Origin of the sequence: Marinobacter bryozoorum (assembly GCF_023156245.1) — a bacterium.
Lineage (GTDB): Bacteria > Pseudomonadota > Gammaproteobacteria > Pseudomonadales > Oleiphilaceae > Marinobacter > Marinobacter bryozoorum.
In genome coordinates, this window is sequence record NZ_JAKZAH010000007.1 from 115,344 (window position 1) to 164,776 (window position 49,433).

Consider the following 49,433-nt stretch of genomic DNA (forward strand, 5'->3'; position numbering starts at 1 on the left):
ACATCGGCTTCAACCGGCGCAGCTCGTCCGCAAAGTAGCCGTCAAAATCCTCGCCCCAGGCGGCCTGGAACTGTTCACGGTCCAGGCGGAACTGGCAAATCAACTGGCCGATTACCCAGCGGCGGATCTGGTCGTCCCGGGTCAGGCCAACGCCACGAATGGTGGCCAACTGACCCGCGTCGATGGCCTGCTCCCAGGCCGGCAGGTCATGGTTGTTCTGGAAGTAGGCATCATCGGTCTGGCCAATCGCTGACACACCGAGGGACACCAGGTCGCAGTCCGCATGGGTGGTGTAGCCCTGGAAGTTCCGGTGCAGCCGCCCTTCCCGCTGGGCCACGGCCAGGGAGTCGTCCGGCTTGGCGAAGTGGTCCATGCCGATGTATTCGTAACCGGCCTCCAGCAGGCGGTTGATGGTGTTGTGGAGAATGGTCAGCTTCTGCTGCGGGCTGGGCAGCGTATCCCCCTGGATACGGGTCTGGGGATAGAACCGGTCCGGCAGATGGGCATAGCTGAATACCGAGAGACGGTCCGGCGACATCTCGATTACCGACTCCAGGGTTTCGGCGAAGCTTTCCGGGGTCTGGTACGGCAGCCCGTATATCAGGTCCAGGTTGATGGACCGGAAGCCGATGCGGCGGGCCTCGTTAAGCACGCCCTCGGTCATCTCCCGGGGCTGAATGCGGTTGACCGCTTTTTGCACCACCGGATTCACATCCTGAACGCCCAGACTGATGCGGTTGAAACCCAGCTTCCACAGGGTAGGCAGGGTGTCTTCGTCCACTTCCCGGGGGTCGATCTCCACGCTGTAGTCGCGATCGTCGCCGGACTGCAGGTTGAACAGCTCGCCGTAGCCCGCCATCAGGTGCTCCATGACATCCTTCGGCAGGAAGGTCGGGGTGCCACCGCCCCAGTGTAGTTGCTGGACCGGGCGGTCAGCACCGAACAGCTGTGACTGCATGGCCGCCTCTTTCAACACCCGCTCCACATAGGGCATGGCCTTGTCACGCTTCTTGGTGATGACCTTGTTGCAGGCGCAGTAGTAACAGAGGTGCGCACAGAACGGCAGGTGGGTGTACAGCGACACCGGGCCACCCGCCGCCTTGCTGCGACCGGCTGCCTTCACCATATCGTCCACCCGGAAGTCCGGCGTGAACTCCACCGCGGTCGGGTAGGACGTGTACCGGGGGCCACTCAGGTCGTAGCGGCGGATAAGGGCTTCATCCCAGATAAATTCGGGCAGTGTGGGTTCGGCAGTGGCCGGGGAAGCGGGCATGGCAATACTCGATCTGACGGGTGCATGGTGGTCGGCCAGTATAGGGTGGCCCGATTAAGGACATCTTGACCGACATCAGGTTCATTATAAGGGGATGGGGGCTGAACCACCCTTGAGCTGATGGCGTACTTCGGGTATCCCTTAAGGAATAGACCATGGCAAACCTGATCCTGATTCTTGGCGACCAGCTCAGTCACCACCTCTCGGCCCTGGACGGGGCCGATCCTGCTCTCGACCGTATTGTCATGGCGGAAGTGCACGATGAGGCCAGTTATACCAACCACCACAAGAAGAAGCTGGTGCTGGTATTCAGCGCCATGCGCCACTTCGCCCGGGAACTGCAAGCGGAGGGCTGGCAGGTTGTCTACCACGAGTATGCCCCTGACTCACCCCACAAGGACCTGCTATCGGTTGTACAGGAGCAGGTGTCGTCTCTCAGCCCGGATAAACTCGTGACCACCGAATGCGGTGAATGGCGACTGGATAACCAGATCCGCCATTGGCATGAAAAACTGGGCGTTCCTGTGGAAATTCGCCCGGACAACCGGTTTATTGCGAGCAAGGAGGAGTTCGCCCACTGGGCCGATGGACGCAAGCAGCTACGCATGGAATTCTTCTACCGGGAGATGCGCCGCAAGACCGGCCTGCTGATGACAGCTGAAGGCGAACCGGAAGGCGGCCACTGGAACTACGACGCCGACAACCGTCGCAAGTGGAAGGGCCAGCCGCCGGCCCCGGCACCGTTCCGGGTGGAGCCCGACGACATCACCCAGCAAGTGACAGCACTGGTGGACCAACACTTCAGTGACCACTTTGGCACCACCGACGACTTTCACTTTGCCGTTACCGCCGAACAGGCTCGCCAGGCCCTGGATTACTTTATCGACTTCGCCCTGCCCTGCTTCGGAGATTACCAGGATGCCATGGCAGACCAGGAGGACTGGCTGTTCCACGCCATCCTGTCACCCTACCTGAACTGTGGTCTGCTGGACCCCATGGAGGTGTGTGAAGCCGCCGAACGGGCCTGGTATGCGGGGCAGGCGCCCCTCAATGCCGTGGAGGGCTTTATCCGCCAGATTATCGGCTGGAGGGAGTTCGTGCGGGGGATCTACTGGCTGAAAATGCCGGCGTATGCCGAAGAGAACCGCCTTGGCAACGACCGCCCCCTGCCCTGGTTCTATTGGAGTGGCGAAACCGGCATGCACTGCCTGCACCGCACCATCGACAGTACCCGGCGCAACGGCTATGCCCACCACATTCAGCGGCTCATGGTCACCGGCAACTTTGCCCTGCTGGCCGGCATCAAACCGGAGGAGATCTGCGACTGGTACCTGGCGGTCTATGCCGACGCCTACGACTGGGTCGAGCTACCGAACACCCTGGGCATGGTGATGCACGCGGACGGCGGCTACCTGGGTTCCAAGCCCTACGCCGCCAGCGGCAAGTATATTAACCGCATGTCCGATTACTGCAGTCAGTGCCGGTACAACGTCAACCACACCACGGAAGACGACGCCTGCCCGTTCAACGCCCTTTACTGGCACTTCCTGGACCGCCATAAAGACGATTTCAGCCGCAATCCACGCATGGTCATGATGTACCGCAACTGGCAGCGGCAAGATCCGGACCACCGCCAGGCCACCCTGGAGCGGGCCAACTGGTTGCTGGACCACCTGGACGAGCTTTGAGGTCTCCCCCCTCTCAGGGAGGCCCCTCCTCGCAGGCCAGTACCAGTGCCCAGAATTCCGAGAAATCATTGACCACCACATCCGGCTTGTCCGGGTGCTTGTGGGTGCCCGGAAAGATCTTGTTGAGCCAGGGCAGGTCCCACTGGGCGCCATTGAAAAACACCGAGGTAAGACCCGCCCGCTTGGCGGCAATCACGTCCGTGGTGCTGTCACCCACGTACCAGACGCTGGGGTCCGGCGGGTAGTCCAGTTTCTGGACCGCCAGCAGCAACTGGTCCGGGTGAGGCTTGCGCAGGGGGGTGTCGTCACCACACACATCCACGTCGAACAGCTCCGTCCAGCCGGTGCCCTCCACCGCCGCCAGTTCGTGCTCGAAGAACTCCCGGTCCCGGTTGGTGATGACGCCCACCTGGATACCCAGGCGTCGAAGCCCCTCCAGCACATCCCGCACCCGGGGCTCGAAGGCCTTAACCGTGCCGTAGTGTTCCCGGTAATGGCGGTTGAACGCCTTGTGGGCTATCTGCTTGGCCTCCTGGTCTTCGCCAAACAGCACCTCGAAGATATCCGTGCGTGAGATTTTGCGGTCCGCCCGCACTTTCGGGTGTAGACGGGCAAACTCCCGCACATAGGCCACGAGCCGCGCATCGTCCGGTGTCTTGCTGTCTTCCGGCGCCAGCATCCGGTCCATCAGGCCCAGTTCACTGAACTCCGGCAGCATATCGTCCACCGCGTGGTACATGGCGTCCAGGGTGTCCACCAGGGTGGCGTGCCAGTCGAACAGGACGACCGCGGGCCGGATCAGCTTGACCACCGCCGGGTGCCAGTCCGGTTCGATGCGGGGCTGCGGACGCTCAGGGGGCGGGAACGGGCGTGGCCGCGCCTCCGCCGGGGTGACAGAAAAGGCCTCCGGGTGACTACGTTCCAGCAGGGCCAGCAGGTCCATCAGGTCCTCGAAGCTGTCCAGGATGGCCGCCGGCGCATCCCGGTGGCTGAACCAGCTGTCGATACGCCCCGGATCCCAGGCGGCGCCGTTATAAAACACACCGGAGACGCCCGCCTTGTTGGCCGTGAGCATGTCCACATAGCTGTCGCCCACGTACCAGGCCCGCTCGTCCGCTGGCAGGTCCAGTTTTTCAAGTGCCTTGAGAATCACCTGCGGATCCGGCTTGTATTCCGTTACGTCATCGGCGCAGACGGTGGCATCGAACAGGTTCGCCCAACGGCCTTCATCCACCATGCGCAGCTCCTTGTCCAGGAACTCCCGGTTGCGGTTGGTGGACACCGCCAGCCGGATACCCATGGCCTTGAGTGCAGAAAGGTATTCATAGGCGCCGGGCTGGAATGGTTTCACCTGGCCAAAATACTTGCGATAGCAATCGTTATAGGCCTTGTGGGCAATGAGCTTGGCTTCCCGGTCATCCCCGAAAATGGCGTTGAAAATATCCGTGCGGCTGACACGACGCTCCACCAGGATGCGCGGATGCAGGCGACGGAAGATGCGGATATAGCGCACCAGCCGGGCATCATCCGGCGTACGGCACTGGTCCTCCGGCAGTAGCCGCTCTACCAGGCCCAGGTCTTCCAGCTGGGGCAGCATGTCCTCCATGGCGCTGAACATGGCGTCGTGGGTATCCACCAGGGTGCCATGCCAGTCAAACACCATAACGGAAGGCGGTGGCAGGCAGTCGCTGAATCGCGCCATCGGGGAATCTCCTTGCAGGATTCTTCACAGACCCGTTTCCGGGAACCGAACGTAAGGGTTTGTTGTCTCTCAGTAAAACCCAAACTGCCACAATGCACAAAAAAAGCCGGTTACCCGCCAAGACCTGTCCCGTTTGCCGGCGCCCTTTCAACTGGCGCCGCAAATGGGCCCGCGACTGGCCACAGGTGCGGTACTGCAGCGAACGCTGTCGACGTAACCGGCAAAACCCCGGAGCCCCCGCCCAATGACAACGGTTGTCTGGTTCAAGCGTGACCTGCGCACCCACGACCATGCCCCACTGATAGAAGCCTCCAGGCGCGGCCGGCCCGTGATCCCCCTGTATGTGGTGGAACCCGGGTACTGGCAACTGCCGGACACCAGCGAACGTCACTGGGGGTTTATCCGCGAATCCCTGGAGGATCTGGATCGCCAGCTTCGCAAGGTGGGTAGCCGCTTGCTGGTCATCCACGGCGACGCCCTCGATGTGCTGGGCACCCTGCATGCCCACTATGGCATCGGGCGCATCTTCTGCCACCAGGAGACCGGCGGGCAGTGGACGTTTGACCGGGATCGGGCGGTGCTGGGCTGGTGTCGCAGCCACGGCACCGAATACCGGGAATGGCAGCAATCCGGCGTCGTGCGCCCGCTGCCGGACCGGGATGAGTGGGACAGCCGATGGCAGTCCCTGATGACCGCTCCGGTGCTCGCGCCGCCGGAGCACCTGCCCATGCCGGCAGACCAGTTCCGCGACTGGCCGGATATCGCCACCCTGTCGATGCCGGATATCTCCCACGGCATGCCCAGCCCGGACCGCCAGGCCGGCGGTAGCGGCCATGGCGAGAAATTGCTGGCGTCGTTCCTCGACCGGCGGGTTGCCGGTTACCAATACAAGATCTCCAGCCCCAACACGGCCCCCAGGGCCTGCTCCCGCCTGAGCCCTCACCTGGCTTACGGCACGGTCAGCCTGCGGCATGTGTATCAGCAGGCACGGGCGACGGGGAATCACCAAAGCAGCCTGCCCCGCAAGCAGCGCAGCCTGGCCAGCTTCCGTTCCCGCCTGCACTGGCACTGCCACTTTATCCAGAAACTGGAAGACGAGCCGGAGCTTGAGTTCCGCGCCCTGCACCGGGATATGGAGCAGCTCAAGACTGGCCCGGACGATTCGGAACGCCTGCAGCGCTGGCAGCAGGGCCAGACCGGCTGGCCGCTGGTGGATGCCTGTATGCGGGCGCTGCACCATACCGGCTGGATCAATTTCCGCATGCGGGCCATGCTCATGGCCATTGCCAGCTACCAGCTCTGGCTGCACTGGCGCGAGCCGGCCCTGCACCTGGCACGATTGTTTACCGACTTTGAACCGGGCATTCACTACCCCCAGGCCCAGATGCAGTCCGGCCTCACCGGCATCAACGCCCTGCGCATCTACAACCCGGTGCTCCAGAGCCGCAAACTGGACCCGGAAGGTACCTTTATCCGCCGCTGGCTGCCGGAACTGGAAGGGGTACCGAATGAATTCATCCATGCGCCCTGGCAGATGACCTTCAGCCAGAAGCAACGCTTCGGTGGCGACCAGTACGCCGACCCGGTCTGTGACCACGAGCAGGCCGCCCGGGAGGCACGCCAGGCCATGAGGGACTTTATCGCCAGGCAGGTCCGGAAGGAAGAAACCCGTCGGGTTCTAGACCGCCACGGGAGTCGCAAGGGCCCCGTTCAGGGACGACCTCGCACGGCGAAACCTGACAACGAAGAATGGCAACTCAGTTTGTTCTAGCAGCCTGCCGGACTTAATCGATCATCACGGTTAAAGGGGGAGGCAGCGCAGCAAGTCTGCGTTAAATCGGTGAGGCTGACTCCTCTGAGTGGCCAGAGGTTCCGGTATGGAAAGTATATTGCTATTCTCGGCTTTCGACCGACCATCCAACAATCTCAACAAAAGGTCACGCCACCCCATGCTACCGACTATGCCCTATCAGAAGCAGACCGCCACAATCCACGGTAAACAGATTGCCTACGTTGATGAGGGCAAAGGCGACCCCATCGTCCTGCTGCATGGAAACCCGACATCGTCCTTCCTCTGGCGCAATGTAATTCCCGAACTGACCGGGTCCGGAAGAGTGATCGCACCAGACCTGATCGGGCAGGGCGACTCCGAAAAACTCCCGGCCAGCGATGGGCCGGAGCGCTATGGATTTATGGCGGCCTATCACTACCTCGACGGGCTGCTACAGGCCCTGGACCTGGGAGACCGGATCACCCTGGTGATCCATGACTGGGGCAGCGCTCTCGGCTTTCACTGGGCCCATCAGCATCCTGAAAGAATCCGGGGTATCGCTTACATGGAAGCCATCGTCATGCCGGTGAACTGGCAGGACTGGCCGGAGAATGCCCGAGGTATTTTCCAGGGTTTTCGCTCTGACAAGGGCGAAAGCCTGATTATCGATCGCAATATGTTTATCGAAGCGGTACTTCCCGGGTCCATTATGCGGACACTGACCGAAGAGGAAATGAACGAGTATCGACGCCCCTTCCAGGAGCCGGAGGACCGCCGCGTAACCCTCAACTGGCCGAGGGAAATTCCCATCGAGGGCGAGCCGGCTTCTATGGTTCGCCTGGTGAACGAATACGGTGAATGGCTTGCCTCACCGGAATCTCCTCCCAAGCTGTTTATTAATGCTAATCCGGGATCGATTCTGGTCGGCCGGCAGCGGACATTCTGCCAGAGCTGGCCTCACCAGGCTGAAATCACCGTAAAGGGTACGCACTTCATCCAGGAAGACTCGCCGGTTGAAATCGGCACCGCTGTCGCCGAATGGCTCCGGTACTTGAAGTGACGCCATGAACTGGAATCTGCTGCTGCCCTACGATTTCTCGCCACTGACCATACTGGCCTACCTGCTGGTGGCCAGCGGCTATATCGTCGCACTGAAGGCCCTGCCCGGCGATGAAAAACCGGGACCTGTGCGCATCTTCGCGTTCTTCCTCGGTCTGTTGCTGTGTTATGCGGTGATGCAGACCTGGTTCGACTACTACTCCCAGTACATGTTCTTTATCCACCGGGGCCAGCACCTGATCCTTCATCACCTCGGCCCGATGCTGATCGCACTCTCCAATCCCTTGCCCATACTGCGATACTGGCACCGGCAGCTGGCGCCGGCCATGGGTATCTGGGCGCTCCCGGTCCGTTGGGGTTACAACATCGTGCAGCAACCCTTCATTGCTGCCTTCCTGTTTGCGGGCCTGGTGTACTTCTGGCTATGGCCTCCGGTGCACTTCAATGCCATGCTCAGCCGTGACCTCTACTGGGTCATGAACTGGAGCATGCTGCTTGACGGCCTGCTGTTCTGGTGGCTGATTTTCGATTCACGCTCACCCCACGACACCCCGTCCCTTGGTTACGGCAAGCGAATCCTGCTGCTGGTATTGGTGGCGGTGCCTCAAATGGTGCTGGGGGCCTGGATCGTCTTCAACCGGGGTATGGTGTACGACGTGTATGAAGTGTGTGGCCGTGCCTGGCCCATGTCACCGGCAGACGACCAGTTGATTGGCGGCATTCTGACATGGATCCCGCCCGCCATGATGAGTGTGGTTGGTATCCTGATCCTGATTGGCCGTGCCATGAAAGACGACCGTCCAAGACCCCGGCACCGTTTAGCAGAGGAATTAACACCATGACATTCAGAATCCCGTTTGCCCGGTCCCTCGTGATTTCGGGCCTGGTGTTACTTCTGACTGGTTGTCTGGGCGAAGAACAGGCGTGGAACGCCAAGACGATTGACGGGATGTTACCTGACCTGGAGTTCACCCTGACACGAAGTGACGGCGAAACGGTCACCGCAGAGGAGTATAAGGGGCAGGTGCGCCTGATGTTCTTTGGATTTACCAATTGCCCGGACGTCTGCCCGGCCACCATGGCCAAGCTGACCCAGGCGATCAAGGCCATGCCTGAAGAGTTGCAGGAAGAGGTCACCCCCCTGTTCGTCAGCGTCGATCCAAACCGGGATACGCCTGAGCGGCTGGGCGAATATGTAAACTTTTTCTATGACCGCACCGTGGGCCTCACAGCCGATGAACCCACCTTGCGCAAGCTGGCCAAGCGTTACCGCACCACCTTTGGTTACGATGAGCCTGACGAGCGGGGCAACTACAACGTCTCCCACAGTGCCGCCATCTATGTATTTGACGGCAACGGCAACGCACGGCTGCTTCTGCGCCCGGACCTGCCCACCGACCAGATTACCCAGGACCTGGTGCAACTGGCCGGCCAGGCCCGCTCCTGAGCAGGGGGACAGCTCGCTTTTCCTGGCCCTGTCTCACGCGTAATGTCCTCCAGGGCTCCGGAGGTTCACAATATTCCTTCAGGGTGAGGCAACCTGTCGGTTTGGATGCCCCTTCGAACAAACCCAGGGAAGTCCGAAGTGTAAGGGAGGTGTACCCGAAATGAGCCGCTCCATACGCTCCAGCCTGTTTCTGATGGTGACACCCTTTGCGGTGACCTTCACCCTCCTGGCCTGGGTAGTAGACAGCAAGTTCGGGCCATGGCTGGACCGCCCCCTGCTCCCTGACTGTGCAGAGAGGGGCGTATCTCCATGGATTTGCAGCCTGCAGGATGGGCTTCTGGGCTGGCTCGCTTTGGGGGGCGGCATTCTGGTACTGCTTTCGGTGACAGCCCTGCTTTCCCTGAGACTGTTCCGCAGTCACCTGCAAAACCTGCAAAAGGATGTGATGGACTTCCAGAAAGGACATCGCAGTCACCTCCCGGATGCTCCACAGGAGATTCACCCGCTGGTGCAGCAGCTGAACCGTATCCTGCAATCAACGGTGAAAGATCCGGCCAGGACCACGTCTACCCACGATGACAGAACAGAGGCACAGCCCGACCCCCCTGTCTCTTCCGGCGAACACCGGGCTGGCCCGGAAGCTGTATCCCGTTCCCGACCCGAGGCTCCAACCAGGCCCACTCGCCGCAGGAACGAGTCCTTCCCGGCGCGAAAATGCCGCAAGCTGATCGCCATCCTGCGCCATCGCTATCCTGATGTGAACTTCGAGCTGATTACCGATGTGACCGAAGACGTGCCGTGGTCCATCCGGGAAGCGGACCTGACCGAAGTTTTCGGCGAATTGCTCGACAACGCGGGCAAGTGGGCAACCTCCCAGGTGCACACCTTCCTGGCCATCAAGGGCAACATGCTGGTGTTTGGCGTGGCCGATGATGGCCCCGGAGTAGACCCTGAACTGACACCACACCTGGGCGAGGAAGACTTCCGGGCGAAACCGGACCAGGCCCCTGGTCGAGGCCTGCCAGCAGTACGCCGGGTGATTGACAGCCACGGCGGGTCACTGGCCTTTGACCGCAGCCGCCTCGGCGGCCTCGAGGCTATTGCGGCCCTGCCCGGTGCACCAGTCCCACGCCATGCGAGGGCGCCAGGGCTCCACCACTGACGGCCCCACGGAAATACCGTCGCGCTTGCAAAATAGCCCTTTGCGGGCCCGACGCGGTGTGATAGATATAGCGTCCACCAGAACCGGGCTGTCAGCACCCCCTGTGCCCGCCCCGATGTCCACTGCGTCAGGTATTCCCCGTGCCCACAGCGAAAACCGTCCCGACCATTCTGCGTCAACTGATTGCGCTCCTTATGCTGTCGGGCATGGTGCTGTGGGGCGTACCAGACAGGCTAACTATCGATACCGGCAGCACCGATGAGTGCCTGATTGCAACCAACCTGCCTGCCGACGGTATTTCCGGCGATGTCATGGGACCTACCCCGCCCCCCCACAAGCCCCCCGGAAATCCGGATCACCGAAGCGACGACCAATAGCGGAGCAACTCGACCGACCTCCCGTCCCTCCGACTACCCCGGACTCCCAAGGGCGCCACCTCCCGGCTTCGCCCTCAGCGTCTGATTACGTTTCGCATCAACATTGATCGGGGTAATCCCCGGAGTTAACGAATGAAAAAAAACCTGTTGTTTCCGGCAGCTGCCTTGTTGTCGGTATCGGATTCCGTATGGGCGGCCGAAACCACCCGCGCGCTGGAGCTTATCCACCACCCGGCGGGCTACCTGGCCATTGCCATCTTCGTGACCGGCTACATCCTGGTCATGCTGGAAGAGAAGATCCACCTGGCCAAATCCAAGCCCATGCTGCTGGCGGCGGGCCTGATCTGGGTGCTGCTGGCGATTGTCTACCGGATGCATGGCGTCGACGGTGAAGTGGAGGAAGCCATCCGCCACAACTTCCTGGAATACGCCGAGCTGTTCTTCTTCCTGCTGGTGGCCATGACCTATATAAATGCCATGCTGGAGCGGGGCGTGTTTGACCAGCTGCGACTGTGGTTGCTGGGCCGGGGGTTCGGTTACCGCAAGCTGTTCTGGATTACCGGCACCCTGGCGTTTTTTATCTCCCCAGTGGCCGATAATCTCACTACGGCGCTGATCATGTGTGCAGTAGTCATGGCTGTTGGTCGCGACAGCGCCCGCTTCGTGTCTCTCGCCTGCATCAATATCGTGGTAGGCGCCAATGCCGGCGGCGCTTTCAGCCCCTTCGGCGACATCACCACGCTGATGGTCTGGCAGAAGGGTATCCTGCCGTTCCAGGACTTCTTCCAGCTGTTCCTGCCCAGCCTGGTGAATTTCCTGGTGCCTGCCCTGCTGATGCACCTGGCCCTGCCCAAGGGACAACCCATGGCCCCGGAGAGCCACGAAAGGGTATTGCGCCCCGGGGGGCTGGTAATCTGCGGGCTGTTCCTGGCAACCATTGCCACCGCCATCAGCTTCCACCAGTTTCTGCACATTCCGCCGGTCTTCGGCATGATGACGGGCCTGGCCTACCTGAAGATCTTTGGTTACTTTCTCAAGCGCCATGAGGAATACCAGTGGCAGGAATCCTCGGAAACCCCGCCTGGTGACAGTTCCAGTGAACACAGTTTCGATGTGTTTGCCCATATCGCCCGCTCGGAGTGGGATACCCTGTTTTTCTTCTACGGGGTTATCCTGGCCGTTGGCGGGTTAGGGTTTATCGGTTACCTGGGCCTGATGTCCAACACCCTCTACGTTGACCTCGGCCCCACCACGGCGAACGTGATGATCGGCGTTATCTCCTCGCTGGTCGACAACATTCCGGTGATGTTTGCGGTACTGACCATGAACCCTGACATGCCGGAACTGCAATGGCTGCTGGTAACACTGACCGCAGGTGTCGGAGGCAGCCTGCTGTCCATAGGTTCCGCTGCCGGGGTGGCGCTGATGGGGCAGGCCCGGGGTCATTACACCTTCCTGAGCCACCTGAAATGGACCCCGGCCATCGCACTGGGCTACGGTGCCAGTATCTGGGTACACTTCCTGGTAAACGGCTGATCAAACAGGGTGGCAGGCATGAAAATCGGCGAAATGGCGGAACAATCCGGTATCCCGGCTGAAACCATCCGTTATTACGAGAAGATCGGCCTGCTGCCTGCGCCGGACCGCCAGGCCAACGGCTATCGCAATTACCACCAGTCGCACCTGGACCGGCTGCTGTTTATCCGTCGCTGCCGCAAACTGGACATGGCCCAGGAGGAAATCCGCGAGCTGGTCCGCCTGGCGGACCAGCCCGACGCCGACTGCAGCGAAGTGGACGCCCTGCTGGCCCGGCACCTGGGCCACGTCCAGACCCGACTAGAGGAACTGCGGGAGCTGGAGACCACCCTCAGTGACCTGCAACAGGCCTGTTCCGAGGGCCGCACCGTGGCCGAATGTGGCATTCTCGGTGGCCTGACACAGGACCTGGACAAGGACCCGCCACCTCATCACAGCAATCACATTCCCGGCAGTCATCGTCACTGAGACTTTTCTTGCCTATCAGGCTTGACCCTGTAGCAACTACAGGCCTTTGAATGACAGTACGTCATCAAGGGAGGATTGAAATGGCCTGCAGTTGCTCCGCACCGGAACCCAAAACCCCGAGCCCGGGATTTCGCCGGGCGCTCTGGATTGCCCTCTGGGTGAACCTCACCATGTTCCTGGTAGAAGGGTTCGCCAGTCTGCAGTCCGGCTCCGTCTCCCTGATGGCCGACGCCATCGACTTCTTTGGTGACAGCGCCAACTACCTGCTGTCGCTGTCGGTGCTGTCCATGGGCATGGTCTGGCGCGGCCGGGCGGCCATGGTCAAGGGCGCCACCATGACGGTATTCGGCCTGGCCGTACTGGGGCGGGCGATCTGGGTGGCGCAAAGCGGCACCACGCCGGAGGCCATCACCATGGGCGCGGTGGGCTTCCTCGCCCTCGCCGCCAACGTCGCCGTGGCCTGGATATTGTTCCGCTACCGCAGCGGCGACTCGGATATGCGTTCGGTATGGCTGTGCAGTCGTAACGATGCCATCGGCAATGTGGCCGTCATGGTCGCTGCACTGGGTGTTCTGGGCACCGGCACCGCCTGGCCCGACCTATTTGTCGCCGCCATCATCGGCAGCCTGGCGGTAACCTCCGGCATCAGCGTAATCCGCCACGCCCGCAGTGATATCAGCGAGGCCCGGCTGGCTGAGCATCCGCAACACTGAGCCAGTCCCGGCCTTTGGCTGAAGGCTAAACCTGGAGGCATGGCGTATGATGAAGCAACCCTGCGACTGAAACCGTCTCGCAACGTTGAACAACAACAATTGACAATGAAGGAGCCTGGTCATGCCCAAAGCCATTCGATTTTCCCGCACTGGCGGGCCCGAGGTACTGGAATTCCTCGACATGGACACCCCGGAGCCCGGCCCCGGGGAAATCCGGGTCAGTAACCGCGCCATCGGCCTGAACTACATCGAGATCTATTTCCGCTCCGGCGTCTACCCGGTGCCCGGCCTGCCGTCCGGGTTGGGCACCGAGGGCGCTGGCGTCGTGGATGCCGTGGGTGAAGGCGTCACCGGTTTTGCCGTGGGTGACCGGGTCGCCTATGCGCAGGCACCGCTGGGTTCCTATGCGGAGCAACATATCCTGCCTGCCGACAAGGCCATCCAGTTGCCGGAGTCCGTGGACTTCGAGACCGCCGCTGCCACCATGCTCAAGGGCCTCACCGTCCAGTACCTGCTCCGCCAGACATACCCGGTCAAGGCCGGCGAAACCATCCTGTTCCATGCCGCTGCCGGCGGTGTTGGCCTGATCGCCTGCCAGTGGGCCAAAGCCCTGGGCGCCAAGCTGATCGGCACCGTCAGCGGCCCCGAGAAGGCAAGGCTCGCGATGGACCACGGCGCCTGGGCCACCATCAACTACAAGGAAGAGGACATCGTCGAGCGGGTGCGGGAACTCACCGGGGGCGACATGGTGCCGGTAGTCTATGATTCTATTGGCAAGGACACCTGGGAAACCTCCCTCGACTGCCTGCAGAAGCGCGGCCTGATGGTCAGCTTTGGCAACACCACCGGCCCGGTGAGTGGCGTTAACATCGGTATCCTCAACCAGAAGGGCTCCCTGTACGTCACCCGCCCCAGCCTGGCCGGCTACGCCGACACACGCCCACGGTTCGAGGCCATGTGCGGCGAGTTGTTTGAAATGCTGGCCAGCGGCGATATCAAGGCGGACATTAACCAGCGCTTTTCGCTGGCCGACGCCGCCAGGGCCCATGAATCCCTCGCCAGTGGGCAGACCACCGGCTCTACGGTGTTACTGCCGTGACTTGCGCCCTACCCGGCTGAACGATCGTCGGCTAACGGGGGCAAATAACGACCGGACTCGGTGATCAGCTCCCACACATCCGGACGCCGCCGGAGAATGCCGTTGATCAGGGACGCAGCCTCGGTGAAGGCGGGCCGGCGGAGCCCATGGAATTCCATTAACGGCCCCACGTGGTCAAACTCCACGCCAAAACGCTTTAGCAGGCGCAGCTGGGCAGGCTCCATGACCGCCATCCAGTGCGTGATATTGTGTTTGACGGACATCTGCAATATGGCGGCGAACAGGCCCAGGCTGATATAGGGCATGGCACGTTTGCCGCCTTCAACATCGGCATCGCAGGTCTGCTCGGTAACACCAGTCGGTGATTCGTACTCGTTGAGGCGCCGGCGAAATTCCCGGCTTACCGCCATTCGCGAAATCTCGGCCATGTTCTGCCGGGGAGTCGCCGCAATCAGGTCCTGTGCCTGCTGGCTCATCCTGTGAATACAGGGCCCTTCCATCGGGAAATCGGATTGCCCGGGGTTCTCTCCCGCCAGAACAAGCCGGACGACTGCCACGCTGTCGCCCGATTTCCTGTGTCGGATCAATGCATGGGCTGAGCGCGGATCATAGGCATCATGCTCCCTGTCATCGGGAAACTGGCTCGGATCTTCAAAGGCCCGGTCGACACAATATACCTGGTAGCGGACCTGAAAGACTTTATCGACCATTTCCCCGGTAGTCGCGATCTCAACCTCGAAGAAGGACCTGAAGAGCTCACTGAGGTTTTCGGTTTCCCGGGAACCAGTCGCATTTTTTTTCGGGTCTTCCGATGAAGGGGCTGCAGGCATGATCAAGTCCTCCGATCCTCCCCGCGGCACAGGATGTACCGCAAAGGTCATGTCGATCGAAAGTCCGCCGTTACAGCAGGGAGCGGGCTATCGGGTTCACTGATAGAACAGTAACGAGGCCGGACTTCCACGCCTCGTGCTTATCTTAAACCTACTCTCGCGAGTTGAAATGCGCTATTCCGCGCAGGTCAGTTGCACCTGCGCCAACTTTTTCCCAAGCCTTGTAAAAGCGTAGTTGATGCTGGCTGGCAAAGCCATTCATCCAGGCAGGATGGTCCTGAGGCGGATCGCAGGAGTGCCGAACAGTGTCGTTGTGGCGGTACTTCGGGTGATACATCAACCGGACGAGGTGGTCCTCGACAGGCAGTAGAGGAAATGGCGGAAGGGTATGGGAGTCGAACCCACCAGGCACGCGTTGCGCACCTCACCGGATTTGAAGTCCGGGCGCTCCACCGGGAAGCGATCCCCTTCCTTTGTTCAGGATTGGGCAGTATAACCGTTTTCCTCGTTACTTGAGAGCGTGACCGCCTGCCGTTGGCTGTAGGCCGGTTGAAGCCGGCGTTCATCGTTGATGAAGGCGGTGACGCCGGCGCGGTCCAGGTATTCCAGTACGCTGACAGTCAGGCGGCGGCCAATGCCGGAGCGGTCGCGGTAGGCGCGGGCGTCGAAGGCGCCGGTGGCGGAGCTTTCCGCCAGTTCCACGGCAATATCGGCCAGCTCGGTGACGGCTTCCGGACGGTAGAAACGGTTGGGGGCCACCGCGACCAGAAAACCAAGCCCGTGCATGCGTTGCAAAAACGCCAGCAGGGCTTCCCGCTCCAGACCCAGGGCCTCCGCCAGCTCACCGACAATGGGTGGCTTCAGGCCGGTGCCTTCCAGTTCGGTCATTACCTGGTCCAGCAGACGCTGGTCTGTTTCGGCCAGTTTTGGCTGATGGCCTGGCCGGTGAAAGCGGAAGCCATTGCGGGCGACTTCTCCCGCCGTCAATAACTGGTCTAACAGCCCGTGGCGCGGCTCCTGTTGCAGCCGTATGCCGGGCAACCGGGTCAGCTCCGGCTCTGTAGGGCCGATCTGGTCCGGGTGGTTTTCATGCCACTGGTCCAGTCGCCCCAGCACCCGCGTCTGCAGCGCAGCCCAGTGCTCGCGGGCGAAGCCGACAGGGCCAGTGGCGGTCCGGATGATGACAGGCTCAAGCCTGGCCAAAACCGAATCCAGCCGCTCGTCCGGCAGGTTCTCAGCGGCCGCAAACGGGTCGAGATGAAGGCCTTGTGGGCTTGCGACCAGCCAGGCCTGCAGTCGAGTCATCGGGCCCTCGTTTTCCGAGCGAGTAGTCGCAGGAGCCTGGCGCCCCATAAGCGTTCGAAGCAACTGCACGCGATTGGCGGTGGACCGCCCACGACCCGGCCCGAACGGGTCCACCACCTGCCCACCACCGATGGTGCGATTGAGGGCCGGGTCCCGCAAGATCAGCCGATCACCCACACAGGCCTGCACTGGCTGCTCAAGCATCAGCTGCGCAAGCATCGGGCGATCACCTTGCCCTTCACCCAGTACAACCACCCGGGCACTTCTCACCGCCGCCCCCAGGTGTACCTGGAAGGTACCCCGATGGAGCCGGGTCTCCGGGAGCAGGGCCAGCCCAACATCCAGGCGATCCGTGGGCCGGTGCAGCCAGTGGGTCACGAGCCAGTCGCCTCGCTGGATGTTGTCAGCGCTGACGTTTCCCACCAGGTTGATGGCGCATCGCTGGCCGGCGACCACGCTTTCCACCGTCTCGCCGTGCGCCTCAAGCTCCCTGACCCTGATCGGATGGCCTGCCGGTGAAATCATCAGGGCGTCTTCCCTGGACAAGGTCCCGGCCACCAGGGTGCCGGTGACCACACAGCCCCGCCCGGGTACCGAGAAACTGCGATCGACCACAAATCGCGTGCCTGCTGCCAGGCTGCTGGCTTTCTGGTGATCGACGAGCGCCTGCTCTGCCAGCCAAGCCTTCAGTGGCGGAAGACCCTCTCCCGTCAGGCCGGACACCGGAAACACCGGGGCGGTCGCCAGTCCCGTATCCGCCAGCAATTCACGGACCTCATCCGTAACCTCGGCCAGTCGGGAGGCATCCACCCGGTCTGCCCGGGTCAATGCCACCAGGCCGTTTTCCACGCCCAGCAGATCGAGAATGGCCAGGTGCTCCCGGGTCTGGGGCATGGGGCCGTCATCGGCGGCGATCACCAGCATGACGGCATCCACCGCCGCTACGCCGGCCACCATGTTACGGACGAACTTTTCATGCCCGGGCACATCCACAAAACCCAGCCACTGCCCCGGTTCCGTACGGCTCCAGGCAAAGCCCAGGTCGATAGTCAGACCCCGGCGTTTCTCCTCCGCCAGCCGGTCGGTGTCCTGCCCCGTCAGGGCGTGGATCAGGGTGGTCTTGCCATGGTCCACATGGCCGGCGGTGGCGATGATCAAAGCGCCTCCGTCTCCGGCTGAAGCTGGGCTATGAAGGGGGCCTCATCTTCCAGGCATCGACAGTCCAGCAAGAGTGACTCATCGGAAATCCGACCGATGACCGGCATGGGGAGCTGACGCAGGCGGGACGAAAGCAACTTGAGCTGCCGGTTGCGTTCACGCTTGTTGCCGGCCGGGGGGCTCAGGCGGACAGCCGCGCTGGACAGCAAATCCAGCGGCAGGGAGCCGCTGCCAATCTGGCTTTTCACCGGCATCACCGAGGTTTCCCAGCCAGCGCCCGCCCAGGCTCTCAGCGGTTCGGCGATGGCCAGTGCGGTTGCTTTTATGGCGGATTCGGGCCGGGTCAGCAGACGCAGCGCCGGTACCCGCCGGGCGACAGTGTCCGGGTTGCTGTACAGCCCGAGCACCGCCTCCAGTGCGGCCAGGGTCTGTTTGTCGCAACGAAGGGCCCGCTTGAGTGGGTTCCTTTTTATCCGCTGTATCAGGTCCTTGCGACCGGCAATGATGCCAGCCTGGGGACCACCCAGCAGCTTGTCCCCGCTGAAGGTGACCACATCCGCGCCTTTACCCAGGGTCTCCCGCACGGTGGGTTCCGCCGGCAGGCCAAGGGCGGTCATGTCCAGCAGGCTACCACTGCCCAGGTCCACCGCGAGGGGGAGGTCTTTTTCCCGTGCGATGGCAGCCAGTTCGCTCTCCCCCACTTCCGCAGTAAAGCCCTCGATGCGGTAGTTGCTGGTGTAGGCCTTCATCAGCAACCCGGTACGGCTACTGATGGCTTCGTCAAAGTCCCGGGGGTGGGTGCGATTGGTGGTGCCCACTTCATGGAGCTTGCAACCGGCCCGGGCCATGATGTCCGGCAGGCGGAAGGCGCCACCAATCTCGATCAGCTCGCCACGGGAGACAATCACCTCCCGGCGCCGGGCCAGGGTGTTGAGCACCAGTAGCACGGCGGCGGCGTTATTGTTCACCACCGTAGCCGACTCTGCGCCGGTCAGGCGACAGACCCGGGCTTCCACGTGGTCATCCCGGTCACCTCGCTTGCCCTTGTCCAGGTCGAATTCCAGGTTGGAGGCACCGGACGCAACGCCCACCATGGCATCGATGGCTTCCTGCGGCAGCGGCGCCCGGCCGAGGTTGGTGTGCAGCACCGTACCGGTGAGGTTGAATACTGGTCGCAGCGAGGGCGCCACGGCCTTCAGCACCGCCTGTTCCACGTCAGTCACGAAGTCGGTGTCATCAAACGGTCGGGGTTGCCGGCGCCAGTGATCAAGACCGGCGCGGATGGCATCCAGCACCAGGGGGCGGCCGTAAAGGGAGCAAAGCCGGGCCATGAGCGGCCAGGTGAGGATCTGGTCAACGGAAGGAGGCCTTGACCGGTCGGTTACCGGTGGCATGGATTCAGATGTGTTCATGGACTCCACCATCCCTGGCGGAGCAGGGATGTCTATTCTGTGTGTGTCAGTAGCCGGACGATCTCATCCAGGGCCTTGTCCGCCAGCTTCCGCATCTCGTCATCGGTGCGGTCCTGGATCGGGTGGCCCACGAACACCATGGCCGGCTCGAAGCCCAGGGTTTTCGACTGGGCCGCCGCGGCCTGGATGAACTCGGTGGAGGCAACGCCTACGCCGGGAATGTTACGACCTTCCAGGTCTGCGATGTCATGTGTACAACACGACGTGCAGGAACCTCAGTCGGCCAGTCCTTCAACCACCAGGTCCACTTCACCGGCAATCTGCTGTTTCAGCTCGGTGGGTGCGACACGGGTGAATGTGGGCTTGCGGTAGCGTTTGACGGTGACTTCCATTTCCGTCAGGCGTTCCTCTATGCGATCAAGGAACACATCGCCCCGGGGCTTTGAGATGTCCAGCAGCCCGACGGTCTTGCCCGCCAGGCTTTCGGGCCGGGCCAGCCGGGCCCGTACCGCTGGTGACAACTCGCCCGTGGGGTCGAGCATCACACTGGTTTGGGTCATACCTTCACCTCTCTGGTTACAGGACTGGAACCGACCGGGCCGGACGCGGCCCAGCCGGCAATGACGGCAGAGAACAGGCCGGCGGTGCCGCCGGCCCGGACAATCAGCAAGCCACCGGGGCGGAACTTGGGTATGGTCTTGTCCCGATACTGCTCTGGGAGGCCTTCGGCAATGCCACCGGCGCCAGCCACCATTTCCTCCCCGGGAAACTGGAGCAGTTGCTCCAGCTCCTCCAGCAAACGGGCCTTGGTCCAGCCCGCTTCAATGAATACGCGACTGTGTTCCGGCGACACCACCAGAACCGCATCGCCCGCCATGGCCATTTTTGGATGGTCCACCGCCCGCAGGGCCAGGGCAAAGGACTTCGCGAGGGACTCGGGCGTACGGGATTTCTGGTCGACGATGCCCTGCACGCCTTCCCCCGCGAACAGGGTGACGGCGGAGTTGCCGGAGGGCACGCCCCGCTCTTCCGCCAGCGGCAGCCACTCGCTGTCCTCCGCCTCGGCAAAGCAGAACGTGTACTTGCCAGGCGTGCCCAGGGTAGCCCGGTCAATCTCGCCCGGGCGGCCACCGCCCACGTTGCGGACGATCAGTTGCAGCGCACGGCCAATGGTGGCATTGGCCCGGTTGCCCTGCCCCAGGGCATTGCCACCGGAGTTCATGCCAATGGATTTCGCCACCGGGCCATTAACAATGATCATGGGGCCGGCGAACATGGTCGTACACAGCAGGCCGTGGAGGCCGAACTCCTCGGTCAGGGCCGCTTCCAGGGCGGCGAGCACTACCGGCATGTATTCCGGTTTGCAGCCGGCCATCACCGCATTGATGGCGACCTTTTCCACGGTACAAGGTGCGAGGTCCGGCGGCACCAGGCCGATTTCCTCTGCCGGGTCCCGGTCGGTGCCCCTGAGCATTCGCAGCACACGCTCCGGTGTTGGCGGCACCACCGGAAGGCCGTCGCTCCAGCCCCGCTCGTAGCAGGCCTCGATCAGGTCATCGGCATCGGTCTCAATCTCGCGGGCATGGAGGTGGGTATCGCCAAACTGCAGCTCCAGCTTCTCGGCAAAACCCGGCTCCAGGGTCTTCGAGCCACAACCCGGACGCATCACAGGCAGGTCATCACCAAGGCCCTGGATACCGGTCAGACGCTGCCAGTCCTCCCGGTGCCAGCCATAGGTACGCTCCACTTCTTCACCGTTCTCGACCCGGATCAGGGTGGGGACAAACTCGGTTTTCAGCCGAAAGGAGTGTTCCAGGGTCGAGTCATACTGTGCGCCCCGGACTCCCGCAGCGAAGGCCGGGTCATCCTGAGAATACACGGTCAGGGGGCCGGCCTGTCGCTCGATATCGGCCAGCAGCGGCTCGACCAATTGACAGGTAGGGCAGTCGCGCTTGGCAACGACAATCAGGCCATCGGGTAATGGGGTCATGGTCAGGGTTCCGCCCGATTTCCGGGTCTTGTTGTATGTCAGTGAATGACAGACAGCATAGCAGGCCGAATGAAAAAATCGAGCGCTTGCCCGTTAACAAGACGGAGCACTAGTCTGCCCTGGTCCAGGTGGACGTGCGACCGAACAATGGCGCGCCCACATAGCCTCTCAGTTTGAGGGTGTTCTCGTCTTCCAGGGTGATCTTGGCGTTGTACGTCTTGCCGCTTTCCGGGTCGTAGACCTTGCCGTCTTCCCAGGTTTCACCGTCGCCGCTGTCTTCCAGTCCCCAAACGATTTTCAGGCCCTCAATGGGGCGGTCCCGGAGTTCCGGCTCGGGGTTTTCTGCGTCAACCTTGGGGTTACCCTTGCCATCCAGGGGCTCTTCCAGGGAGACGATCCGGCCGCACAGGTTATCGCCACAGGCTTCCACCTGCACCTTTGCGCTCTTGTCTTCGGTATCCCAGAGCCCCGTGGGGTCGGCGTAGGCTTCGCGGACGGCCAGGAAGGACATCACAACCGCCATCGCGGTCAGCAGGTTAAGTCTGGTTCGCATGGATTGTTCTCTTTTGTTGTTGTTTTACAGCGCGTCAGCGCAGTTCACCAAATCATAGCCATACTGCACGCATGACACCAGAGCAAACGCTCACAATGCCGCAAAAATACACCGGGAGTCCGCGCCATAAAAATCCCCCAGACTCCGGGTTATTGCAGGCTGGCCCGGACCACCGTGTTGGTATCGGTGCCAAACCACAGGCTTCTGGTTTCCGGATCAAACACCATATGACGAACAGTACCGCCGCCACTGGGGATTTCGGCGGGGTCCGAGAAGCTTTCCGATGCCGGGTCAAAGCCAATCAGCCGGTTGGGGCTGGGGCCGGTTTCCACGAACCAGGGGCGGTCCTGGTCGTCCAGGGCCATGGCGTAGGGGTAGGCATCGGCCCCGCCGGGCACTGGCCATTCCTGAATGTCGCCACTGTCGATATCGAAGCGGCCCAGATAACCCTCGGCATAGTCCACGTACCACACCTGGCCATCGTCGGTGATACCCAGGCGCCTGGGCCGGGCGCCTTCCCGGGGCAGCGTCACCTCGTGGATCTCTCCCCGGGCATCCACGGTGGCCAGCTTGTTGGTGCCGAACAGGGCCACCCAGGGGCGACTGTCCTTGCTCACCACCAGCCCGTAGGGCCGGGTCCACTCGGTTTCCACGTCGAACATGTGATAGTCGTACTGGTCCACGTCCAGCCAGCCAATACGATTGCCGCCCTGCTCGGTAAAGAAGATATCGCCGTTGGCGTCAAAGGCCATGGTATGCACGTCCTTCGGGCCTTCCCCTTCCAGTTTGAACTTGCGGATCTCACCGCTTTCCGGGTCCAGCAGGCCAATGTGCTCTGCCTGGTTACCGGCATAGAAGGCGCCACGCTCGTCGGCAATCACGTTGTGGGGGCCGGTGCCGGGGTCCAGCCGGTACCGTTTCAGGTCGCCGCTTTCCGGGTTCAGGGTCGCCACGTAGTCGCCGGCCTGGCCGACAAACCAGATGGTATTTTCACCCGGGCCCACCCATGGATCACGGGGCCGGGTGTTATCCCAGGGAATATCCCATTCCTTGAGGTTCGGGGTGACGGGGGCTTCGGCACTGACGGCCTGTACGGTCAGCGCCAGTGTGAGACCGGTCAGGGCCGCGGCGATGGACTTCATGACAGTTCTCCTTGAACAGGCTTCCAACTATCCGCTCACTATAGTACGCCGTTACGACAGGACAATAGCCACCATGACCGGAATGTAAACCAGCGCGAACAGGGTGCTGAGCAACGCCGTGCCTGCCGCCTGGCGGGGCGCCGTATCCAGCAGTGTGGCGATGACCACGGTGTTGGCGGCGATGGGCGTAATGGAGAGCAGGAAGATGGCCTGGTGCACGGCCGTGTCGTAGATGCCCAGCACCGCCGCATCAAGCCACCAGAGCCCCAGCGCCACCAGCGGCCAGACCACGAACTTGCCGGAAAAGGACAGGCCGGTAAAGCGGATATTCCCAGCCAGCCCCCCGAAACTGAGGATGCCCATACCGATGATCATCATGCCAAGGATGCTGTAGGCACCCCGCAGGTTGTCAAACAGCGGGTGCAGCACCTCGGGAATGCCAATGCCGGACAGGTTCAGCAGCACCGCCAGCACGAAGGCATACACCGACGGTAACCGCGACACCCGCACCAGCGCATCCCGGATGCTGTACCGGCCCCGGGCCGCCAGGTAGAAACCAACGGAGTTCTCGAACAGGGTGGTGCCCAGCATGCACACGATATAGATGGCCAGTCCCTGCTCGCCGAACAGTAATAATGCCACGGGAATACCGAAGTAGCCGGTATTGCCAGTACCCACAGACAGCGGGATGATGCTGGCGCTGCCATCAGTCAACACCCTCCGGGCAATCCACAGATGGGCCACGCCGATCAGTGAGCACAGGGCAAAGGTGAGCAGTGGCAGCAGGATGACTTCCGCCGACAGGGGCGCAGCCATCACTCCCGAAAACACCACGGATGGCGTAACGATGTACAGCATGATGCCGGCGATATGACGGCTGCTGGCCTGCAGGTAACGGCCGGCGATCCACCCCAGGGCGACGGTGATGTAAAGGGGCAGCAGTTTCAGCAGCAGGGTCAGGGCGGCGGTCATGGCGTCTCCGGGGCAGCGGATCGCCATTGTACTGTCACGGCAGGTGAATCGACAGGGTTTGGCTACGTCTCTCCCGGACCACCCTTCTCTGCCCGCAACTGCCGCACTTCCTCCTCTAGGGCCCGACGGGCGGCGCGCTCCTTCATCAGTTGCAGGGTGCTGCTGGAGAGCTTGCCATAGATTTCCAGTATCGCCTGTACCATGACCGAGGTGGTGCCCCCCAGGGTGCGGTCGGCATCGTCGGCGGCTTCTTCCAGGGAGTGGCCGGTGCGAATGGAAAACGTCATCAGCGCCATACGGCGATCCGATTCCAGGATGTGGAACGCCAGCCAGCGGGTGAGGAAGTCGAACATCTCGGCCAGGGTATTCTCGTTCCCCGCCTCACGGCGTTCCTGGTAATGGCGCACCTGCTCGAAGAAGTGCTCGTGGGCCTTGTGATGATTGGCCTCGATGCTGCTTCCGGCAAAGTACTGCTTCCAGATGCCTTCCTCGGACCGGAAATGGTAATGGGTGTAATCCAGCAGTTCGTCCAGCACATCGCTGGCCTGCAGTTCGTCTTCCTCGGCGGACAGGTGCCACGCCAGCCGGTTAAGGATAGCCACCAGCTTGCGGTGCTGTTCGTCGATCTGCTCGATGCCGGTCTCGAACTGACTGTTCCAGGGGAAGAGTTCGAAGTCGGGCTGGTTGGCGGCCCTGAAGCTCATAACACTGCTACCTTTCGCGACAATGTGGTCACAATACCACGTGAGTCAACCTTGCCCCTTGAGAAACAAGAATTAAAACGGGGCGTTTCTAACGACAGTAAACCACGACGATTCCGGGCCAATCCATCACTTTCAGCAGCACCACGCCTACCCCTTTTGGGGTAGCAAGGCGGTTCATTAGTGGAGCTTCCGGTCATGCTTGATAACCGTCAAGTCGAGCACTTCTTTACGGGAATAACCTAGTGCTGCAGTCAGGCATTTGAAAAATAACCATGGAGAGAGCGCTATGGCCGAACGCTTTACCAAAAGCATGGCCAGGAACATCTATCTGGGGGGAAGTGTGTTCTTCGTCCTGTTGTTCCTGGCCCTGACTTTAGACACCCAGTTGAGGGCAATGCCCGAACGGGACAACCGCGAACAGCTGACCGAAGACGTGGTTCGCGGCAAGCATCTGTGGGAAGAGAACAACTGTGTGGGTTGTCACTCCATCATGGGCGAAGGGGCCTACTTTGCCCCCGAACTGGCGAACGTGTTCGATCGCCGTGGCGGTGGTGACACCGAGGTCTTCAAGTCCTATATGAAGGCCTGGATGAACGCCATGCCCACCAACGTTCCCGGACGGCGGCAAATGCCGAACTTCAATCTGACCGATGAAGAGATTGAAGACCTGGCAGCGTTCCTGGAGTGGACCTCCAAGATCGACGACAACGACTGGCCACCCAATATCGAAGGCTGAGGGCTCTGACATGAAATACGAATCCCAAAGGGTAGCAATGCCCTACTTCATCTTTGCCCTGATCCTGTTTGCCGGCCAGATCGTGTTCGGCCTGATCCTGGGGCTCCAGTACGTTGTGGGTGACTTCCTGTTCCCGGAAATCCCCTTCAACGTGGCTCGCATGGTGCACACCAACCTGCTGATTGTCTGGTTGCTGTTCGGCTTTATGGGTGCAACCTATTACATGGTACCGGAAGAATCCCAGACAGAGCTGCACAGCCCGCTACTGGCGTGGATCCTGTTCTGGGTATTCGCCGTTGCCGGCACCCTGACCATTCTTGGCTACCTGTTCGTGGACTACGCCACCCTGGCGGATATAACCATGAACAGGCTGCTGCCAACGATGGGGCGGGAGTTCCTCGAGCAGCCCACCATAACCAAGATCGGTATCGCCGTTGTCGTGGTGGCCTTCATCTACAACATCGGCATGACCGCCCTCAAGGGCCGCAAGACTGTGGTCAACATTGTGCTGATCACCGGCCTGCTGGGCCTTGGTGGTTTGTGGCTGTTCTCCTTCTACAACCCCAGCAACCTCGCCACCGACAAGTACTTCTGGTGGTTCGTGGTGCACCTGTGGGTTGAGGGTGTGTGGGAGCTGATCATGGGTGCCATCCTGGCCTATGTGCTGATCAAGCTGACCGGTGTGGACCGTGAGGTCATCGAGAAGTGGCTGTATGTCATCATCGCCATGGCGCTGATTACCGGCATCATCGGTACCGGCCACCACTTCTTCTGGATCGGACCGCCCGAGTACTGGCTGTGGCTCGGCTCCGTGTTCTCCGCACTGGAACCGCTGCCGTTCTTCATGATGGTGGTGTTCGCCTTCAACATGATCAACCGCCGGCGCCGCAACCACCCCAACAAGGCGGCCCTGCTCTGGGCCATGGGCACCACGGTGATGGCGTTCCTGGGCGCTGGCGTGTGGGGCTTCCTGCACACCCTGGCTCCGGTAAACTGGTACACCCACGGTAGTCAGATTACTGCCGCCCACGGACACATGGCGTTCTACGGCGCCTACGTCATGATTGTACTGACCATCATCTCCTACGCCATGCCGATCATGCGCGGCCGACCCTACGGCAACGGCAACACAGCCCAGGTCGTCGAGATGTGGGGGTTCTGGCTGATGACCATCTCCATGGTGTTCATCACCCTGTTCCTGACCGCCGCAGGGGTACTCCAGGTGTGGCTGCAGCGCATCCCGGAAAGCGGCGAGGCCCTGTCCTTCATGGCAGGCCAGGACCAGATCGCCATCTTCTACTGGATGCGGTTCGTAGCCGGTGCCTTCTTCATGGCCGGCCTGGTGGTGTATCTCGGCAGCTTCTTCATCAAGGGCGAGGCAAGCCCGGCTGAGGAAGTCCGTGGTCCCGCCACCGCGGATGCCTGACCGGCAATAACCGCCGGGGCCTCCGGGCCCCGGCCTTCTCCATAATATCCGGACCATTTTCGTGCATGCGCAAACCATTAACCGCAAGGACACCCTCCAGCAGAAGCGCCTGATTTCCCGAGGTGCGTTCTTTCTGCTGTTCCTGCTTGCGCCTGTACTCAATATCTTCCGCTATGACCTGACCGAGACCCGCTTCGTCCTGTTCGGGTTTCCGCTGTCCTTCAACCTTGACCCGGCCTGGGTCAGCCAGAGTTCGCCGGCGGAGGTCGCTGGGCAAATCCTGTTCTGGTTTGTGCTGCCCATCATCGTACTGGTGCCGCTGGTACTGTGGATTGCCTTCAAGTGGGGACGTATTTACTGTGGCTGGTTGTGCCCGCACTTTTCCGTGGTCGAAACCATCAACGACCTGATGACCCGTGTCACTGGCCGGCCAACACTCTGGGAGGCCCTCAAAAAGGGCAACACCGGCAACGCCCTGCACTGGGCAGGGCTGACCCTGATATGCGCGCTGATCGGCTTCTCCTGGGCCCTTGCCCTGCTGTCGTACCTGCTGCCGCCCATCCCGCTTTACACGGACCTGGTGACCGGCGAGCTGAGCCGTTACCCGTCCATTTTCCTGGCGGTTGCGACGGCGGTGTTCACCTTTGATTTCCTGTTTGCCCGGCACCTGTTCTGCAAATACGGCTGTGCCGTCGGACTGGTGCAGAGCATCGCCTGGATGGCCAACGGCCGGGGACCGGTTGTCACCTTTGACACCAAACGGGCCGCCGCCTGCCGGGACTGCACCAAGGCCTGTGACGAGGCCTGCCCCATGCGGCTGCCCACCCGCAGCCACAAGCGGGCCAAGTTCTCCTGCACCCAGTGCCTGCAGTGCGTCAGCGCCTGCCGGGAGGTGCAGAAAGACAACCCGGACGGATCCCTGTTGACCTGGGAACCCGGCACCCCGGGCAAACAGACGGTATTGATACCAATGCGTCAGATCGACACCACACCGCCAACACACCTGAACACGGGGAGTTGATATGGAAGAGTGGGTAGGTTTCAAATGGCATGAGTACATTACCCGCCATGCCATGGGGGAATTCCCGGAGCATGCGATTCAGCTCAAGGATGAGGCCCGGACCCTGGGCGTGCTGTTCCGTGCCCTGGGGGGCGACCCGGCCCTCAGCCTGGTGGTGGCCGAGCCCCGTCACTTCCGCACCCGCCGCCGTTTCCTGCAGAAGCTGGCAGGCACCCACAAGAAATTCGAACTGGCCTGGCGTGATGAGCAGAGCCTGCGCCTGCCGGACCGGTTGGCCCTGTTCCCCTCGAAACACCTCAACCGGGATCTTTACCTCTGGCTTGCCGCCCTGGCGGCGCAGGGCGAATGCACAGAAGACGACTGGCTGACCGGCAACCAGGCAATGGTACAGACCCTGCTTGGCCGGTGGCCCGGGCTGGAACCGGTCTATCAGCGACTGGTTCGCAACAGCCTCCAGTGGCGCCCGGATCCGACCACCCTGCCCGACGCCGAAGGCCGTCGGGAAAAGGCCATTCGCCAGGCGCTGATTCACCCCGGCAGTGTGGATACCCTGCCGGAGGCAGACTCCGACCCCTGGCCGGTTATTATCTGGCTATACCCCACCATGACGCCAGGCAAGCTGACCGCGCAGGTGATCGGTGACGACAACATGAGCTCGAAGCCTGGCGGGCTGGAAAAGAAACGCAAACGCCGGCGTGCGGAGCGTGTGGATGCCTTCGACAAGGATCAGGGCCTGATGCTGTTCCGCCTGGAAAGCCTGTTCTCCTGGAGCGAATTCATCCCGGTGGACCGGGCCGGTGACGATACCGAAGAGGAAGACGCCGACGCGGTGGCCGACGACATGGACATGATCTCTGTCTCCAGCGACCGTCGCGAGTCGTCTTCTGCCATCAAGTTCGACCTGGACCTGCCGTCGGAGGAAAATGACGACCTGCACCTGGGCCCCGGCATTCACCTGCCGGAGTGGGACTGGCGCAGCCAGGGCTACCGGGAAAAGTTCTGCTGCCTGCAGCCCATGCTGAGCAAGGATTCTGTTCCCTCCCCCCTACCGGACCACCTGAGCCGGTCCGCCATGCGACTGAGGCGCCAGTTCAGTGCCCTCAAGCCCCTGCGCCAGTGGGAGCGTCGCCAGAACGAAGGTGAAGAGCTCGACCTCGACGCCTGCATGGAACGGGAAGTCCAGCACCGCCGGGGCATCGGTGAGATCGACCAGAAGCTGTTCCGACGCTGCAAACAGAACCAGCGTGACCTGGCGTGCCTGATCCTGGCCGATATTTCCATGTCCACCGACACCTACATCAACAACAACCAGCGAGTGATCGACATCACTCGGGACGGCCTGCAACTGCTCAGCGAAGCCCTCCAGGCCAGCCGCGACCCCTTTGCCCTCTTCGCGTTCTCCTCCCGGCGCCGGGACCATATCCGCTTCCATCACATCAAGGCGTTTGACGAGCCCTATAGCGATGTCAGCCGGGGCCGCATCCAGGCCCTGGAGCCGGGCTACTACACCCGCATGGGCGCTGCCATCCGCCAGTCCACCCGGCTACTGCAGGGCCGCCATGAGCACCAGAAAATCCTGCTGCTGCTTACCGACGGCAAACCCAACGACCTGGACCTGTACGAGGGACGCTACGGCGTGGAAGACACCCGCATGGCGGTACAGGAAGCCCACAAGGCCGGCCTGACCCCATTCTGCGTCACCATCGACGACGACGCCAGCGAGTACCTGCCCTATGTCTTCGGCAGCAACAACTTCGTGGTCATCAAGGACCCGGTCCAGCTGCCTCTGCAATTACCCAAGCTCTACATGAACCTGACCCGATGAGCTCTATGGAAACCGCCACCAACGAACGAAGCCGACACCTGCCAGGAGACCTGGCCGTATGGTTCTTTATCTTCGCGGAACTGGCGGTGTTCGGCATCCTCTTCATCGGCTTCGGTGTTGCCCGCAGCCTGGACCCGGACACCTTCGCCACCGGCCGCGAAGCCCTGCACCCCTGGACTGGGCTGATCAACACCTTCGGCCTGATCACCGCCAGTTACCTGGTGGCGATATCCGTCCACCGCCTGCGCCACCGGCAAACCCGTGTGGCCCTGCTGCTGTGGGGCGCCATCGCCGCCTCATCCATCTACACCTTCGGCAAACTCTGGGAGTACGTGGAGCTCTACGGCAGCGGCTATAACCTGGGGACGGACACCTTCTTCATGTTCTATTTCTTCCTCACCTTCTTCCACTTCATGCACGTGGTGCTGGGTCAGATCATCCTGGTGGTGCTGGCGGTGAAGGTGAAAAACGGCGACTACAACGGTGACGACATGAACGGCATGGAGTCCGGCGCCTCCTACTGGCACATGGTGGACCTGGTGTGGCTGGTGCTTTTTCCCATGCTCTACGTGCTGGCATAAGGAGGTCGGTTAATGGCAACGGTATACCTGATCCTGCTGGCCTGCACCATGGCCCCGGTGATCGCCCTGCAACTGGGCGCTGATGCAACCGTCCTGGTCTGGATGGTCTTCACCCTGGTCCTCATCAAGGCCATCCTGCTGGTGGATCACTTTATGGAAATGAAGCATGCCCCGAGGGGGTGGCGTCTTGCTGCCCAGGGGTGGGCTGTGGTTGTGGTTGCGGCTTTGGCGGGAGTTCGTTGGGTGCTTTAGTTTTCTGGGTGCAGGGGACTGGTCGGGAAGGCTTTTCCTGAAAGTCGCACAACCCCAGCCGCGGACTATACCCGACGGTCCGCAGGGAGTGGCCGGGGAGGCCTTTCCGGGACTGTGCGGAGCCAGGGATGGCGGAGCCCAAGCGACACAGGGAAGTGCCTTTAGGAGCGTGTCCCGGAAAGGCCTCCCCGGCCGCTTCCTCCACCACAAACATAAAGTCTCGAGCAGAAGTCGCGGACTCAAACAAACCGCCGCGGAAAATAGGGAGGCTTATCCCCAATAGCCTGGGCCAGGGCAATCATCCCCCACAAAACAAAACTCGTATGCAGCACGATGGCCCACACAATCGCCCCGGTCCAGAAGTTCCCGGTATGACCGAAAGCCAGCCAGAACCCGGCCACACCACTGAAAATCAGAATCGCCCCAAGAATCGACATATAAAATGCCGCCCGCACATGGGCCCGTTTCAGCGCCGGCATCTCCGCCGAACGCAGATACAGCCACACCAGCACCCCAAACCCGATAACCGGCAACGCCAGCAGGTTCAGCAGATACCAGATGACCGGCACCACTGCGCCATTACTGGCCTTCGCCTGGCTTCCCGAATACGGCATACACCACCTCCATAAGTGCGCTGACGGTTGCTTCATCGTCGGATAAAGGCTCAATCATCCCCGCGCGGCACGCGTCAGTCACCGGTACACCCGCCTTCACCAGCCGGGCAGTATGAATCAGCAAACGGGTTGACGCCGCCTCTTCCAGGTCATGGTCCTTCAGGTTTCGCACCGATTGGGCCAGGTTCACCAGGTGACCGGCAAGCTCCCGGTCACAACCGGATTCTTCCATCACGATCGACTGCTCCGCTTCCGCCTCCGGATAATCAAAGCTCAGAGACACGAAACGCTGCCGGGTACTGGGCTTCATACCCTTGAGCAGGCTTTGATACCCGGGATTATAGGACACCACCAGCATAAAGCCCGGCGCAGCCGTCAGCACTTCTCCCGTGCGCTCGATAGGCAGCTCCCGGCGATCATCCGCCAGCGGGTGCAGTACCACGGTGGTGTCCTTGCGGGCCTCCACCACTTCATCAAGGTAGCAGATGCCCCCCTCACGCACGGCCCGTGTCAGCGGACCGTCCTGCCAATAAGTACCTTCCGGTCCGATCAGGTGGCGTCCCACCAGGTCGGCGGCGGTAAGGTCATCATGGCACGCCACCGTATACACCGGGCGCCCCAGCTGCTCCGCCATGTAGCGGACAAAGCGGGTCTTGCCGCAGCCGGTAGGCCCCTTGATCAGTACCGGCAAGCCGTTGTCGGCGGCTGCCTGGAAGAGTTCGATCTCGTTACCAACCGGTTGGTAAAACGTCATTGGTTACTATCCTCTGAGTTCAGACTGTCGGGTGAGACTCACAACCCAAGCGTATGGGCACGGCTGGTGAAGAAAATACCACTGGGTTTTTCCGCATTCAGCTCCGCTACCGGCTCAAGGGTGCGGGTGTTGTATACGGTCACCCGGTTGCTGTCCCGGGCAGACACCCACACTTCCTCGCCACGGGGCGTGAACTCCATGTGCAGCACCGCCTTGCCGGGCGCCAGGGTGCGGACAATTTCACGGGTCCTGGCGTCAATCACCTGTACCACATCGTTCTTCGGGTGGGCAAAGCTCACCCAGATCTGGCGGTTGTCCGGGCTGGCCATCACGAAGACGGGCTGACCCTGCACCGGAATCCGGTCCACCAGTGACCAGTCGTTCATATCGGCCACCAGCACCCGGTGGTGGCCTACCGCCGGCATGAAGGCGCGACCGTCGGCAATGGCCCAGCCTTCCAGGTGGGGCATCTTGTAAACCGGGAGCTGCTGTTCACCCTTGCCGTAGCCCGGCAGCACTTCGGTTACGCCGGCTTCCGGCTCCCACAAGTCCAGCATAGAGAGGCCGTCCTCACCAAACAGACCAGCAATGTAGTAGCGACCATCCGGTGTGATCAGGGCGTCATAGGGCGCCTTTCCAGCCGGATAGCGGGTCACCTCAGGTTCACCGTCAACCATATCCAGGGTCCAGATCTCGCCCGCGTCGAACAGGCTGAACACAAACCGGTTACCCGGTGCATCCACCAGGCCGACAGTCTTGGACCGGGCAGCCTCGCCCTGGTCGTTGGTCCAGGTAGCCGGGATATCCGCTACCAGTTCCAGGGTTTCACTGTCGAACACCTTCACACCACCGGGCTCATAGTTGGAGACGGCAACATAGCGGCCATCCTGGGAAATGGCACCGCCGATGCTGTTACCGGACTGGATCACCCGGTCCACAATGGAGCGGGTCAGCAGGTCCACCTTCGTCAGACCGCCATCCCGCCCGAAGACGAATCCGTAGCGGGCATCCCGGGAGTAGACCACCGAGGCATGGGACAGGTCCCCCAACCCTTCTACCCGGCCCAGTACTTCACGGCGGGAGGTGTTGACCACCAGCACCGAGCCTGAGGCCCTCTCAACAATCAGCCCCAGATCGCCCGTGCCCACCAGCCCGGCCTGTTCCGGCTTCCCGGACAGCGACTGGCAGCCGGCCAGTGAAAGCAGAACCAGGGAAAGTCGAAAGGGCGAGGTAATTCTGTTGAAACTCATGGCGAATCCTTCCTTCACAGTGGTCATCTGGGTGCTACCAGGCTGCCAGATTTGAGCTGCTCACTGATCCAGCGAATCTCTTCGGTGGTCAGCAGCGCTTTCCAGGGGGGCATGGCGGTACCTGGTACCCCTTCCCGGATGATGGCGGCTATGGCGTCCTCCGGCAGGCGGTCAATGTTTTCAGGCAATAATGGCGGACCAAGGCCACCCTTCAACTTCAGCCCGTGGCAGGAGCCACAGTCCTGGATAACCATGTTGGCCAGCTCGGCTTCATCGATAACGTTACCGTTACCTTCCCCGTGGGCCGGTGCGACAAAAAGCCCCGCGATTGCAGCAACCGCCGTCCACCGCAGCCGGGTTCTGCCTGATGATTTGTCCAAGTCCCGCTCCTTTCCGGTCGTCAAGGGCATCCTGACAACCGGGTAAAAACACATCCTTGATCATGGTTAAAAGCCCGGACCGATACCAGCACTCTTTGGGTATACCCACCTTTGGGTAGTGATCACACAAACCTGCGCCCCCTGATATTGATCAATGTTTAAACAACCAAACAGGCGAAACCTAGAGGGACTCTTTAATCCAAGGAGAGAACCTGATGAGAGTAACCAACCCGTTTATCAAGCCACTGGCACTTGCGGTTGCCGTAGCGTCGTTTGGCGCCATGGCAGCCGATGACGCCACCAAGCATCCTGATGACCCGGCGGCGACGGCCTATGAGGGCACACCCAGCCCGATTGACCCTGGATCGGCCAAGGTGGTTCGCACACCGGGGGCACCCGACCTGACCGACGCCGAATTCGAACAGGCCAAGCAGATCTATTTCGAGCGTTGCGCCGGCTGCCATGGTGTCCTGCGCAAGGGCGCGACCGGCAAGCCACTGACGCCGGACATCACCCAGGAAAGGGGGATCGACTACCTCAAGGCCTTTATCAGCTACGGCTCGCCGGCCGGCATGCCGAACTGGCTGACCTCCGGTGACTTCACCGAGGAAGAAGTCGAGCTGATGGCCAAGTACGTCATGCACGAACCGCCCCAGCCCCCTGAATACGGCCTCGAAGAGATGAAGGCCACCTGGGAAGTCATCGTGCCCCCCGAGGAGCGCCCCACCAAGCAGATGAACGACCTGAACCTGGAAAACCTGTTCAGCGTGACCCTGCGGGACGCCGGCCAGGTGGCCCTGATTGACGGCGACACCCACGAAATCGCGCACATCATCGACACCGGCTACGCCGTGCACATCTCCCGTATGTCTGCATCAGGTCGCTATGTGTTCGTGATCGGCCGGGATGCGCTGGTCAACATGATCGACCTGTGGATGGAAGAGCCCGACACCGTCGCCAAGATCAAGGTCGGCATGGAGGCCCGTTCGGTGGAAACCTCCAAGTACAAGGGCTGGGAAGACAAGCTGGCCATCGCCGGTACCTACTGGCCGCCCCAGTTCGTGATCATGGACGGCCAGACCCTGGAGCCGAAGAAGATTGTCGGCACCCGGGGCATGACCGTGGGCACCCAGGAATACCACCCGGAGCCACGGGTAGCGGCCATCGTGGCCTCCCACAAGCATCCTGAGTTCATCGTCAACGTGAAGGAAACCGGCAAGATCATGCTGGTGAACTATGAGGACCTGGACAACCTCTCCATCACCAACATCGATGCCGCCCGCTTCCTCCACGACGGTGGCTGGGACGCCAGCATGCGTTACTTCATGACAGCCGCCAACAACTCGGACCAGATCGCGGTGGTCGATTCCCAGGACCGTAACCTGGAAGCCATCGTGGATGTGGGCAAGATTCCCCACCCCGGTCGTGGCGCCAACTTCGTGGACCCGGAGCATGGCCCGGTCTGGGCAACCAGCCACCTGGGTGACCCCACCATCCAGCTGATCGGCACCGACCCGGAAGGTCACCCCGACAAGGCCTGGGAAGTGGTGCGGACCCTGGACGGTCAGGGCGGTGGTTCACTGTTCATCAAGACCCATCCGGAATCCAGCAACCTCTGGGTCGACACCGCACTGAACCCGGCTGAAACCATCAGCCAGAGCGTTGCGGTGTTTGATATCAACGACCTCGAAGCCGGCTACGAAGTGCTGCCCATCGCCGAATGGGCGGACCTGGGAGAAGGCCCGAAGCGGGTCGTCCAGCCGGAGTACAACGTGAAGGGTGATGAAGTCTGGTTCTCGGTTTGGAACACACAGGACAAGAAATCTGCCCTGGTGGTGGTCGACGACAAGACCCGTGAGCTGAAGAAGGTAATCACCGATGAGCGGCTGGTGACACCGACTGGCAAGTTCAACGTCTACAACACCCAGCACGACGTGTACTGACCGGTTCCGACCCGGAGGAGACGCCCTATGCAACTGGATGCCACTGACAGGCAACTGATTGACCTCTACCAGCGGGACCTGCCCGTCTGTGACCGGCCCTTCCTGGAAGTATCCCGGCAGTTGGGCATTACCGAGGAAGAGGTCATCGGGCGGCTGCAGTCACTCCAGGACCACCAGGTCGTCAGCCGGGTCGGACCCGTTTTTGAACACAGCCGGGCAGGTGCAAGCCTGCTGGCTGCGGTGGCGGCACCGGAACAGCAACTGGACCTGGTGGCCGCCCGGATCAACCGTGCCCCGGGGGTGAATCACAATTACGCCCGGGAGCACACCTATAACCTCTGGTTTGTCATGACCGCACCGGATGAAACCGTCCTGGAAGAGCGGCTGGACGAACTGGAACAACAGCTCAGGCTTCCCATGCTGCGCCTCCCCATGGTGGAGGGCTACCACATTGACCTGGGCTTCGAGATCGACTGGGAGGCGCTGCCGTGATCCTGTCACCTTCACCGGAATACCTGGCCATCGCCCCCGAGGCGCCCGGCGGTGGCCCTGTCAGCGCCTGGGGTCTACTGCGCCTGCGGCGGGAACTGGAAAAGGGGCTCCCGCTGACACCAAAGCCTTACCAGACCCTGGCCGAGCGCTCAGGGCTGACGGAAGATGAAGTCATGGCTGCGGTCCGGCAATGGCAGGCACAGGGCCTGATCAAGCGACTGGGGCTTGTGGTGAAACACCGCACCCTGGGGTACACCGCCAACGCCATGGTGGTCTGGGACATCCCGGATGATCAGGTACACGCTATCGGTCAGGCCATGACCAGAATGCCGTTTGTCACCCTGTGCTACCAGCGCCCCCGCCGGCTGCCGGACTGGCCCTATAACCTGTTCTGCATGATCCATGGCATCGACCGGCCGCGGGTACTGGCCCAGCTGGACAGACTGATCGCTGACCAGGGCCTGCAACACACCCCTCACGCGGTCCTGTTCAGCACCAAGGCATACCGGCAACGGGGAGCATGCTATGTCGGCCGTCACTGAGCGACCGGAGACCGACACACCGGGCACTTTCACCGGGCTTGAGCGGGCGGTGATTAACCGCCTGCAGTGCGGCCTGCCACTGGTGCGTTATCCCTATGCGGCTGTAGCGGAGGAGCTGGGCATCAGCGAAGCCGACTTGCTACACACCCTGCGCGACCTCCTTGAACGAAAGGTCCTGACGCGCTTCGGCCCCATGTTCCACGCCGGCGAAATGGGCGGCGGGCTGACCCTGGCCGCGATGCGGATCCCCGAACCTGACTTTGCCCGGGTAACCGGGCAGGTCAATCAGCTGGATGAAGTCGCCCACAACTACCGCCGGGAACACGACCTGAACATGTGGTTTGTGCTGGCCACCGAAACCCCCGAAGACATCGACCGTGTCATCGCCGATATCGAAGCGGTCACCGGCTACCCGGTCTACAACATGCCCAAAGAGGAAGAGTTCCATGTCCACCTGTACTTCCCTGTCTGACAACGGCGCCACGCTGGATGAACAGGACCGGAAACTGGTGCTGGCCACCCAGGCCGGCCTGCCCCTGGTCAGCGCCCCCTGGGGCGCCCTGGGCGAGCAACTGGGCATGAACCCGGAGGATGTGCTCAGCCGTTTTCAGCGCATGCAACAGACCGGCGTTATCCGCCGGGTGGCCGCAGTGCCGGACCATTACAAGCTGGGCTACCGGTTTAACGGCATGACCGTCTGGGATGTGCGTGACGATGCCATTTCGGACATGGGTCAGCGGGTGGGCGAGTTGCCCTTTGTCAGCCACTGTTACCGGCGCCCACGGCACCTGCCGTACTGGAACTACAACCTGTTTGCCATGGTGCACGGCACCAGCCGGGACGAAGTGGAAGCCAAGGCGGGGCAAATCCGCAAACTGCTGGGGGACACCTCGGCGGGGGACACCATTCTGTACAGTTCCGCCATCCTGAAAAAAACCGGATTAAGACTGCGAAGAGAGAAAGCTACCTCCTGAAGTACTCCATCAAAGGTATGGAGTCACGCCCCCCGGGGCGATAGTGAACGGGCACAGAGCCGGTAAAGGCCCGCCCGGAGAGGCAGGAAAGCCACTCCCGATGAGAGAGAGAAACCATGTTCCGCATGACCCGTTACATCAAGAGCCTGATGAACCCCACCCCGGTACGCCCGGTGCCAAAGCCCCGCGCTCCGGTGGTGATCTGGAACCTGATCCGGCGTTGCAACCTGACCTGCAAACACTGCTACTCCATCTCCGCCGACATCGACTTCAAGGGCGAACTGAGCACCGAAGAAGTCTATACCGTGATGGACGACCTGAAGGCCTACGGCGTACCGGTCCTGATCCTGTCTGGCGGTGAACCGCTGATGCGCCCGGATATCTTCGATATTTCCCACCGCGCCAAACAGATGGGCTTCTACGTGGGCCTGTCGACCAATGGCACCCTGATCACCGAGGAGAACATCGACAGGATCGCCGCCGTTGGCTACGACTATGTGGGCATCAGCATTGATGGCCTGGAACAGACCCACGACACCTTCCGCCAGAAAAAGGGCGCCTTCCGCGAGTCCATGCACGCGGTCGCCCTGTGCAAGCAGGCCGGCATCAAGGTGGGGCTGCGCTTTACCCTGACCCAGGACAACTACCCCGAGCTGCCGGCCATGCTGGAGATGCTCGACGAGCACGACATCGACAAGTTCTACCTGTCCCACCTGAACTACTCCGGCCGTGGCGGACGCAACCGCAAGCGCGACGCCTGGTACGACATGACCCGTGACGCCATGAACCTGCTGTTCAATCACTGCCACGACGAACTCAAACGTGGCATTGAGCGGGAATACGTCACCGGCAACAACGACGCCGACGGCCCCTTCCTGATCGAATGGGCAAAAGAGCACTACCCGGACCAGGTGGATGCCCTCACCCAGCGGCTCACCAACTGGGGGGGCAACGCCTCCGGCGTCAATATTTCCAATATCGACAATCTGGGGGTGGTGCACCCGGACACCTTCTGGTGGGACCACGACCTGGGCAACGTACGGCAGACGCCGTTCTCGAAAATCTGGTCAGAGACAAAGGACCCGCTGATGCAGGGCTTCCGCCAGCACCCCCGGCCGGTCAAGGGGCGCTGCGCTGAGTGTAAGTTCCTGTCCATCTGCAACGGCAATACCCGGGTGCGGGCCTACAACGTCACCGGCGACTTCTGGGAAGAAGACCCTGGCTGCTACCTCACCAATGAGGAAATCGGTGTGGTCGATGACCTGCCCCGCCGCGTGGCCGCCCAGGCGGTCGAAATCCCGGTCCACAACCTGTAAGGAACCGCGCCATGAACAAGCGTCCACACAAGAAATGCCTGGTGGAGTTCCTGCTGGCGGAGCAACCCTTGCGGGTCGGGGAAGTGGCCATTGTCGGCGCAGGCCCCGGTGACCCGGGCCTGCTGACCCTGCGGGCACTGATGCTGATCCAGCAGGCGGATGCTGTGGTCTACGACCGGCTGGTGTCCCCCGAAATCATGGAACTGGTCAACCCGAAGGCCGAGTTGATTCATGTGGGCAAGGCCAGCGGCTGCCACTACGTCCCCCAGGAGGAAACCAACGAATTGCTGGTACAGCTGGCGGTCCGCCAACGCCGGGTGGTTCGCCTCAAGGGCGGCGACCCCTACATTTTCGGGCGGGGCGGTGAAGAAGCCGAATTCCTGGTGGAGAACGACATCGACTTCCAGGTGGTTCCGGGCATTACCTCCGCCGCCGGTTGCGCGTCTTACTGTGGCATTCCCCTGACCCACCGGGACTATGCCCAGAGCGTCACCTTTGTCACCGGACACCGCAAGTCTGACCAGGCCCTGGAGCTGAACTGGCAGGTGCTGGCCGCCCCGGGCCAGACCCGGGTGTTTTACATGGGCCTGCACAACGCCCCCACCATTGTGCGGGAGCTGACCGCCCACGGTTTGCCCGGAAGTTGCCCGGTGGCGCTGGTTGAGCGCGGTACCACGCCCCAGCAGCACATGGCAGTGACGACCCTTTCAGGGCTTGAAACGACCATCAACCGGGAAGGATTCCAGCCCCCCACCCTTATCATCGTTGGTGAGGTGGTGAAACTGGCAGCGTCACTGGCCCAGCCGGCCCGTAGCGGCTGGACCCATGCTCCTGCCCCGCAACCGGCACTTTCCGCAGGAGGCAGACCCGCGTGAGTCCAGGTAAGAAAACCCTGATGGTACTGGCGACCAGCCTGCTGCTACCCGCAACACTGCACGCGGCAGCCGATACCGAAACCCTGTACCAGCAACACTGCGCCAGCTGCCATGGCGCTGACCGCCTCGGCGGCATGGGTCCCGCGCTGTTACCGGAGAACCTCTCCCGCCTGAAGATGCCCCAGGCCGAGGAAGCCATTCGCCATGGCCGGCCCGCCACCCAGATGCCGGCCTTCGGCGATGTATTGGATGACGCCTCCGTTGCCGCCCTCGCCGAGTATATCTATCAGCCGCCGGCAACCACCCCGACGTGGGAAAGAACGGACATTACCGACAGCCATCGGCTGCCCCACCCGGCGGGGGAGCTACCGGATGAGCCCGCCTATGATGCAGACATGATGAATCTGTTCCTGGTGGTGGAAATCGGCGACCACCACGTCACCCTGCTCGATGGCGACTCCATGGAGCCCATCCACCGGTTTGCCAGCCGCTACGCACTGCATGGTGGCCCCAAATACAGCCCCGACGGACGCTTTGTCTATTTTGGCTCCCGGGACGGCTGGATCACCAAATACGATCTGTACAACCTGAAGGTCACTGCCGAGGTCCGTGCAGGTATCAACATGCGTAACATCGCCGTCTCCGCCGATGGCCACTACGTCATGGCGGCCAACTACCTGCCCCACACCCTGGTGTTGTTTGATGCGGACAATCTCGAGCTGATGGAGATTCTCCCGGTCGCGAGCGGCGACGAAACGTCCCGGGTGAGCGCCGTCTACACCGCGCCGCCCCGCGACAGCTTTATCGCCGCCCTGAAGGATATTCCCGAAGCCTGGGAGATCACCGTGGAAAACGGCAAGGCTAATGTCCGGCGGATGCAGACCGACACCTGGCTGGACGACTTCTTCTTTGACCCGGGCTATGACCACCTGATCGGCGCAGCCCGGGATGGCAAGCACGGCCATGTTATCGACCTGGACTCCGGCGACACCATCGCGAACCTGCCGCTGCCCGGCATGCCACACCTGGGATCGGGTATCACCTGGGAATATGAAGGGCGGCGGGTAATGGCAACCCCCCATTTCCGCACCGGCGCCGTATCCATCATCGACATGGATAACTGGGAGGTCATCAAGACCCTGGAAACAGAAGGCCCCGGGTTTTTCATGCGCAGCCACGAAAATTCCCGCTACGCCTGGGTGGATGTGTTCTTCGGCCCCAACAAGGACAAGGTCCACGTAATCGACAAACAGTCCCTGGAGATCGTCAAAACCCTGCAACCAGCGCCCGGGAAAGTGGCCGCCCATGTGGAATTTGACCGGTACGGCGAGAAACTGCTGCTCAGCGTGTGGGATCAGGACGGTGCAGTCATCGTCTACGACGCGGACACCCTGGAAGAGGAGAAGCGTATCCCCATGAACAAGCCTTCCGGGAAGTACAACGTGTGGAACAAGATTCACTATGAGGAAGGCACCAGCCACTGATTGGCGGGCCCCGTTGCTGCCGGGAGGGGCCCCTCCATGACAATCAGGCCACCCGCCTTAACATGCATTGCGAATAGTGGAATAATGGCCAGGTATTCACTCAAAGTCTGGTGCCCATCATGAGCGAAGGCTACGAAGATACCGGATACGATGCCCCGGCGTCGTCACCCTGCCTGCTGGACTCCCTGCAACCGGAGATCCTTCACCAGTCAGCGCCGCCGGCATCCCTGGCCCTGGTCAACAGTTTGAGCCGGGTGTTCGGCATGCGCCTGGACCACGAACACAGCGAATCCCCGGATAACCGCTTCCTCGGTGACCTGGCCCACCTGTTCCAGCAGCGCAAGCTGGAGCCGGAGACCACACTGGAGGTGCACGACTCCCCCTGGAGCCAGGTCTACCTGATCCAGTATGGTGTCATGCGCCTTTACCGGGAGGCACCGTCCGGCCGCATCGCGGTACATCACTTCTTCTCCGAAGGTGACCTGGTATGGCCCGTTTTCGGCCGTACCCGCACCCGTCGCAATACCCTGTGCCTGACCACGGTCACCAATTGCACCCTGTGGACGGCCAGCTTCCCGGCCTTCCGGGCCGCCGTTACCGCACGCGGTGAAGGGGCATGGGCCCGGTTCGCGCTGTCGCTGACCGAGGAACTGGCCGAACTGACCAGCATGCGCGAGTTCCGCAAGCAGACCATGCCGGCCAGGGAACGTTATCAGCTGTTGCTGGAGGAATACCCGGAACTGGTCCAGCGGGTGCCGGACAACCAGCTGGCCGCCTGGCTTGGGGTCGTACCGGCAACCTTCTCCCGTCTCAAGAACGCAAAAAGCCGACTTTAAAAGCCAGCCGGCTGTACGCTCGCGCCACTGTGATACGATTCAGGCAAAACATTCAAAGCATCCCGGCTGCCCGCTGCGCCGGGACAACCAGAAGACGGCCTGACGCCCCATGACGATTACCGAAGCCCGCCCGGACAGCATTCACCACCGTATCGAGGAATGGCTTAACAGTGCGACCCATGGCATCGGAGCGGTGCTCAGTGTGATCGGGACCATCGCCCTGGTGGTGGCAGCCGGCCAGATGGGTGACGCCTGGAAAATGGTCAGTTTCAGCATCTTCGGCGCGACGCTGATCATGCTTTACATGGCCTCTGCGTTTTACCACGGCAGCCGCAGCCCCAGGCTCAGGTCTGTCTTCAAGACCCTGGACCACTGTGCGATCTTCCTGCTGATTGCCGGCACCTATACCCCCTTCCTGCTGGTGAACATGCGGGGCACCGTGGGCTGGACCTTCTTCTCCATTATCTGGTCCCTGGCCCTCAGCGGCGTCATCCTGAAAGTGGTCTTCAAACACCGGTTCCGGCTGGTGCGTGTGGGAATCTACCTGCTCATGGGCTGGCTGATCGTGTTTGCCTCGGCAGACCTGGTGAACAGCCTCAGTGAAACTGCCCTGCACCTCACCATCGCCGGCGGCCTGGTCTATACCGTCGGGGTGGTTTTCTACCTGCTGGACCGGATTCCCTATATGCACGCCATCTGGCACCTGTTCGTCATCGGCGGCAGTGCCTGTCATTTCAGCGCGATTTATTTCGGTGTTTTGCCCCACGTGGCCTGAATCTGGCGCCGGGGCTGACCGTTGATTAACATTTATTTGTTATATATTTTAATGGGATAAATACCCCCCTGTAACTGGCAGTTGTTCATGGCCCGAGCCCGGCAAACCCACGCTTTCGCTCTGTTCTTCCCGGCGGCTGCCCTGCATGGGGCCCTCGTTGTTCCGCTGACATTGCTGGCGGCCTACGGCGGCCTGGGCTGGCCACCCGGATTGCTGGGAGCCGGTCATGGCCACGAACTGGTATTCGGGTTCGCCCTGGCCCTGGTAGCCGGCTATACCCTTGGTCCCCAGCCACCCGGAAAGCTCTGGTTGCTGCTCGGGCTTTGGGTGGCAGCGAGGATCCTCTGGTTGCTGGCCCCTTCGTCCTGGCCGGGACAGCTGGCGAGCCCCGTTTTCGCGCTGATACTGGCGTGGCAGGTAGTACCACGGTTCCAGGCCGCGAAAAAATGGCGCAACCGGATTACCGGACCACTGATCCTCGTTCTGTGTCTGGTACCGGTGATATGGTTTGTCATTGACCGGCTGTTACCTGCTGTGTCCGTCACCCTGGCGGTAAGCACTACCACACTGATGCACTTCGGCGTACTGTGCCTGCTCCTGTTGATGACTTTCATGGGCGGCCGCCTGATCGCCCCCGCTGCAGCGGGCACGCTGGAGAAGAAAGGCATCACCCTGGAGGCCAGGGTACAGCCCCGCGTGGAAGCAGCGCTGATCATTACATTGCTCGCTGCCGCGGTGTGTTACCTGGTATCACCGGTGCGGATGCTCAGTGCCCCCCTGTTAATTCTTGCGGGCGTGCTCATCGCGCTACGTACCCTGCGCTGGAAACTTTGGCTATGCCCGGAGCGCCCTGACCTGCTCGTTCTTGCAGCGGGTTATGGCTGGCTGGCCACGGGCAGCCTGGTTACCGGTGCCGCCCTGTTACTGGGCCTGTCCCCGGCCGCAAGCCTGCATATGGTAACCATCGGCGCCCTCGGCACCCTGTCCACCAGCATCATGCTGCGACTGCACTTCCAGCGGCGTGAACGCCGCCCTCCTCCGGGCTACCTGGTGATCAGCCTGGGTACCCTGATGACTGTGGCCGCGATTACCCGTTTCATGGCCGGCCCATCGCCCTGGGCCTCGCCGTTTCAGCTGTGGCTTTCCGCGGGTGCCTGGTCCACAGCTTACCTGCTGGTTTTCGTGACCATGATCATCCCCCGGCGTGCCCCCGGAAAAATGGCCCCCCGGCACGTGTAATCAGTGATTACCTCCAATGACCCGGACCAGCACAAGGCTACCTCTTTGGGAATATAACCCATAACACACTGTTTTAATGGACTTATTAGGGCAGAAACACGCCCGTGACCGGAGCGTTTACCGGACCCGCATTCCCGGCGGACGTTCCTTGACCTTTATCAACCAGTGACCGACTCCCCATGACTACAGTCGCCCCATAGTACTCAAAATCAGCCACCTGGAGTGTGCAACTATGGTGACATCGGCTGTACCCGATAAAGGCGCCCAGAACCGGGCCCTGGCGATATCCACCTTCGCCTTCACACTGTGTTTCGCGGTGTGGACGATCTTCTCCATCATCGGCATCAAGCTGAAGCAGGATTTCGGCCTCTCCGATACCCAGCTTGGCCTGTTGATGGCGACCCCGATCCTGACCGGCTCAATAAGCCGCCTGTTCCTTGGCATCTGGACCGACCGGTTCGGTGGTCGCCGGGTATTCAGTATCCTGATGCTGATTACTGCGGCCTGCGTGTACCTGCTGACGTTTGCCACCAGCTACTACATGTTGCTGGTCGGTGCCCTCGGCGTCGGGCTCGCCGGCGGTGGGTTTATCGTCGGTGTCACCTACACATCGGCCTGGTTCGAACCGGGCAAACAGGGTACGGCCCTTGGTATTTTCGGCGCCGGTAACGTGGGCGCCGCGATTACCAACTTCGGAGCGCCTTTCTTGCTGGTGGCCCTGGGCTGGCAGAACACGGCGCTGGTCTATGCCACCGTGATGGCCGTCATGGGCGTGGCTTTCCTGTTCCTGGCCAAGGAAGATCCGCTGTCCAGTGAGAGAGCCGAGCGGCGGTCACAGTCGTTTATCGCCCAGCTCAGCCCACTGGCCGACCTGCGGGTATGGCGCTTCTCCCTGTACTACTTCTTCGTATTCGGGGCATTCGTGGCCCTGGCCCTGTGGCTTCCCCACTACCTGATCCAGGTCTATGGGCTGGACATCAAGACGGCGGGCATGATCGCCGCCCTGTACACCATTCCGGCTTCCCTGTTCCGGATCCTCGGTGGCTGGATGTCAGACAAGTACGGCGCTCGTCGGGTGATGTACTGGACGTTTATCGCATCCGCAGTCTGCACCTTCCTGCTGAGCTATCCCCCCACGGAATACGTGATCCACGGTATCAATGGCGATATCCGCTTCAGCCTGGCCATGAACCTGGCTGGTTTCGTTGCGCTTACCTTTGTGCTGGGCTTCTTCATGTCCCTGGGCAAGGCTGCGGTGTTCAAGCATATTCCGGTGTATTACCCGAAGAGTGTTGGCGCTGTGGGTGGCGTCGTCGGCATGATCGGCGGTCTCGGCGGCTTCTTCCTGCCCCTGACCTTCGGCATGCTCAATGACGTGATTGGTGTCTATCAGAGCACGTTCATGCTGCTGTTCCTGATCGTCTCTGTGGCACTGGCTTGGATGCACTACGCTATCCGCACCGCCGAGCGGGTCGAATGGACCGCCAGGGAAGAGAAAACCGACCTCCCGGAACTCTCCACGCCAAATGCCTTTGTGCTGGAAGACTGGCGCCCGGAAGACCCGGAGTTCTGGGAAAGCAAGGGCAAGAAGATTGCCAAGCGCAACCTGTGGATCTCCATCCCCAACCTGTTCCTCGCCTTCGCGGTATGGACCATCTGGAGCATCCTGGTGGTCAAGATGCCGCAGCTGGGCTTTGAGTACAGCTCCAACCAGCTGTTCTGGCTGGCCGCACTGCCCGCCCTTTCCGGTGCCACCCTGAGGATTTTCTACAGCTTCATGGTGCCCATTTTTGGGGGACGCCGGTGGACAGCGATTTCCACTGCCTCGCTGCTGCTGCCATGCCTGTGGATTGGCTTCGCCATCCAGAATACGGACACCCCGTACCTCATCATGCTGATCCTCGCCCTGCTGTGCGGGTTTGGCGGCGGCAACTTCGCCTCCAGCATGGCCAACATCAGTTTCTTCTACCCACAGGCCCAGAAGGGCGGTGCCATGGGCATGAATGCAGGCCTTGGCAACCTGGGTGTTTCGGGGATGCAGCTGCTTGGCCCGCTGGTCATTGCCACCAGCCTGTTCGGTCCCATCGGTGGTGATCCGCTCACAATCCAGGAAGGCGCCAATGCTGGCGACCCACTGTGGCTGCAGAATGCCGCCTTCCTCTGGGTACCGCTGATCATTATCGCGAGCCTGGCCGCCTGGTTCGGCATGAACGATATCGCCGATGCCAAGGCAAGCTTCAAGGAGCAGGCGGTTATCTTCAAGCGTAAGGACAACTGGCTGATGTGCTGGCTGTACCTGGGTATGTTTGGCAGCTTTATCGGGTTTGCCGCCGGCTTCCCGCTGCTCTCCGGCATGCAGTTCCCGAACGTGGACCCGGTGAAGTATGCCTTCCTGGGCCCTCTGGTCGGTGCACTGGCACGTCCGGTGGGGGGCATGCTGGCTGACAAACTGGGCGGTGCACGGGTTACCCTGTGGACCTTTGCGGTCATGATCGTGGGTGTGATCGGGGTTATCTTCTTCCTGCCAAGCGACCTGACGCCCGGCAGTTTCTGGGGCTTCTTCGGCTGCTTCCTGGTGCTGTTCATAGCCAGCGGCATTGGCAATGGCTCTACCTTCCGCATGGTACCGGTGATCTTCCGCAACCTGCTGGGTAATGAGATGCCGGGCAAGGCGGACGAGGCCCAGAAAGCGGCCAACCGGGAGTCCGCGGCGGTACTGGGCTTTATCTCTGCCTTTGCCGCCTATGGCGGCTTTTTCATCCCCAAGGCATATGGCACATCCATTGACCTGACCGGCGGGGTTGCCGCCGCCCTGATCGGCTTTATCGTGTTCTACGCCAGCTGCCTGGTCATGACCTGGTGGTACTACGCGAGAAAGAACGCACCCTCACCCTGCTGAACCCTTCCCACAAACAGCCCCCGGTTTCCGGGGGCTTTTTCGTTGCAGCCCCCGCAAATGGTCCACAGACGCCGGGACCATCAGTCGCCAGCCATACCAGTTTTAATCAAGCTACCCTATACCCTGCCCCGCAGTCGCATTAGAATCGCCGCGTCCTGTCCACCTGGAGCTGTTGTTATGTCTGCCGACCTGAGCCCCATGTCCGGGTTGCACCAGTTGCGCCGTATTGAATCCAGCAAGATTTTCCAGGGCGCGGTGATTGCCATCATCATCCTGTCCGCCCTCACCATCGGCGCCAAGACCTACGACCTTCCGCCGTTGGTGGAGAGCAGCCTGACGGTGATGGACAATGCCATCACCGTATTCTTCCTGATCGAGATCCTGTTCCGGTTCGCCGCGTGTCCCAACAAGAAACGCTTCCTGCTGGATGGCTGGAACCTGTTCGACACCCTGGTGGTAGTTGGCAGCCTGATCCCACTCAACAACGCCGATGCCGTGTTGCTGGGCCGCCTGTTGCGGGTCTTCCGGGTTTTACGCCTGGTTTCAGTGGTGCCGGAGCTGCGCTTCCTGATCAACTCCCTGCTCAAGGCCATCCCCCGCATGGGCTATATCGCCCTGCTGATGTTCATCATCTTCTACATTTACGCGGCCATGGGTTCCATGTTCTTCGCAAAGGTGGATGAAACCCTGTGGGGCGACGTGGCCATCGCCATGCTGACCCTGTTCCGGGTCGCGACTTTCGAGGACTGGACCGACGTAATGTACGCCACCATGGAGCAATATCCGCTCAGCTGGCTTTACTACCTGACGTTCATCTTCCTCACGGCCTTCGTGTTCCTGAACATGATGATCGGCGCGATCCTGGAGGTGATGAGCGAGGAACAAAACAGAAAGGAAGCGCAGAAGGCCCACGATGAGCGGGACGAGATGGCCCGCCAGCTCACGGCTATCCAGGCCCAGCTGAACGAGCTGTCAGATCAGCTGGGCCACGGCCGCCGGCCTTGATAGCAGGACCGTACCACCCGGCACCGGGAAACGCCGGGTGGTACAGCCTGGAATCAGAAAGGCACGGCCTTGGACATGGCCAGGTGGAAGATCAGCCCGACCTGCAGATAGGCCACCACCGCAGCCACTACCCGAACCGGCACACTGAACTTCGGCTTGATAGCAAACACGCCAGCAATGATATAGCCAATCAGCAGGAACACTTTCCAGGTCAGCCAGTCATTAACGAAGGGCATCCAGGGTGTGACAAACAACAGGCTGATGGCCGCCACCAGCAGAACCGTGTCGTTGGCATGGGGAATCCAGCGCAGCGGCGTTGTCCGCCAGCCCGGCTTGCCCACCAGGTCCAGCAACAAGCGCAGGGAAAACAGCACCACCGTGAGGTAGGCGGTGGTCATGTGCAGGTGCTTGAGTATTGTGTACGCCATGTTTTCCTTTCCGATCCAGTATGTTGGCCGCATTGTACGTGATACAGGGAACGATTACCTCCAAGCGGGTATAGCCACAACCGGTTAGCCGGCTTAATATATACACACAATACTCTTTTAAAGCGGAGGTCCGCGATGCAGGCCATATCCACACCCCGGAGTGCGCGTGCCGGCGCCAGCGCAGCGCAACTCTTTGCCTACCCGTTCCGCATCTTCTTTCTGTCGCTAACACTGCTTTCCCTGGTGGGCATCCCACTCTGGGTGCTGCAGGTGACCGGCACCATCCAGCTGCCCCTGGCCATGCCGGGCGTGCTGTGGCACCAGCACGAAATGCTGTTTGGTTTCCTGTCTGCGGCGATAGCCGGCTTTCTGCTTACCGCCGTCTGTGTCTGGACCGGTACCGAGCGTACCCACGGGGCCCGCCTGCTACTGCTCTGGGGCGTATGGGTAGCCGCACGGGTCCTGCTGACAGCCGGAGGTGACTTGCCGTACTGGCTGGTGCAGGGGGTCAACCTCGCCTTCTTGCCATTGGTCATGCTGGACGCCGGCTGGCGCATCTGGCATGCCCGCCAGAAACGTCAGCTGATGATCCTGGTGGTGCTGGGCTTGTTCTGGCTGATGCAGATAGCATTCGTGGTGCGCCTGGACCCGGTGTACGCCTACGGTGCACTGATCATGGGCATGGCACTGATCAGCATCGTCGGGGGGCGGATTACCCCCGCTTTCTCTGCGGGCTGGATGCGCCAGCGGGGGCTGCCGGCTGACCAGGTCAAAGTGATACCGGCGCTGGACATGGCTACGCTGTTTAGCATGGTGTTGCTGCTGGCATCACTGGTCACCGGCTGGGCCATGGTTACCGCCGGCCTCGCCCTGGTGGCCGCGACACTCATGCTGGTCCGTCTGTACAACTGGAAAGGCTGGCTGGTGCGCCAGGAACCCCTGTTGTGGATTCTGCACTTGTCCATACTCTGGGTCCCCGTGGCTCTGATATTGCTTGCTGGCACCCTTGTCGCCGGCTGGCCAGCCAATGCCTGGAGCCACGCCGCAGGCACAGGAGCCATCGCCTGCCTTATCCTGGGGGTGACTGCGCGGGTTTCACTGGGCCACACCGGTCGGCCCATGGTGCTTCCGAAAGGGATGGTGCTGGCATTCGTAGCCATTCACCTGGCTGCCCTGGTGCGGGTAGTCACCGCGTTCCAGGGACTCCCCTGGCACCTGGGCATCACCGCCAGCGGCATTTTGTGGGCACTGGCCTACGCCATCTTCCTGGCCCGGTATACCGTCGTACTGGCCAGTCCGCGAGCGGACGGCAAGCCCGGCTAGTGTCCCGTTTGGTTAATTCGCTGACCTACTGCGTGACGCTGGGGCCTCTGGCCAAGGCGCCAGTCCGAAGGTGTGGTGGTTCCACATCAAGGGCTGGCAACA

Annotated in this window: 48 protein-coding genes and 1 tRNA gene (1 of these 49 only partly in view); 32 read left to right on the forward strand and 17 right to left on the reverse strand. The window is 61.5% G+C overall.

Going from position 1 to position 49,433, the window contains the following annotated elements; translation table 11 throughout:
• Positions 1–1,273: the 5' portion of an oxygen-independent coproporphyrinogen III oxidase gene (gene hemN, locus MLC59_RS06340; protein ID WP_248232186.1), read on the reverse strand. Its footprint begins 140 nt before the window's first position; 1,273 of the gene's 1,413 nt are visible here — the first part of the coding sequence; it begins with the start codon at positions 1,271–1,273; the stop codon falls past the left edge of the window.
• 155 nt (positions 1,274–1,428) lie between these two features.
• On the opposite strand from hemN, the gene MLC59_RS06345 reads away from it, so the two are divergent.
• A complete protein-coding gene (locus MLC59_RS06345) occupies positions 1,429–2,961 on the forward strand; it encodes a cryptochrome/photolyase family protein (protein ID WP_248232187.1) in 1,533 nt (510 codons plus the stop codon).
• A 13-nt stretch (positions 2,962–2,974) separates the two neighbouring features.
• Here MLC59_RS06345 and MLC59_RS06350 read toward each other — a convergent pair whose 3' ends face one another.
• On the reverse strand, positions 2,975–4,663 hold the full coding sequence (locus MLC59_RS06350) for an HAD family hydrolase (protein ID WP_248232189.1): 1,689 nt from the start codon (positions 4,661–4,663) through the stop codon (positions 2,975–2,977).
• Between the two features lie 92 nt (positions 4,664–4,755).
• Between MLC59_RS06350 and MLC59_RS06355 the strand changes: the two genes are divergently transcribed.
• From MLC59_RS06355 to MLC59_RS06405, 11 genes are all read left to right on the forward strand, one after another.
• Positions 4,756–4,911 (forward strand): DUF2256 domain-containing protein, encoded by a 156-nt coding sequence (locus MLC59_RS06355; protein ID WP_248232194.1) that lies wholly within the window; start codon positions 4,756–4,758, stop codon positions 4,909–4,911.
• The gene (locus MLC59_RS06360) at positions 4,908–6,434 is read left to right on the forward strand and encodes an FAD-binding domain-containing protein (RefSeq protein WP_248232201.1); all 1,527 of its coding nucleotides are present in this window, start codon (positions 4,908–4,910) and stop codon (positions 6,432–6,434) included. The genes MLC59_RS06355 and MLC59_RS06360 overlap by 4 nt, the downstream gene beginning before the upstream one ends.
• Positions 6,435–6,612: 178 nt before the next feature.
• Positions 6,613–7,494 carry a haloalkane dehalogenase gene (locus tag MLC59_RS06365; protein WP_248232206.1) on the forward strand — a complete coding sequence of 294 codons (882 nt, stop codon included), beginning with the start codon at positions 6,613–6,615 and terminating at the stop codon, positions 7,492–7,494.
• 4 nt (positions 7,495–7,498) lie between these two features.
• A complete protein-coding gene (locus MLC59_RS06370) occupies positions 7,499–8,335 on the forward strand; it encodes a cytochrome c oxidase assembly protein (protein WP_248232209.1) in 837 nt (278 codons plus the stop codon).
• A complete protein-coding gene (locus MLC59_RS06375; RefSeq protein ID WP_248232211.1) occupies positions 8,332–8,940 on the forward strand; it encodes an SCO family protein in 609 nt (202 codons plus the stop codon). The genes MLC59_RS06370 and MLC59_RS06375 overlap by 4 nt, the downstream gene beginning before the upstream one ends.
• A gap of 160 nt (positions 8,941–9,100) precedes the next feature.
• Positions 9,101–10,102, forward strand: coding sequence for an ATP-binding protein (locus tag MLC59_RS06380; protein WP_248232212.1), 1,002 nt, complete (start codon positions 9,101–9,103; stop codon positions 10,100–10,102).
• Between the two features lie 140 nt (positions 10,103–10,242).
• Positions 10,243–10,479: a hypothetical protein gene (locus tag MLC59_RS06385; RefSeq protein WP_248232215.1), complete on the forward strand. Its 237-nt coding sequence runs from the start codon at positions 10,243–10,245 to the stop codon at positions 10,477–10,479.
• Positions 10,480–10,611: 132 nt separating this feature from the next.
• A complete protein-coding gene (gene nhaD, locus MLC59_RS06390) occupies positions 10,612–12,015 on the forward strand; it encodes a sodium:proton antiporter NhaD (protein WP_248232217.1) in 1,404 nt (467 codons plus the stop codon).
• An 18-nt stretch (positions 12,016–12,033) separates the two neighbouring features.
• On the forward strand, positions 12,034–12,483 hold the full coding sequence (cadR, locus tag MLC59_RS06395) for a Cd(II)/Pb(II)-responsive transcriptional regulator (RefSeq protein WP_248232218.1): 450 nt from the start codon (positions 12,034–12,036) through the stop codon (positions 12,481–12,483).
• Between the two features lie 80 nt (positions 12,484–12,563).
• Positions 12,564–13,196 (forward strand): cation efflux transmembrane domain-containing protein, encoded by a 633-nt coding sequence (locus MLC59_RS06400; RefSeq protein ID WP_248232344.1) that lies wholly within the window; start codon positions 12,564–12,566, stop codon positions 13,194–13,196.
• Between the two features lie 121 nt (positions 13,197–13,317).
• The gene (locus MLC59_RS06405; RefSeq protein WP_248232221.1) at positions 13,318–14,295 is read left to right on the forward strand and encodes an NADPH:quinone reductase; all 978 of its coding nucleotides are present in this window, start codon (positions 13,318–13,320) and stop codon (positions 14,293–14,295) included.
• Positions 14,296–14,303: 8 nt separating this feature from the next.
• Here MLC59_RS06405 and MLC59_RS06410 read toward each other — a convergent pair whose 3' ends face one another.
• From MLC59_RS06410 to MLC59_RS06455, 10 genes are all read right to left on the reverse strand, one after another.
• Positions 14,304–15,125, reverse strand: a complete 822-nt coding sequence (locus MLC59_RS06410) for a PEP-CTERM/exosortase system-associated acyltransferase (protein ID WP_248232224.1) — start codon at positions 15,123–15,125, stop codon at positions 14,304–14,306.
• 376 nt (positions 15,126–15,501) lie between these two features.
• Positions 15,502–15,597: transfer RNA gene (locus MLC59_RS06415), tRNA-Sec, on the reverse strand.
• A 5-nt stretch (positions 15,598–15,602) separates the two neighbouring features.
• Positions 15,603–17,588 carry a selenocysteine-specific translation elongation factor gene (gene selB, locus MLC59_RS06420; RefSeq protein WP_248232227.1) on the reverse strand — a complete coding sequence of 662 codons (1,986 nt, stop codon included), beginning with the start codon at positions 17,586–17,588 and terminating at the stop codon, positions 15,603–15,605.
• Entirely contained in the window at positions 17,585–19,000 is a 1,416-nt protein-coding gene (gene selA, locus MLC59_RS06425; protein ID WP_248232229.1) for an L-seryl-tRNA(Sec) selenium transferase, read from the reverse strand. Before selA ends, selB begins: the two co-directional genes overlap by 4 nt.
• A 32-nt stretch (positions 19,001–19,032) precedes the next feature.
• A complete protein-coding gene (locus MLC59_RS19905) occupies positions 19,033–19,560 on the reverse strand; it encodes a UGSC family (seleno)protein (protein ID WP_282450866.1) in 528 nt (175 codons plus the stop codon).
• On the reverse strand, positions 19,557–20,990 hold the full coding sequence (locus MLC59_RS06435; protein ID WP_248232237.1) for a thioredoxin family protein: 1,434 nt from the start codon (positions 20,988–20,990) through the stop codon (positions 19,557–19,559). Before MLC59_RS06435 ends, MLC59_RS19905 begins: the two co-directional genes overlap by 4 nt.
• Positions 20,991–21,099: 109 nt before the next feature.
• Positions 21,100–21,543 (reverse strand): DUF2147 domain-containing protein, encoded by a 444-nt coding sequence (locus MLC59_RS06440; protein WP_248232243.1) that lies wholly within the window; start codon positions 21,541–21,543, stop codon positions 21,100–21,102.
• Between the two features lie 149 nt (positions 21,544–21,692).
• Positions 21,693–22,685, reverse strand: a complete 993-nt coding sequence (locus MLC59_RS06445; protein WP_248232244.1) for a Vgb family protein — start codon at positions 22,683–22,685, stop codon at positions 21,693–21,695.
• A 51-nt stretch (positions 22,686–22,736) separates the two neighbouring features.
• Positions 22,737–23,657 carry an AEC family transporter gene (locus MLC59_RS06450; protein WP_248232245.1) on the reverse strand — a complete coding sequence of 307 codons (921 nt, stop codon included), beginning with the start codon at positions 23,655–23,657 and terminating at the stop codon, positions 22,737–22,739.
• A 62-nt stretch (positions 23,658–23,719) separates the two neighbouring features.
• Positions 23,720–24,361 carry a bacteriohemerythrin gene (locus MLC59_RS06455; protein ID WP_248232248.1) on the reverse strand — a complete coding sequence of 214 codons (642 nt, stop codon included), beginning with the start codon at positions 24,359–24,361 and terminating at the stop codon, positions 23,720–23,722.
• Positions 24,362–24,647: 286 nt separating this feature from the next.
• Here MLC59_RS06455 and MLC59_RS06460 point away from each other — a divergent pair, with 286 nt between their 5' ends.
• The 6 genes from MLC59_RS06460 to MLC59_RS06485 all read left to right on the forward strand — a co-directional run bounded on the left by MLC59_RS06460 (position 24,648) and on the right by MLC59_RS06485 (position 30,202).
• Positions 24,648–25,097 (forward strand): c-type cytochrome, encoded by a 450-nt coding sequence (locus tag MLC59_RS06460; protein WP_091850108.1) that lies wholly within the window; start codon positions 24,648–24,650, stop codon positions 25,095–25,097.
• 10 nt (positions 25,098–25,107) lie between these two features.
• Positions 25,108–26,523 carry a cbb3-type cytochrome c oxidase subunit I gene (locus tag MLC59_RS06465; RefSeq protein ID WP_248232264.1) on the forward strand — a complete coding sequence of 472 codons (1,416 nt, stop codon included), beginning with the start codon at positions 25,108–25,110 and terminating at the stop codon, positions 26,521–26,523.
• Positions 26,524–26,584: 61 nt separating this feature from the next.
• Positions 26,585–27,544: a 4Fe-4S binding protein gene (locus tag MLC59_RS06470; RefSeq protein ID WP_248232268.1), complete on the forward strand. Its 960-nt coding sequence runs from the start codon at positions 26,585–26,587 to the stop codon at positions 27,542–27,544.
• A gap of 1 nt (position 27,545) precedes the next feature.
• Positions 27,546–29,369 (forward strand): nitric oxide reductase activation protein NorD, encoded by a 1,824-nt coding sequence (locus MLC59_RS06475; RefSeq protein ID WP_248232269.1) that lies wholly within the window; start codon positions 27,546–27,548, stop codon positions 29,367–29,369.
• The gene (locus MLC59_RS06480; protein ID WP_248232272.1) at positions 29,366–29,950 is read left to right on the forward strand and encodes a cytochrome c oxidase subunit 3; all 585 of its coding nucleotides are present in this window, start codon (positions 29,366–29,368) and stop codon (positions 29,948–29,950) included. The genes MLC59_RS06475 and MLC59_RS06480 overlap by 4 nt, the downstream gene beginning before the upstream one ends.
• A gap of 12 nt (positions 29,951–29,962) precedes the next feature.
• Entirely contained in the window at positions 29,963–30,202 is a 240-nt protein-coding gene (locus MLC59_RS06485; protein WP_248232275.1) for a cytochrome C oxidase subunit IV family protein, read from the forward strand.
• Between the two features lie 239 nt (positions 30,203–30,441).
• Here the strand turns inward: MLC59_RS06485 and MLC59_RS06490 are convergent, their stop codons facing one another.
• From MLC59_RS06490 to MLC59_RS06505, 4 genes are read right to left on the reverse strand one after another with little or no spacing between them, the layout of a single operon-like run.
• Positions 30,442–30,816, reverse strand: coding sequence for a hypothetical protein (locus MLC59_RS06490; RefSeq protein WP_248232282.1), 375 nt, complete (start codon positions 30,814–30,816; stop codon positions 30,442–30,444).
• Positions 30,782–31,570, reverse strand: a complete 789-nt coding sequence (locus tag MLC59_RS06495) for a CbbQ/NirQ/NorQ/GpvN family protein (RefSeq protein WP_248232289.1) — start codon at positions 31,568–31,570, stop codon at positions 30,782–30,784. The genes MLC59_RS06490 and MLC59_RS06495 overlap by 35 nt, the downstream gene beginning before the upstream one ends.
• A gap of 38 nt (positions 31,571–31,608) precedes the next feature.
• The gene (locus MLC59_RS06500; RefSeq protein WP_248232297.1) at positions 31,609–32,820 is read right to left on the reverse strand and encodes a cytochrome D1 domain-containing protein; all 1,212 of its coding nucleotides are present in this window, start codon (positions 32,818–32,820) and stop codon (positions 31,609–31,611) included.
• Between the two features lie 23 nt (positions 32,821–32,843).
• Positions 32,844–33,200 (reverse strand): c-type cytochrome, encoded by a 357-nt coding sequence (locus tag MLC59_RS06505; protein WP_248232298.1) that lies wholly within the window; start codon positions 33,198–33,200, stop codon positions 32,844–32,846.
• A gap of 215 nt (positions 33,201–33,415) precedes the next feature.
• Between MLC59_RS06505 and MLC59_RS06510 the strand changes: the two genes are divergently transcribed.
• From MLC59_RS06510 to MLC59_RS06575, 13 genes are all read left to right on the forward strand, one after another.
• Entirely contained in the window at positions 33,416–35,143 is a 1,728-nt protein-coding gene (locus MLC59_RS06510) for a nitrite reductase (RefSeq protein ID WP_248232300.1), read from the forward strand.
• Positions 35,144–35,170: 27 nt separating this feature from the next.
• Complete coding sequence (locus tag MLC59_RS06515; protein WP_248232305.1) at positions 35,171–35,635, forward strand: AsnC family transcriptional regulator; 465 nt, start codon at positions 35,171–35,173, stop codon at positions 35,633–35,635.
• 29 nt (positions 35,636–35,664) lie between these two features.
• Positions 35,665–36,177 carry a siroheme decarboxylase subunit beta gene (ahbB, locus tag MLC59_RS06520; protein ID WP_248232346.1) on the forward strand — a complete coding sequence of 171 codons (513 nt, stop codon included), beginning with the start codon at positions 35,665–35,667 and terminating at the stop codon, positions 36,175–36,177.
• Entirely contained in the window at positions 36,161–36,649 is a 489-nt protein-coding gene (locus tag MLC59_RS06525; RefSeq protein WP_248232307.1) for an Lrp/AsnC family transcriptional regulator, read from the forward strand. The genes ahbB (MLC59_RS06520) and MLC59_RS06525 overlap by 17 nt, the downstream gene beginning before the upstream one ends.
• Positions 36,624–37,151, forward strand: coding sequence for a siroheme decarboxylase subunit beta (ahbB, locus tag MLC59_RS06530; protein ID WP_248232308.1), 528 nt, complete (start codon positions 36,624–36,626; stop codon positions 37,149–37,151). The genes MLC59_RS06525 and ahbB (MLC59_RS06530) overlap by 26 nt, the downstream gene beginning before the upstream one ends.
• Positions 37,152–37,267: 116 nt before the next feature.
• Complete coding sequence (nirJ, locus tag MLC59_RS06535) at positions 37,268–38,467, forward strand: heme d1 biosynthesis radical SAM protein NirJ (protein ID WP_248232309.1); 1,200 nt, start codon at positions 37,268–37,270, stop codon at positions 38,465–38,467.
• 11 nt (positions 38,468–38,478) lie between these two features.
• Positions 38,479–39,342, forward strand: a complete 864-nt coding sequence (cobA, locus tag MLC59_RS06540) for a uroporphyrinogen-III C-methyltransferase (RefSeq protein ID WP_427901703.1) — start codon at positions 38,479–38,481, stop codon at positions 39,340–39,342.
• Between the two features lie 20 nt (positions 39,343–39,362).
• Positions 39,363–40,826 carry a nitrite reductase gene (locus MLC59_RS06545; RefSeq protein WP_248232348.1) on the forward strand — a complete coding sequence of 488 codons (1,464 nt, stop codon included), beginning with the start codon at positions 39,363–39,365 and terminating at the stop codon, positions 40,824–40,826.
• A gap of 119 nt (positions 40,827–40,945) precedes the next feature.
• Positions 40,946–41,662 carry a Crp/Fnr family transcriptional regulator gene (locus tag MLC59_RS06550; protein WP_248232311.1) on the forward strand — a complete coding sequence of 239 codons (717 nt, stop codon included), beginning with the start codon at positions 40,946–40,948 and terminating at the stop codon, positions 41,660–41,662.
• A 109-nt stretch (positions 41,663–41,771) separates the two neighbouring features.
• The gene (gene trhA / locus MLC59_RS06555; protein ID WP_248232318.1) at positions 41,772–42,437 is read left to right on the forward strand and encodes a PAQR family membrane homeostasis protein TrhA; all 666 of its coding nucleotides are present in this window, start codon (positions 41,772–41,774) and stop codon (positions 42,435–42,437) included.
• Positions 42,438–42,524: 87 nt separating this feature from the next.
• Positions 42,525–43,676, forward strand: coding sequence for an NnrS family protein (locus tag MLC59_RS06560; protein ID WP_248232319.1), 1,152 nt, complete (start codon positions 42,525–42,527; stop codon positions 43,674–43,676).
• A 232-nt stretch (positions 43,677–43,908) separates the two neighbouring features.
• Positions 43,909–46,575 carry a nitrate/nitrite transporter gene (locus tag MLC59_RS06570; RefSeq protein ID WP_282450867.1) on the forward strand — a complete coding sequence of 889 codons (2,667 nt, stop codon included), beginning with the start codon at positions 43,909–43,911 and terminating at the stop codon, positions 46,573–46,575.
• 177 nt (positions 46,576–46,752) lie between these two features.
• On the forward strand, positions 46,753–47,580 hold the full coding sequence (locus MLC59_RS06575) for an ion transporter (protein ID WP_248232322.1): 828 nt from the start codon (positions 46,753–46,755) through the stop codon (positions 47,578–47,580).
• A 53-nt stretch (positions 47,581–47,633) separates the two neighbouring features.
• On the opposite strand, the gene MLC59_RS06580 is transcribed toward MLC59_RS06575, so the two are convergent.
• Positions 47,634–48,008 carry a SirB2 family protein gene (locus MLC59_RS06580; protein WP_248232329.1) on the reverse strand — a complete coding sequence of 125 codons (375 nt, stop codon included), beginning with the start codon at positions 48,006–48,008 and terminating at the stop codon, positions 47,634–47,636.
• A 135-nt stretch (positions 48,009–48,143) separates the two neighbouring features.
• Between MLC59_RS06580 and MLC59_RS06585 the strand changes: the two genes are divergently transcribed.
• The gene (locus MLC59_RS06585; protein WP_248232331.1) at positions 48,144–49,331 is read left to right on the forward strand and encodes an NnrS family protein; all 1,188 of its coding nucleotides are present in this window, start codon (positions 48,144–48,146) and stop codon (positions 49,329–49,331) included.
• Positions 49,332–49,433 lie beyond the last annotated feature (102 nt).

What these genes read in the sequence shown, in the direction of transcription:
- MLC59_RS06345 (WP_248232187.1), top strand. Translation starts at nt 1,429, where the DNA reads ATGGCAAACCTGATCCTGATTCTTGGCGACCAGCTCAGTCACCACCTC.
- MLC59_RS06350 (WP_248232189.1), bottom strand. Translation starts at nt 4,663, where the DNA reads ATGGCGCGATTCAGCGACTGCCTGCCACCGCCTTCCGTTATGGTGTTT.
- MLC59_RS06355 (WP_248232194.1), top strand. Translation starts at nt 4,756, where the DNA reads ATGCACAAAAAAAGCCGGTTACCCGCCAAGACCTGTCCCGTTTGCCGG.
- MLC59_RS06360 (WP_248232201.1), top strand. Translation starts at nt 4,908, where the DNA reads ATGACAACGGTTGTCTGGTTCAAGCGTGACCTGCGCACCCACGACCAT.
- MLC59_RS06365 (WP_248232206.1), top strand. Translation starts at nt 6,613, where the DNA reads ATGCTACCGACTATGCCCTATCAGAAGCAGACCGCCACAATCCACGGT.
- MLC59_RS06370 (WP_248232209.1), top strand. Translation starts at nt 7,499, where the DNA reads ATGAACTGGAATCTGCTGCTGCCCTACGATTTCTCGCCACTGACCATA.
- MLC59_RS06375 (WP_248232211.1), top strand. Translation starts at nt 8,332, where the DNA reads ATGACATTCAGAATCCCGTTTGCCCGGTCCCTCGTGATTTCGGGCCTG.
- MLC59_RS06380 (WP_248232212.1), top strand. Translation starts at nt 9,101, where the DNA reads ATGAGCCGCTCCATACGCTCCAGCCTGTTTCTGATGGTGACACCCTTT.
- nhaD (WP_248232217.1), top strand. Translation starts at nt 10,612, where the DNA reads ATGAAAAAAAACCTGTTGTTTCCGGCAGCTGCCTTGTTGTCGGTATCG.
- cadR (WP_248232218.1), top strand. Translation starts at nt 12,034, where the DNA reads ATGAAAATCGGCGAAATGGCGGAACAATCCGGTATCCCGGCTGAAACC.
- MLC59_RS06400 (WP_248232344.1), top strand. Translation starts at nt 12,564, where the DNA reads ATGGCCTGCAGTTGCTCCGCACCGGAACCCAAAACCCCGAGCCCGGGA.
- MLC59_RS06405 (WP_248232221.1), top strand. Translation starts at nt 13,318, where the DNA reads ATGCCCAAAGCCATTCGATTTTCCCGCACTGGCGGGCCCGAGGTACTG.
- MLC59_RS06410 (WP_248232224.1), bottom strand. Translation starts at nt 15,125, where the DNA reads ATGCCTGCAGCCCCTTCATCGGAAGACCCGAAAAAAAATGCGACTGGT.
- selA (WP_248232229.1), bottom strand. Translation starts at nt 19,000, where the DNA reads ATGAACACATCTGAATCCATGCCACCGGTAACCGACCGGTCAAGGCCT.
- MLC59_RS06435 (WP_248232237.1), bottom strand. Translation starts at nt 20,990, where the DNA reads ATGACCCCATTACCCGATGGCCTGATTGTCGTTGCCAAGCGCGACTGC.
- MLC59_RS06440 (WP_248232243.1), bottom strand. Translation starts at nt 21,543, where the DNA reads ATGCGAACCAGACTTAACCTGCTGACCGCGATGGCGGTTGTGATGTCC.
- MLC59_RS06445 (WP_248232244.1), bottom strand. Translation starts at nt 22,685, where the DNA reads ATGAAGTCCATCGCCGCGGCCCTGACCGGTCTCACACTGGCGCTGACC.
- MLC59_RS06450 (WP_248232245.1), bottom strand. Translation starts at nt 23,657, where the DNA reads ATGACCGCCGCCCTGACCCTGCTGCTGAAACTGCTGCCCCTTTACATC.
- MLC59_RS06455 (WP_248232248.1), bottom strand. Translation starts at nt 24,361, where the DNA reads ATGAGCTTCAGGGCCGCCAACCAGCCCGACTTCGAACTCTTCCCCTGG.
- MLC59_RS06460 (WP_091850108.1), top strand. Translation starts at nt 24,648, where the DNA reads ATGGCCGAACGCTTTACCAAAAGCATGGCCAGGAACATCTATCTGGGG.
- MLC59_RS06465 (WP_248232264.1), top strand. Translation starts at nt 25,108, where the DNA reads ATGAAATACGAATCCCAAAGGGTAGCAATGCCCTACTTCATCTTTGCC.
- MLC59_RS06475 (WP_248232269.1), top strand. Translation starts at nt 27,546, where the DNA reads ATGGAAGAGTGGGTAGGTTTCAAATGGCATGAGTACATTACCCGCCAT.
- MLC59_RS06480 (WP_248232272.1), top strand. Translation starts at nt 29,366, where the DNA reads ATGAGCTCTATGGAAACCGCCACCAACGAACGAAGCCGACACCTGCCA.
- MLC59_RS06485 (WP_248232275.1), top strand. Translation starts at nt 29,963, where the DNA reads ATGGCAACGGTATACCTGATCCTGCTGGCCTGCACCATGGCCCCGGTG.
- MLC59_RS06490 (WP_248232282.1), bottom strand. Translation starts at nt 30,816, where the DNA reads ATGCCGTATTCGGGAAGCCAGGCGAAGGCCAGTAATGGCGCAGTGGTG.
- MLC59_RS06495 (WP_248232289.1), bottom strand. Translation starts at nt 31,570, where the DNA reads ATGACGTTTTACCAACCGGTTGGTAACGAGATCGAACTCTTCCAGGCA.
- MLC59_RS06500 (WP_248232297.1), bottom strand. Translation starts at nt 32,820, where the DNA reads ATGAGTTTCAACAGAATTACCTCGCCCTTTCGACTTTCCCTGGTTCTG.
- MLC59_RS06510 (WP_248232300.1), top strand. Translation starts at nt 33,416, where the DNA reads ATGAGAGTAACCAACCCGTTTATCAAGCCACTGGCACTTGCGGTTGCC.
- MLC59_RS06515 (WP_248232305.1), top strand. Translation starts at nt 35,171, where the DNA reads ATGCAACTGGATGCCACTGACAGGCAACTGATTGACCTCTACCAGCGG.
- MLC59_RS06525 (WP_248232307.1), top strand. Translation starts at nt 36,161, where the DNA reads ATGTCGGCCGTCACTGAGCGACCGGAGACCGACACACCGGGCACTTTC.
- ahbB (WP_248232308.1), top strand. Translation starts at nt 36,624, where the DNA reads ATGTCCACCTGTACTTCCCTGTCTGACAACGGCGCCACGCTGGATGAA.
- nirJ (WP_248232309.1), top strand. Translation starts at nt 37,268, where the DNA reads ATGTTCCGCATGACCCGTTACATCAAGAGCCTGATGAACCCCACCCCG.
- cobA (WP_427901703.1), top strand. Translation starts at nt 38,479, where the DNA reads ATGAACAAGCGTCCACACAAGAAATGCCTGGTGGAGTTCCTGCTGGCG.
- MLC59_RS06545 (WP_248232348.1), top strand. Translation starts at nt 39,363, where the DNA reads ATGGTACTGGCGACCAGCCTGCTGCTACCCGCAACACTGCACGCGGCA.
- MLC59_RS06550 (WP_248232311.1), top strand. Translation starts at nt 40,946, where the DNA reads ATGAGCGAAGGCTACGAAGATACCGGATACGATGCCCCGGCGTCGTCA.
- trhA (WP_248232318.1), top strand. Translation starts at nt 41,772, where the DNA reads ATGACGATTACCGAAGCCCGCCCGGACAGCATTCACCACCGTATCGAG.
- MLC59_RS06560 (WP_248232319.1), top strand. Translation starts at nt 42,525, where the DNA reads ATGGCCCGAGCCCGGCAAACCCACGCTTTCGCTCTGTTCTTCCCGGCG.
- MLC59_RS06570 (WP_282450867.1), top strand. Translation starts at nt 43,909, where the DNA reads ATGGTGACATCGGCTGTACCCGATAAAGGCGCCCAGAACCGGGCCCTG.
- MLC59_RS06575 (WP_248232322.1), top strand. Translation starts at nt 46,753, where the DNA reads ATGTCTGCCGACCTGAGCCCCATGTCCGGGTTGCACCAGTTGCGCCGT.
- MLC59_RS06580 (WP_248232329.1), bottom strand. Translation starts at nt 48,008, where the DNA reads ATGGCGTACACAATACTCAAGCACCTGCACATGACCACCGCCTACCTC.
- MLC59_RS06585 (WP_248232331.1), top strand. Translation starts at nt 48,144, where the DNA reads ATGCAGGCCATATCCACACCCCGGAGTGCGCGTGCCGGCGCCAGCGCA.